The sequence below is a fragment of the Schaalia cardiffensis genome (assembly GCF_016405145.1).
GTDB classification, from domain to species: Bacteria; Actinomycetota; Actinomycetes; order Actinomycetales; family Actinomycetaceae; genus Pauljensenia; species Pauljensenia cardiffensis.
Genome location: NZ_JAEKIA010000004.1, coordinates 125321 through 182991 on the forward strand (window position 1 = coordinate 125321; position 57671 = coordinate 182991).

General features: G+C 63.4%; 51 protein-coding genes and 4 tRNA genes (1 of these 55 cut by a window edge). 45 read left to right on the top strand and 10 right to left on the bottom strand.

What is annotated here, in order from left to right; translation table 11 throughout:
* Positions 1-132 carry the end of a histidine phosphatase family protein gene (locus JFX23_RS03585; protein ID WP_198775763.1) on the top strand. The gene continues 537 nt to the left of window position 1, outside the view, so 132 of the gene's 669 nt are visible here — the last part of the coding sequence; its start codon lies off the left edge, out of view; the stop codon is at positions 130-132.
* A gap of 103 nt (positions 133-235) precedes the next feature.
* Here the strand turns inward: JFX23_RS03585 and JFX23_RS03590 are convergent, their stop codons facing one another.
* From JFX23_RS03590 to JFX23_RS03605, 4 genes are all read right to left on the bottom strand, one after another.
* Positions 236-682: a hypothetical protein gene (locus JFX23_RS03590; protein WP_198775764.1), complete on the bottom strand. Its 447-nt coding sequence runs from the start codon at positions 680-682 to the stop codon at positions 236-238.
* Positions 683-873: 191 nt separating this feature from the next.
* Positions 874-1767, bottom strand: a complete 894-nt coding sequence (locus JFX23_RS03595) for a 1,4-dihydroxy-2-naphthoate polyprenyltransferase (protein ID WP_198775765.1) — start codon at positions 1765-1767, stop codon at positions 874-876.
* Between the two features lie 22 nt (positions 1768-1789).
* On the bottom strand, positions 1790-3115 hold the full coding sequence (locus tag JFX23_RS03600) for an AMP-binding protein (RefSeq protein ID WP_198775766.1): 1326 nt from the start codon (positions 3113-3115) through the stop codon (positions 1790-1792).
* A 396-nt stretch (positions 3116-3511) separates the two neighbouring features.
* Entirely contained in the window at positions 3512-4492 is a 981-nt protein-coding gene (locus JFX23_RS03605) for a 1,4-dihydroxy-2-naphthoyl-CoA synthase (RefSeq protein ID WP_198775767.1), read from the bottom strand.
* 59 nt (positions 4493-4551) lie between these two features.
* On the opposite strand from JFX23_RS03605, the gene JFX23_RS03610 reads away from it, so the two are divergent.
* From JFX23_RS03610 to JFX23_RS03630, 5 genes are all read left to right on the top strand, one after another.
* Complete coding sequence (locus JFX23_RS03610; protein WP_198775768.1) at positions 4552-5091, top strand: hypothetical protein; 540 nt, start codon at positions 4552-4554, stop codon at positions 5089-5091.
* Positions 5063-5797: a hypothetical protein gene (locus JFX23_RS03615; protein ID WP_198775769.1), complete on the top strand. Its 735-nt coding sequence runs from the start codon at positions 5063-5065 to the stop codon at positions 5795-5797. The genes JFX23_RS03610 and JFX23_RS03615 overlap by 29 nt, the downstream gene beginning before the upstream one ends.
* Before the next feature lie 259 nt (positions 5798-6056).
* Positions 6057-7130 carry an o-succinylbenzoate synthase gene (locus JFX23_RS03620; protein WP_198775770.1) on the top strand — a complete coding sequence of 358 codons (1074 nt, stop codon included), beginning with the start codon at positions 6057-6059 and terminating at the stop codon, positions 7128-7130.
* On the top strand, positions 7127-8833 hold the full coding sequence (gene menD / locus JFX23_RS03625; protein ID WP_198775771.1) for a 2-succinyl-5-enolpyruvyl-6-hydroxy-3-cyclohexene-1-carboxylate synthase: 1707 nt from the start codon (positions 7127-7129) through the stop codon (positions 8831-8833). Before JFX23_RS03620 ends, menD begins: the two co-directional genes overlap by 4 nt.
* Before the next feature lie 150 nt (positions 8834-8983).
* Positions 8984-10798 (top strand): trypsin-like peptidase domain-containing protein, encoded by a 1815-nt coding sequence (locus JFX23_RS03630; protein ID WP_233050543.1) that lies wholly within the window; start codon positions 8984-8986, stop codon positions 10796-10798.
* 328 nt (positions 10799-11126) lie between these two features.
* Here the strand turns inward: JFX23_RS03630 and JFX23_RS03635 are convergent, their stop codons facing one another.
* The gene (locus tag JFX23_RS03635) at positions 11127-12524 is read right to left on the bottom strand and encodes an isochorismate synthase (RefSeq protein ID WP_233050544.1); all 1398 of its coding nucleotides are present in this window, start codon (positions 12522-12524) and stop codon (positions 11127-11129) included.
* Between the two features lie 91 nt (positions 12525-12615).
* On the opposite strand from JFX23_RS03635, the gene JFX23_RS03640 reads away from it, so the two are divergent.
* From JFX23_RS03640 to htpX, 19 genes are all read left to right on the top strand, one after another.
* On the top strand, positions 12616-13335 hold the full coding sequence (locus tag JFX23_RS03640; protein ID WP_198775773.1) for a class I SAM-dependent methyltransferase: 720 nt from the start codon (positions 12616-12618) through the stop codon (positions 13333-13335).
* Between the two features lie 275 nt (positions 13336-13610).
* Entirely contained in the window at positions 13611-14867 is a 1257-nt protein-coding gene (locus JFX23_RS03645) for a geranylgeranyl reductase family protein (RefSeq protein WP_198775811.1), read from the top strand.
* 40 nt (positions 14868-14907) lie between these two features.
* A complete protein-coding gene (locus JFX23_RS03650; protein WP_005963425.1) occupies positions 14908-15267 on the top strand; it encodes an NADH-quinone oxidoreductase subunit A in 360 nt (119 codons plus the stop codon).
* Positions 15268-15287: 20 nt separating this feature from the next.
* The gene (locus JFX23_RS03655; RefSeq protein ID WP_005963427.1) at positions 15288-15842 is read left to right on the top strand and encodes an NADH-quinone oxidoreductase subunit B; all 555 of its coding nucleotides are present in this window, start codon (positions 15288-15290) and stop codon (positions 15840-15842) included.
* Positions 15839-16549, top strand: a complete 711-nt coding sequence (locus tag JFX23_RS03660) for an NADH-quinone oxidoreductase subunit C (protein ID WP_198775774.1) — start codon at positions 15839-15841, stop codon at positions 16547-16549. Before JFX23_RS03655 ends, JFX23_RS03660 begins: the two co-directional genes overlap by 4 nt.
* A complete protein-coding gene (locus JFX23_RS03665) occupies positions 16549-17898 on the top strand; it encodes an NADH-quinone oxidoreductase subunit D (protein ID WP_198775775.1) in 1350 nt (449 codons plus the stop codon). Before JFX23_RS03660 ends, JFX23_RS03665 begins: the two co-directional genes overlap by 1 nt.
* Positions 17895-18587 (top strand): NADH-quinone oxidoreductase subunit NuoE, encoded by a 693-nt coding sequence (nuoE, locus tag JFX23_RS03670; protein WP_198775776.1) that lies wholly within the window; start codon positions 17895-17897, stop codon positions 18585-18587. The genes JFX23_RS03665 and nuoE overlap by 4 nt, the downstream gene beginning before the upstream one ends.
* Positions 18584-19885 carry an NADH-quinone oxidoreductase subunit NuoF gene (gene nuoF, locus JFX23_RS03675; RefSeq protein WP_198775777.1) on the top strand — a complete coding sequence of 434 codons (1302 nt, stop codon included), beginning with the start codon at positions 18584-18586 and terminating at the stop codon, positions 19883-19885. The genes nuoE and nuoF overlap by 4 nt, the downstream gene beginning before the upstream one ends.
* Complete coding sequence (locus JFX23_RS03680; RefSeq protein ID WP_198775778.1) at positions 19882-22446, top strand: NADH-quinone oxidoreductase subunit G; 2565 nt, start codon at positions 19882-19884, stop codon at positions 22444-22446. Before nuoF ends, JFX23_RS03680 begins: the two co-directional genes overlap by 4 nt.
* Positions 22443-23753 (top strand): NADH-quinone oxidoreductase subunit NuoH, encoded by a 1311-nt coding sequence (nuoH, locus tag JFX23_RS03685; protein ID WP_198775779.1) that lies wholly within the window; start codon positions 22443-22445, stop codon positions 23751-23753. The genes JFX23_RS03680 and nuoH overlap by 4 nt, the downstream gene beginning before the upstream one ends.
* Complete coding sequence (nuoI, locus tag JFX23_RS03690) at positions 23746-24405, top strand: NADH-quinone oxidoreductase subunit NuoI (protein ID WP_198775780.1); 660 nt, start codon at positions 23746-23748, stop codon at positions 24403-24405. Before nuoH ends, nuoI begins: the two co-directional genes overlap by 8 nt.
* Complete coding sequence (locus tag JFX23_RS03695) at positions 24402-25373, top strand: NADH-quinone oxidoreductase subunit J (RefSeq protein ID WP_198775781.1); 972 nt, start codon at positions 24402-24404, stop codon at positions 25371-25373. Before nuoI ends, JFX23_RS03695 begins: the two co-directional genes overlap by 4 nt.
* Positions 25370-25669 carry an NADH-quinone oxidoreductase subunit NuoK gene (gene nuoK, locus JFX23_RS03700; RefSeq protein WP_198775782.1) on the top strand — a complete coding sequence of 100 codons (300 nt, stop codon included), beginning with the start codon at positions 25370-25372 and terminating at the stop codon, positions 25667-25669. Before JFX23_RS03695 ends, nuoK begins: the two co-directional genes overlap by 4 nt.
* Before the next feature lie 14 nt (positions 25670-25683).
* On the top strand, positions 25684-27654 hold the full coding sequence (nuoL, locus tag JFX23_RS03705; RefSeq protein ID WP_198775783.1) for an NADH-quinone oxidoreductase subunit L: 1971 nt from the start codon (positions 25684-25686) through the stop codon (positions 27652-27654).
* Between the two features lie 14 nt (positions 27655-27668).
* Positions 27669-29225, top strand: a complete 1557-nt coding sequence (locus tag JFX23_RS03710; protein WP_233050545.1) for a complex I subunit 4 family protein — start codon at positions 27669-27671, stop codon at positions 29223-29225.
* Positions 29222-30790, top strand: coding sequence for an NADH-quinone oxidoreductase subunit NuoN (gene nuoN / locus JFX23_RS03715; RefSeq protein ID WP_198775784.1), 1569 nt, complete (start codon positions 29222-29224; stop codon positions 30788-30790). Before JFX23_RS03710 ends, nuoN begins: the two co-directional genes overlap by 4 nt.
* Positions 30787-31800, top strand: a complete 1014-nt coding sequence (locus JFX23_RS03720) for a polyprenyl synthetase family protein (protein WP_198775785.1) — start codon at positions 30787-30789, stop codon at positions 31798-31800. Before nuoN ends, JFX23_RS03720 begins: the two co-directional genes overlap by 4 nt.
* Before the next feature lie 443 nt (positions 31801-32243).
* Positions 32244-33740, top strand: a complete 1497-nt coding sequence (locus JFX23_RS03725) for an FAD-dependent oxidoreductase (protein WP_198775786.1) — start codon at positions 32244-32246, stop codon at positions 33738-33740.
* A 174-nt stretch (positions 33741-33914) separates the two neighbouring features.
* The gene (htpX, locus tag JFX23_RS03730; protein ID WP_198775787.1) at positions 33915-34787 is read left to right on the top strand and encodes a zinc metalloprotease HtpX; all 873 of its coding nucleotides are present in this window, start codon (positions 33915-33917) and stop codon (positions 34785-34787) included.
* A gap of 200 nt (positions 34788-34987) precedes the next feature.
* Here htpX and JFX23_RS03735 read toward each other — a convergent pair whose 3' ends face one another.
* Complete coding sequence (locus JFX23_RS03735) at positions 34988-35491, bottom strand: YajQ family cyclic di-GMP-binding protein (RefSeq protein WP_005963460.1); 504 nt, start codon at positions 35489-35491, stop codon at positions 34988-34990.
* A gap of 133 nt (positions 35492-35624) precedes the next feature.
* Between JFX23_RS03735 and JFX23_RS03740 the strand changes: the two genes are divergently transcribed.
* The 4 genes from JFX23_RS03740 (at position 35625) to rpmG (ending at position 36194) form a co-directional block, all read left to right on the top strand.
* Positions 35625-35706 (top strand) — tRNA-Tyr (locus tag JFX23_RS03740).
* 92 nt (positions 35707-35798) lie between these two features.
* A tRNA-Thr gene (locus JFX23_RS03745) sits at positions 35799-35871 on the top strand.
* A 25-nt stretch (positions 35872-35896) separates the two neighbouring features.
* A tRNA-Met gene (locus JFX23_RS03750) sits at positions 35897-35973 on the top strand.
* A gap of 50 nt (positions 35974-36023) precedes the next feature.
* Complete coding sequence (gene rpmG, locus JFX23_RS03755) at positions 36024-36194, top strand: 50S ribosomal protein L33 (RefSeq protein WP_005963462.1); 171 nt, start codon at positions 36024-36026, stop codon at positions 36192-36194.
* A 234-nt stretch (positions 36195-36428) separates the two neighbouring features.
* Here rpmG and JFX23_RS03760 read toward each other — a convergent pair whose 3' ends face one another.
* On the bottom strand, positions 36429-37097 hold the full coding sequence (locus JFX23_RS03760) for a FadR/GntR family transcriptional regulator (RefSeq protein ID WP_233050546.1): 669 nt from the start codon (positions 37095-37097) through the stop codon (positions 36429-36431).
* Between the two features lie 164 nt (positions 37098-37261).
* Here JFX23_RS03760 and JFX23_RS03765 point away from each other — a divergent pair, with 164 nt between their 5' ends.
* The 11 genes from JFX23_RS03765 to JFX23_RS03815 all read left to right on the top strand — a co-directional run bounded on the left by JFX23_RS03765 (position 37262) and on the right by JFX23_RS03815 (position 50547).
* Complete coding sequence (locus JFX23_RS03765) at positions 37262-38818, top strand: ABC transporter substrate-binding protein (protein ID WP_198775789.1); 1557 nt, start codon at positions 37262-37264, stop codon at positions 38816-38818.
* A 110-nt stretch (positions 38819-38928) separates the two neighbouring features.
* The gene (locus JFX23_RS03770; protein WP_198775790.1) at positions 38929-39882 is read left to right on the top strand and encodes an ABC transporter permease; all 954 of its coding nucleotides are present in this window, start codon (positions 38929-38931) and stop codon (positions 39880-39882) included.
* Between the two features lie 2 nt (positions 39883-39884).
* Complete coding sequence (locus JFX23_RS03775; RefSeq protein ID WP_198775813.1) at positions 39885-41924, top strand: dipeptide/oligopeptide/nickel ABC transporter permease/ATP-binding protein; 2040 nt, start codon at positions 39885-39887, stop codon at positions 41922-41924.
* The gene (locus JFX23_RS03780; RefSeq protein ID WP_198775791.1) at positions 41924-42742 is read left to right on the top strand and encodes an ABC transporter ATP-binding protein; all 819 of its coding nucleotides are present in this window, start codon (positions 41924-41926) and stop codon (positions 42740-42742) included. Before JFX23_RS03775 ends, JFX23_RS03780 begins: the two co-directional genes overlap by 1 nt.
* Positions 42742-43656 (top strand): dihydrodipicolinate synthase family protein, encoded by a 915-nt coding sequence (locus JFX23_RS03785; protein WP_198775792.1) that lies wholly within the window; start codon positions 42742-42744, stop codon positions 43654-43656. Before JFX23_RS03780 ends, JFX23_RS03785 begins: the two co-directional genes overlap by 1 nt.
* Positions 43657-43723: 67 nt before the next feature.
* Positions 43724-44683, top strand: a complete 960-nt coding sequence (locus JFX23_RS03790; protein WP_198775793.1) for an ROK family protein — start codon at positions 43724-43726, stop codon at positions 44681-44683.
* 74 nt (positions 44684-44757) lie between these two features.
* Positions 44758-45435 (top strand): N-acetylmannosamine-6-phosphate 2-epimerase, encoded by a 678-nt coding sequence (locus JFX23_RS03795; protein ID WP_198775794.1) that lies wholly within the window; start codon positions 44758-44760, stop codon positions 45433-45435.
* A 40-nt stretch (positions 45436-45475) separates the two neighbouring features.
* Positions 45476-47167, top strand: a complete 1692-nt coding sequence (locus JFX23_RS03800; RefSeq protein WP_198775795.1) for an alpha/beta hydrolase fold domain-containing protein — start codon at positions 45476-45478, stop codon at positions 47165-47167.
* A 97-nt stretch (positions 47168-47264) separates the two neighbouring features.
* Positions 47265-48038 (top strand): glucosamine-6-phosphate deaminase, encoded by a 774-nt coding sequence (gene nagB / locus JFX23_RS03805; protein ID WP_198775796.1) that lies wholly within the window; start codon positions 47265-47267, stop codon positions 48036-48038.
* A 298-nt stretch (positions 48039-48336) separates the two neighbouring features.
* Positions 48337-49392: a UDP-glucose 4-epimerase GalE gene (gene galE / locus JFX23_RS03810; RefSeq protein ID WP_198775797.1), complete on the top strand. Its 1056-nt coding sequence runs from the start codon at positions 48337-48339 to the stop codon at positions 49390-49392.
* Positions 49393-49416: 24 nt separating this feature from the next.
* Positions 49417-50547 carry a UDP-N-acetylmuramate dehydrogenase gene (locus JFX23_RS03815; protein ID WP_198775798.1) on the top strand — a complete coding sequence of 377 codons (1131 nt, stop codon included), beginning with the start codon at positions 49417-49419 and terminating at the stop codon, positions 50545-50547.
* 36 nt (positions 50548-50583) lie between these two features.
* Here JFX23_RS03815 and JFX23_RS03820 read toward each other — a convergent pair whose 3' ends face one another.
* The 3 genes from JFX23_RS03820 to JFX23_RS03830 form a co-directional block, all read right to left on the bottom strand.
* Positions 50584-51708 (bottom strand): adenosine deaminase, encoded by a 1125-nt coding sequence (locus JFX23_RS03820; protein ID WP_233050547.1) that lies wholly within the window; start codon positions 51706-51708, stop codon positions 50584-50586.
* On the bottom strand, positions 51708-52538 hold the full coding sequence (locus tag JFX23_RS03825) for an alpha/beta hydrolase (RefSeq protein ID WP_416153020.1): 831 nt from the start codon (positions 52536-52538) through the stop codon (positions 51708-51710). Before JFX23_RS03825 ends, JFX23_RS03820 begins: the two co-directional genes overlap by 1 nt.
* A gap of 331 nt (positions 52539-52869) precedes the next feature.
* Entirely contained in the window at positions 52870-54084 is a 1215-nt protein-coding gene (locus JFX23_RS03830) for a pyridoxal phosphate-dependent aminotransferase (RefSeq protein ID WP_198775799.1), read from the bottom strand.
* Positions 54085-54683: 599 nt separating this feature from the next.
* On the opposite strand from JFX23_RS03830, the gene JFX23_RS03835 reads away from it, so the two are divergent.
* The 5 genes from JFX23_RS03835 (at position 54684) to rplA (ending at position 57275) form a co-directional block, all read left to right on the top strand.
* Positions 54684-54760: transfer RNA gene (locus JFX23_RS03835), tRNA-Trp, on the top strand.
* 25 nt (positions 54761-54785) lie between these two features.
* Positions 54786-55079 carry a preprotein translocase subunit SecE gene (gene secE, locus JFX23_RS03840; protein ID WP_198775800.1) on the top strand — a complete coding sequence of 98 codons (294 nt, stop codon included), beginning with the start codon at positions 54786-54788 and terminating at the stop codon, positions 55077-55079.
* 93 nt (positions 55080-55172) lie between these two features.
* Positions 55173-55916, top strand: coding sequence for a transcription termination/antitermination protein NusG (nusG, locus tag JFX23_RS03845; protein WP_198775801.1), 744 nt, complete (start codon positions 55173-55175; stop codon positions 55914-55916).
* A gap of 150 nt (positions 55917-56066) precedes the next feature.
* Complete coding sequence (rplK, locus tag JFX23_RS03850) at positions 56067-56498, top strand: 50S ribosomal protein L11 (RefSeq protein ID WP_005963500.1); 432 nt, start codon at positions 56067-56069, stop codon at positions 56496-56498.
* 72 nt (positions 56499-56570) lie between these two features.
* Positions 56571-57275, top strand: a complete 705-nt coding sequence (rplA, locus tag JFX23_RS03855; RefSeq protein ID WP_005963502.1) for a 50S ribosomal protein L1 — start codon at positions 56571-56573, stop codon at positions 57273-57275.
* Positions 57276-57671: the final 396 nt, after the last annotated feature.

Genomic DNA, 57671 nt, shown 5'->3' on the forward strand with positions numbered 1-57671 from the left:
GCGTCGATCACGAGCTTCGAGTTCGAAGACGCGACGCTCATCGGGATCTCCTATGCGGAGCCGAGCGCCGATTTGCTTGAACACGCGCAGGACATGACGCCCGGCGATTCTGCAGCCGCGCTCAAACGCTAAGGCCTTGTGGGACCCAGGGCTGAAGAGCCCAGCGCCCCGGGAAAAGCAATTAGACGGAAAGCCGATCAGAGGGAAAACGACTAGGTGGGAAAGGGAAAGCCGATCATTCGGGGTGAGACTCCCCTTCTGGCGAATCAGCGGAGGAATCACCTTGATCCGAAGCGGAGTCGTCTTTGAGGCGGCGGCGCCGCTCTTCTTCCGCTTTCTTGCGCTCGCGCTGGATATCGCGTTCCAAACGGAAAAGGAACTCCGGATCATCATCAGGCGCAGACGGCCTGGCGGCGGGGCCTTGAGGGCTGTGAGGGCGCTGGGAGTTCGGGAATGCAAGGCCCGGGAGCGGAGCCTGTCCGGCCTCGGCGCGGGCCACGGCTTTCACGATGATCCACGCGATCGAGCCGAGCGAGAAGGAGGGAATCGTAATGATGATGAGGATCAGCCACATAGCCTTCGGGATCCGAGCGGGGATCTGATCCTCGAGAGTCTTCACACAATCGGCTAACGCGTACACGGTGATCGCGATCCACAAGACGATGGCGGCAATCCTCAGCATCCATTGATCCTATCGTCGAGCCGGGAAGTGTGCGATGCGGAGGACAAAGCTTCAGAAGCTGAGAGGAAGGCCTCGAGGACACGCCGAAGAGGGGCGCGTGAGAAACTCTTCAAGAGTACAGAAGACAACCCCCTCAAGGAGGCAGAAGAGAAACCTCCGAAGAACCAAGAGGAGCTTTCCTGCAATGACGATCAGGCGAGGACCAAGAAGACGCTGATCTCCACGGCCCATGCGAGGGTGAACAGGCCCGTTCTTTTAATCGCGGGGATCAAGGAACTTCCACGCCTTCCACTCGCGAGCACCCAGACGGCATGCGCTGCCCCCACACTTGTGACGACGAGGGCGAGCAGGACGACAAAGACGGGAAAACCCAGGAAGGAGACGACAACACCGAGAATGCCGATCGCGAAGGCGAAGCAGGCCACGTAGACGCCGCGAGAAGGCATATCGCCCAGACGAACCGCCAGGGTTTTCTTACCCGACTCCCTATCAGAGGGAATATCTCGAATGTTGTTCGCCATGAGAAGGGCCACCGAAAGTAGCCCCAGTGCGCTCGCCAGAGCCCACAGCCACCCCGGAGCCTGCGGGAGCTGCGTCCACGTCGTCCCCACGCAGGCCATGAGGCCGAAGAACACGAAGACGAAGAGCTCGGACAAACCGATTCCCATATACCCGTAGGGGGTGCGGCCACCCGTGTAGAACCAGGCGGCGACCACTGCGGCGATGCCCGGGACGACGAGGAGCCACGCGCCCGATAGGGCGAGAAGGATCAGACCTGCGACTCCTGCGACCCCGAAGCAGGACAGAGCCGCAATGAGGACATTCTTCGGCTCCGTCAAACGCCCGCCCGTCAGTCTGGCAGGCCCCTGTCGATTCTCGTCGGTCCCTCGAATCCCATCGGAGTAGTCGTTCGAGTAGTTCACTCCGATCTGCAGTGCGAGCGCGACGAGGAAAGCGAGGCCCGCTCTCAGGGGGGCGAATGCACCCAGGTGAATGGCGGCTGCCGTACCGACGAGGACGGGGGCGGCCGCAGCGGGAAGGGTCCGCGGCCGGGCGCCCTCGATCCACTCGCTCAACGAAGCCACGTGAAGCTCTCCTTCCGGCGTTTTAACGCCACCATTCGCGCTCAGGCGAGCTCGTCGTCGAAGCGAGTTCGAGCCCCTTCATCCGGTCGATCTTCATCCCTTCGAGATAGGGGAGGGCGTCGACTGCGACAACCCTGCGCGGAGCTGCGGTGCGGCCAATGATCCCACCTACATGATCGCGAACCTTGCGTCCAAGGGCGGCCATCTGCTTGGCATCAGTGGGCATGGAGCGGGGAACGACGAGGGCGGTGACGGCCTCGCCCCACTTCTCATCGGGAGTTGAGGTCACCCACACATCGACAACATCTTCGCAGGTCAGAGCAGCATCGAGGACCTGTTGGGGAGCGACGTTGAGGCCGCCGGTGACGATGATGTCATCAGCGCGCCCATCAACGCGGACCTGCCCGCCCGCGGTGATGAGCCCCAGATCACCGGTCAGGAGCCAGGTGTGCCCGCCCTCTTCGAAGAAAGGATCGGCGGTGCCATCCAGGTAGCGGGTCATCACTGTTGGGCCACCAATGGCGATACGCGGTTGGCCGTCCTTGTCGAGAATACGGACCTCGACGCCCTCGAGTGGGATGCCGTCGTAGACGCAGCCCCCGCAGGTTTCCGTCATCCCGTAGGTCTCCCGGACCTTCAAGCCCAGTTCCCTGGCGCGTTCGATCAGGCCCGGACGGGAGGCAGAACCTCCGACGAGAATCGCCGAAAGGCGGCGCATGGCGTGAAGAACCTCATCATCCGCATCGAGGCACTCGGCCAATTGGGTGGGCACCAGCGACAAATAGCCCGGCACATCCGGGTTTTGGGTCGCTCCGGCGATGGCGGGCAGGAGCGCTCGCGGATCGAAAGACGTCTCAACATCAACGATGAAAGGATTCGTCCCGGCGAGAGCGGAACGCAACATGACAAGAGCCCCTGCAATGTGGTGAGCGGGAAGCGCGAGAATCCAATTCCCCGGGCCAGAAAGCGCGGCATCGGTCGCTTGGATGGAAGCGACGATCGCTTCGACGGATAAGCCGACGAGACGGGGATCCCCAGATGTTGAGCCCGAGGTGCGGATCACCAGGTCAATGCCCTCGAAGAAGTCCGGGTCCTCGAGTTTGTCGGCGAGCTGCGGATACTGATCGGCGGGAAAGGCCTCTGTGGGGGATTGGGAGGCACCCCGAAGAGTCGATGGGGCGACCTCTGCGGGGTCGCGAAGGACCACGACTGTGTGCGGGGCCGGGTGCTCCGGGTCCGCCTGGCGCTCCTCGTACAACTCAATGAGCTTATGTAAAGAGGCGTTCGCGAGGGCGATGGCGCCGATGTTCGTTCCTCCGGGGACGACGAGGACGCGTGGCTCGGGCATCATGACTCCTTGTACGACTCGTGAGACTGCTGGAAAAAGATTTGTCTGTCAACAATATGCCGCTCTCGCTTCGAAAACTTGAGGAAGGCGGAAAAGCACGAATCTGTGGCCGATTCCCCAAGGAGAGAACACAGGAGAAACCGCGTCTTTCGTGTCTTTCACACCCGCAGCGCGACGGGACGCGCCCCGAGCAGCTCTGGTCTGCGCGTGCAGAAGCGGGCCTGAAGGGGCCCGCGTTCGTGCAGAGGGAGGGCGCTTCCCCGGAGGGCGGGCGGGGACTTCCCCGGAGAGCTGGCGGGGACCTCCCCGGAGGGTGGTAGTAAGGACGAGGGCGCGCAGCGCTTGCCCGACGGTCGGGGTTCCCCCGCGAGTCGCGCTCGCTGAGAAGTAGCTCGCTTAGAAGTAGTAGGGGTGAGCGCTCCAATCCGGTTCTCGATGCTCGAGGAAGGCATCACGCCCCTCCTGAGCCTCCGAAGTCATATACGCCATACGAGTCGCCTCGCCTGCGAACACCTGCTGACCCGCCATGCCATCATCAGCGAGATTGAAGGCGAACTTCAAAAGGCGGATCGCCTGCGGCGATTTCCTCGCGATCGTCTTGGCCCACTCGAGGGCCGTGTCCTCCAACTGCGCATGCGGGACGGAGGCGTTGACCACTCCCCAACGCTCAGCCGTATCGGCGTCGTAGCGCCCCGCAAGGAAGAAGATCTCACGAGCCCTTTTATCCCCGACCTGGCGGGCGAGCAGAGCCGAGCCGTAGCCCGCGTCGAAACTGCCGACATTCGCGTCGGTCTGCATGAAGGCCGCATGCTCTTTCGAAGCGATCGACAAATCACACACGACATTCAAAGAATGACCTCCGCCTGCTGCCCACCCGGGGACTACGGCGATCACGACCTTCGGCATGGTGCGGATGAGGCGCTGCACTTCGAGAATATGCAGGCGTCCGGCCCGTGCTGGATCAACCTGCTCGCGCCGGGTTTGAAGGTCTGCGTCGGCGTTGGCGCCCTCGACCTCGTAACGGTAGCCGTCATTGCCGCGCACCCGCTGGTCGCCGCCCGAGCAGAAGGAATAGCCTCCGTCCTTCGCGCTGGGACCATTGCCCGTGAGGATCACCGCCGCAACATCACTCGTCATTCGCGCATGATCGAGGCATCGGTACAGCTCATCGACGGTTCCAGGCCGGAAAGCATTGCGGATGTCGGGGCGGTCGAAGGCGATGCGCACAACGGGCAGATCCTCCCCATGGGGGCGCCCGTCGATCTCGCGGCCGCGAGAAATCCCCCGGTGATAGGTGAGGTCGTGAAGGTCGAAGCCGACGACTTCACGCCAGCGATCCGGGTCGAAGGTGTCGGAAACGAAGGGGAGTGCACTCATGGGTTCAGGGTAGGCGATCCGCCTGAGCTCTTCTTGCCCGCGCCCGCTACTCTTCGTCCATGACCTCCCTCCTCGTGCCGATTCTTGCAGCCTCGCCGCGCGCCACCGCTTTCGCCCTCGATTGCGCTCACGCCCGAGCCCGAGGACGTGCCTGGATCGCTGATTTCGACACCGATCCGAAGAGCGCTGTGGAAGAGGTCGGGCTGCTCGTCCTCGCCCTCGCCCACGGGGCTCAGGGGGCTTCGGTGCGCGGGCGCGTGCTCGGGAACGTTTCTGATCTTTTCACTGATGCTCCAGCGCAAGACAGGGGACTCGGCATCGAGACAACACGGCGCGAAGGAACTGGGAGGGAGAAAAGTGGCGTTGAAGCACGTGCCCCTGAGAGCGCTGGCCTTGAGGGAAGGGGCGTTGAGGGAACGAGGCGCGATGTGCAGAGCACGCCCCGGATCCTGTGTGTCGACCACGCCCACAGCCTCGTTCGCGGTCCAACGCTGGCACGCGAGCTCTTGGGAAGCGGGCTACTCCCTCGGAATCCGCGAAGCCCAGGAGTTCAACGAAACACTTCAGGGCTTGAGGGAAACACTCCTGAGGGGACATGAGGTTCCCCGGGGAGCAGGGGATGAGGAAAGACAAGAGTGGACAAGAAGCGGGGATCTGCCTCGGATTCTCATCGCCGACTCGAGTATCGAAGAGGAGGAGCTGTTCCCCCTTGTCGAGGAGGGCATGCAGGTGATCCTCGACTATTGCGAGGATGAGGGCGATGAGGGAGTCCTCGACTCGGGATTCCTCGTCGATCGGATCTCCCGAGCGGGCCGCCACACACAAGCGCTTACCGGAACGCCGGGCCCGCTTTTCAGCGGTGTCGCCCCCACCCTGAAAAGAGCGATGGACCGCCTCCTCGACCCTCCTCCCGCTGCCAGAAGCCTGCAAGCCCGCGCATCCCTCCTCGTCGAGCAGGGCGAAGAGGAAGAAACAATCGCCCTCCACCCCGCAGGAGGGGCGGCAATCACCCGTGAGCCCTGCGGCACGGGAGCCCTATGGCGCATTGGAAGCGTCCTGGATTCAGCGACGAGACGCGGCCTGCTCAGCCTGGTCGGCGCCTACGCGAGAGTACAGCCGAGCAGGGCCGATCTGCCCGATGGGATTGAAGCGGCCCAAAGGGGCGGGATGCTGCTGCTCATCAACCATGCGGATCGTGCGCGCGAGATCTCCGGGGTGTTCGGAACTGATCGGGTGAGTGGGAGCCTGTGCACCGGGCATGTCGTCCTCGGACGTTCGGGCGCCATGGCCGTGGCGGCACTCTGAAACACAGGCAGGGGGCCTTGTCCGTTCGTGCCCGCTGAAGTCGAGGCAGACACCGGACCCCGCCCAGATGCAGACCTCACAAAAGAGGCGCCCAAAGCGGACGCTGGAGCATCGGCACAGGCCGAGCGTTTTCACGAGCAAGGAGAACCAGCCACCGCCTCGATGACTACACACCCACTCGGGAACCGTCCGAAGCGCCCCAGAGCCGGTTTCACAGTTCTCACGAGTCGCGTGTCGCTGCCTCGGGCACAATGGACGCATGAAGAATCACGGCGCGGCCCTCACTCGCATCCCCCTCGAAGAGCTGTCCGCACCCGTTCGCCGCGTCCTCGGCGCCGTTGATGACCTCCTCGTCCACTCCCTGAAGATGAATGTCCGATTCCGACAAGTGAACAGGCGAGACGGCCTTCTCCTGCACGGCCCCTTCGGCTGGGCCGAAGCATCCCCCTTCTGGGACTACGATCCCAAAGAATCTGCGAACTGGCTGGCCGCAGCGCTCGCCCATGCGAATGAAGAACGCCCCACGCCCCTACGAGAGCGCGTTCCCGTCAACGCGACGATCCCCGTGATCGCCCCCGAAGAGGCGTACAAGAAGATCCTCCACTCCGGGGGCTGTGCGACGGCAAAAGTGAAAGTCGCAGACCCGGGCACACCCCTTCATGAGGACATTGAGCGAGTCCGGGCCGTCGCCCTCGCCCTCAAGGAAACAGTCGGTGAAGCGGCTCGGGTGCGCGTCGACGCGAACGGCGCCTGGGACGTGGACACGGCGATCAGCGCGATCAACGCCCTCGAGGAAGCGGCCCGCGATGCCGGGGGACTCGAATATGTCGAGCAGCCCTGCTGGAGCGTGCCAGAACTCGCTCGGGTCCGATCCGCCGTGAAAACCCCCATTGCCGCCGATGAATCGATCCGGCGCGCCCCAGACCCCCTGGCCGTCGTCCGCGCCGGTGCCGCCGATGTCGCGATCATGAAAATCGCTCCCCTCGGCGGCATCCGCCGAGCCTTAAGAATCGGAGAGGAGAGCGGACTGACGCTCGTCATCTCCTCCGCCCTCGAATCCTCAATTGGCCTGGCAGCCGGAGTGTACGCCGCCGCCTGCCTGCCCGGCGAGCCCCCCGCCTGCGGTTTGGCGACCGGAGGATTCTTCACAGCAGACACCGTCGCCGAGCCCCTTCACGTCGAGGAGGGACACCTGCCCCTGCGTGAACTCGAACCCGATCTGAGCCTGCTCGAAGGGCCCGGAGTCGCCCCCGAACTTAGCGAACAATGGCTGCACCGACTCGACGCCATGTGCGCCCACCTCGAGGAGAAACGAAGCGAGGAGAAACGATGAGCCACCCCGCTGAAAAGCTCGCCCGCGCGATCCTCGCAGCCCTCATCTGCGCGGGAGTGAAAGACGTCGTGTACTGTCCCGGCTCGCGCTCAGCCCCCTTCGCCTATGCGCTTGACGCCGCCTGCCGAGCCGGTCATCTGCGCGCGCATGTGCGACTCGATGAGCGTTCCGCAGCCTTCCTCGCCCTCGGATTGTCAAAAGCCGGACGCAGTGAAGAGGACGGGGTGGAACCAGAACCCGAGCTTTCCACCGTAAGGCCCCGCCTGCGCCCCGCACCCGTCGCAATCATCACGACCTCAGGAGGGGCCGTCGCCGAGCTTCACGCCGGAGTCGCCGAGGCGAAGCATTCGAGGCTCCCACTGCTCGTCATCAGCGCCGATCGTCCCGCCGAAATGCGAGGAGTCGGAGCCTCACAGACCACCAGTCAGCCCGGAATCTTCTCCTCCCATGCCCTGGAAGTCCTCGACCTGCCCGCAGAAACAGCCCCCGATCAGAGCCTGAACGCCAGGGTCCGCCGTCTGCTCGCCCACGCCGAGGGCATCCCCACAGGAACCCCCGGCCCGGTCCAACTCAATGTCGCCTTCCGCGAGCCCCTCACCCCCGAGGGTGGTTCCATCACTCCAGCGCCCTTCCTCCTCGAGAGAGAATCCACGAAAGTTCTTCGCGCCCCCACACCCCGGGTCGAATGGAAGGAAGCGGTCAGGGAGGGGATGCGCACCCTCATCCTCGCCGGAGATGGAGCCGACCCGGATGCTTCCATCTGGGCATCCCGGGCCGTACTTCCGATCCTCGCCGAGCCCTCGAGCGGCCTCGCCTGGGATGAGAACGCCATCCCCTACCAGCAATCCCTCCTGTCCGGGCCCCTCGCCCGAAGCATCGAACAGGTGATCGTCACGGGACGGCCCACCCTTTCGCGCCCCGTGTCCGCGCTCCTCGCCCGCACAGACCTGCGGGTCGTAGTCATCGACCCCAGTCCAGAATGGACCGATGTCTCAGGCAATGCGGCCCTTGTCGCGCCGGGGCTAAGCGCACCGTGCGAACCGGTCACCTGCGACCAAGGCGCATGGCGTGAACAATGGCGCGAGGCCGCCCTCGAAGCGGGGGAGAAGATCAACCGCCTCATCGAGGACGAACCCCTCTCGGTCCTCGGCATTGCCCACACCGTGATGGCTAAGGACACACGAACCCTGCTGCTCGGCGCCTCCAACTCCGTGCGCGCCGTTGACCTCGTGGGCCGGGCGGGCGCCAAACGCCTCGTGGTCGCCAACCGTGGGCTCGCGGGCATTGACGGGACCCTCGCCACCGGGATCGGTCTCGCCCTCGGACGAGGGGAGGCGGTGACGATCCTCCTGGGTGACTTGGCGTTCTGTCACGACGCCGGGGCGCTCGCAATCCCCGCAGAGGAAAAGACACCCGACCTGCTCATCATCGTCGCCGACGATTCGGGCGGGGGGATCTTCGCCGGACTCGAGCACGGCCTTAAGGAGAACGCGCCGACTTTTGAACGCTGGTTCGCAACCGCCCAGCCCACCTCCATCCGAGAGCTCGCCGCCGCCTATGGTGCCGACTACCGAGAAGCACACACGAGAGCCGAGCTGAGTGAACTCATTGGCGAGGACGGGAAGGGGATCCGGATCCTACGAGTCCCCTGCTCCAGGCCGAGTGCGCTCGCGGCTGTGAAAGCGGTGTGTCGACAGGGGTGAAGGCTCGCGCCCGATGCGGGCCGAGGTGAGGCCGATAGCTGAGGAGTGAGACAGTGGCGTACAGGAAACATGCAGGCGAGTATCAGTGTTGAGGCAAGGAAGGCACCCATACTGTCTCCCATCAGCCGATAGGCAGTGAAAGAAGGACTTATGACAACGACCCCGCAATCTGATCCCTTAAATGCTCACAAGGGCTCTTCTTCGAATCCGCAGAAGAACGAGGATGCGGAGACGATGCACCTGCCTCTAACCCCGGAGCGCGAGGGTGCAGGGCGTGACGCGCAGCAGACCTCGGTTTTCTCAACTCCCTCCCCCTGGGTGCGCGGGAATGCTCACACGCAGGAGGGAGCGGCCTCCACTGTGCCCATGCCGAGGGCGGGCGCCCCCAGGGGTGCTCAGGCCCCTTCGCAGGGCGCCCCCAGCGGCGCTCAGGCCCCCTCCTTGGGTGCACCCCGTGCTGCTCAGGCCTCATCGGGGTCGCGACATGGGATGCCTGGGCAGGCAGGACACTCTGCCCGGACGGGGCAAGCCCCCTTCCCCGGGCCGAGCGCTCAGACAAAGCCCCTGAGCCCCACTCCTTCCACTCCCGCCTCGACCTCGGCCGCAGATTTTGCGAGCGCACAGCCCTGGCCGATGAGCCCTCAAGGGGCAGGAACGCCCATTGATTCGCAGATGAGTGCTGGTTCGCAGAGGAGTGGTGGTCCGCAGACGAGCGAAGAGACTTCTCCCTCCTCACCCAGGGGCACAGGCGGCAGCAAAGAAACGAAGAAAGGCCCCTCCTGGTTGGCCCTCTTCCTCGCGATGCTCCTGACCTCCGCTTTGACCCTGGGCGGATCCTGGGCGCTGTTCAATGGCAAGCCCCACGCCACGCCCCACACCTCGACAAACACCCAATCCGAGGGGCCCTCGACGGTTCAGCCAGTCTCAACCACCGGTGACAGCCCCGACTGGGCGGCTGTTGCGCGCGCCGTTTCCCCGGCGACTGTGACGATCAGTGTCTCCTCGAACTCCAGCTCCGGAGTCGGCTCCGGCGTCATCTACGACGCGCAGGGCGATATCGTGACGAACTACCACGTGATCTCCGCAGCCCTCGACGGTCAAGGAAGGATCACCGTGACCCTCGCCGATGGGCGCATGTACGAGGGAGAAATCCTCGGACACGATCAGACGACTGATCTTGCGGTTGTGCGCCTGAAGAACCCTCCTTCGGATCTGACCGTCGCAACCTTCGGCTCCTCCAAGGACCTTTCAGTCGGTGACGAGGTCATGGCAGTCGGCGCGCCCCTCGGCCTGTCGAACACGGTGACCACGGGCATCATCTCCGCTTTGAACCGACCGGTCGAGGTGTCCACCGAGAAATCAGAGTCCGAACAGCTTGATCCCAATGATCCCCTCAATCCGAATGACCCCTTCAATCAGCTCCCCGGAGTGCCCAACCCTCAAGCGGCCTCCTCAGAGTCGGTGATCACGAACGCCATTCAGGTTGACGCCTCCATCAACCCCGGTAACTCCGGGGGTCCGCTCTTCGATTCATGTGGCCGAGTCATCGGCATCAACTCCTCGATCGCATCGAACTCGAGCTCCTCAGACAAGGCCGGGTCGATCGGCCTCGGATTCGCGATCCCCGTCGACCTCGTCACCTCGGTCGCTGAGCAGATCATCCAGACGGGCACTGTTGAGCATGCGGTACTCGGCGTCTCCGTGACGACGGGGCAGACCCAAGTCGATGGTTCGACTGTTGCCGGAGCCGAGGTTGCGGAGGTCTCTCGAGGCGGCGCGGCTGAAGCGGCGGGTCTGCGCAAGGGGGATGTGATCCTTGCGGTGAATGGCGAGTCCGTTTCCTCTTCGAAGCAGCTCACCGGTTATATCCGCCGCTACAAGAGCGGTGACTCCGTTGAGATCACCTACGTGCGTGAGGGTGTGAAGTACGACGTGACGACGACCTTGAAAGCGAAGCAGCAGTGAGTGCGTGAAGGCGGTGCCCGTCCTCAGAATCGAGGGCGGGCACCGCGCATTGAGGGGACACTGCGCGTATTCACGGCGGGCATTGTCTTGGGCAGACGGCATTGTCTTGCAGCAAGGGGCATCGGCTCTTCTCGGGCTCCGAGGGTACGGTCCTTCTTGGGAGCGGGGCCCTGCTTGTTCAGAAGCACACTCAAGCACTCGCGTTCGCCGCGCTGAACTCGGCGGCGAAGGTGCCCGGCCTATATTCAGAATCACTCTCAAGCACTCGTGTGGACGGAGCTTGTCGGGCCCGAGACACCCGGGCTGTGCGTACTTTCGGCTGGTGTTCCTATGCCGTGGCGTCCACGCCCAAAGCGTCGAGCAGGGGAGCCATCTTCCTTCGAGTCTCCGCCAGTTCTTCTTCCGGATCGGAGTCGGGCATGATGCCGCCCCCGGCGAAGATCCTCAGTGCCCTTCCCTCCTCCTCGAGCGCTCCGCAGCGCAGCGCAATACAGAACTCGCCTTCGCCGTTCGCATCAACCCAGCCGACGGGGCCGGAATAGCGGCCCCTTTCGGTGCGCTCGTGCTCTTCGAGGAGTTCAAGAGCAAGATCCCTCGGGGTTCCGCACACTGCAGCCGTCGGGTGCAGGGCCGCCACGGCCTCCAGAAGGGAGAGCTCACCTAAACGGGCTTGAACATCGCTCGCCAGATGCGCAACATTAGGAAGATCCAAGATGAAAGGGGTCTCAGGCACTTGCAGGTCGTCGACGATCGGGCGCAGCGCTGAGGCCACGGACTCGACTGCGAGCGTATGCTCGCGCAGATTCTTCTCCGACTCCAAAAGCTCGGCACCCCGCCCAGCGGGAGAGGTGCCCGCAAGGACCCGAGAATGCAAGACGCCATCGGCTGCGGAACCCAGCATCTCCGGGGATGCGCCGATGAGTGAATCCACGCAGAACCTCCAGGTCTGCGGGTAGAGAGAGTCGAGGCGTTCGAGCAGGTAGTGGGCAGTGATCGCAGAATCTGCGCGCACCAGCATGTCGCGGGTCATGACCGCTTTCGAAGCGTCACCGGCCCTCAGCCTCGCCGCGAGCGCCTCAACAGAAGCCCTCCACTCCCTTTGAGTCATGCGCCCCACATCGGTGCGCAGCCCACGCGGGGGCCTGGGGGATGAGGGAGTCGTGGAATCGAGGACTTCGAGGGGATCGAGCACCGGCGAGGACGAGGAGATGGAAACCGCCCAGCGCCCCTCAGGAGTGTCGATCAGGAGGAAACTCGGGACGATGAGCGTTGACTCTGTTCGAGCTGAAAAACCAAAGGAACCGAAGGCGATGGGAAAGGAAGGAAGAGCCCGCTCGAGGTGTGAAGCCGCTTCAGCCGAAGGAGAGTCGCCCGAAAGCGAGTCGCCCGAAAGCGAGTCGCCCGAGAGTGGGGCGCGTGAAGCCCGCTCGCCCGAATCTCGGTCTTTCGAGTGTGGGCCATGAACATCCACACTCACGCTCGAGGCCGCGCGAAGACGATCCCACCAGGCCCCGGCCTCGCCAATCGCATGAACACCCGAGCCCTTCCATGCGGCTGCGCGCCCCCAGCCGACCATCTGACACCTGAAACCCAACCACGCCAGGGCTACAGCATCCTCGCGGGGGTCCTCGGGGAGGAAACGAAGCAGAGGAGTATGAGCCCATTGCGTGCCCGCGAGCGAGACGGCTCTGGCATGGAGGGACTCGGTCGTGGAGGCGTTCGGCATGGCGACCATCCTACGCGCGTGAACACCCGCCCACCCTCCTCAGCTTCTTCGCCACCCTGAGGCCAAGGGCCAGGCGTGGGATGATTGACCCATGATGCCAGCCGATTCCCATGTCCTGCGTGCAGATCTGACCAAGGCGCCCAGTGAGATCGCCTCCATGTTCGACCACGTGGCCGAACGCTACGACCTCATGGACCTCATCATGACCGGCGGGATGGACCGCGTGTGGATGAAGGCCTTCCGCAACGCAGTTGCGCCCCTGCCAGGCGAGAAGGTCCTCGACGTGGCCGCAGGAACCGGAGCCTCTTGCGCGGTGCTCGCGAAAGCGGGGGCGGAGGTGACTGCCTGCGACCTGTCTGAAGGGATGATCGAGGTCGGACGTAAACGCCACCCCGATATTGAGTTCATCCAGGGCAATGCGATGGAACTGCCTTTCGAGGAAGCCTCCTTCGATGTTGTGACGATTTCCTGGGGTTTGCGCAATATTCCCGACCCGGAGCTGACTTTGAGGGAAATGGCTCGCGTCGTGCGTCCCAAAGGGCGTCTCGTCGTCTGCGAATTCTCCACTCCGCCGAATCCGCTTTTCCGCTCCCTTTACGAGTGCTACCAGTCGAGTGTCCTCAAATATTTTGCGAAGGCATTCTCTTCCGACGAGGCCGCCTACGACTATCTCGTCGAGTCGATCCGCGATTGGCCCGACCAGCGCACAATCGGCGAGATGATCGCCCGAAACGGCTGGGCCTCGGTCGAATACCGCAACCTGACGGGCGGTATCGCGGCCCTGCATCGGGCGGTCAAGCCCCTGCCCTGAGGCCTGCGCGCCTCGGCGAGGAAAGGGGAGAGGAAGACGCAGCAATTAGGTGCGCCTTCCTTTTCTAAAATGCTCTCTGCGTTTCGCCTCGCAAGCGCAGAAAAACCATGCGAATAGCGCAATTACAAGCCGCGGAACAACACCCTCACGGAAGGGGCTAGGCTAGCGAGACGGAATGCGGTGCAGTGCACACCGCTCCGCTTTGCACATCTGCGCAGCAAAGGGCTGTGCAACACTTGGGAGGACTACCAGTGGTCGATGACCTACCTGGCACAATGACGGCCGACGTGGTCGTCGTCGGCGCAGGCCCCGCTGGAGCCTCCACCGCCTACCACCTCGCCTCCCTGGGCATCGACGTCCTCGTCCTCGAAAAAGCCCAATTCCCCCGTGACAAGATCTGCGGAGACGGACTCACCCCCGCAGCCGTCCACGAACTCATCCTCATGGGAATGGACACCTCCGAGTGGACCCGCAACCGCGGCCTGACCGTCATCGGCGGCGGACACACCATGACCCTGGGCTGGCCCGACCAGAAATCCCTCCCCGGCTACGGGATGACTCGCGCCCGCACACAACTCGACCACGAACTCATCACCCGAGCCCGCCAGGCCGGGGCCCGCCTCATCGAAGGCGCAACCGTCACCAGCGCGATCCAAGACGCCACCGGGCGCGTCCTCGGCGTGAATGCCCGCATCGGCCGAGGCGATAAGGCGCGCGAATTCAGCGTCCACGCCAAACTCGTCGCCGATTGCGGAGGAGTCGCTGCACGCCTGGCGACCTTGCTGGGCCTGGAGAAGAAACACAATCGCCCCATGGGGGTCGCTGCACGCGCCTACTTCCACAGCCCACGCGGCGAAGAAGAGTTCATGGAAACCCACCTCGAACTGTGGAACGGTGAACCCGGAAAATCCGAACTCCTTCCCGGATACGGCTGGATCTTCCCCATGGGCGGGGGAATCGTCAACGTCGGCCTCGGCTCCGTATCCTCCACGGCGAACGCGACCCAGCTGCCCTACAAGAAGATCTTCGAACAGTGGACCGCGAACCTGCCCGAACACTGGGGCTTCACCGCTGAAAACCAGATCGGCCCATTGCGTTCCGCAGCCCTGCCGATGAGCTTCAACCGCTCACCCCACTACATTTCCGGCCTCGTCCTCGTCGGCGACGCAGGCGGCATGGTCTCGCCCTTCAACGGCGAGGGAATCGCCCCGGCCCTCAAAGCCGGTCGTTTCGCCGCCCACTGCGCCGCCCAAGCCCTGTCGCGCCACAGCCGGGCGGGCTTCGACCGGGCAATGAGCGAATACCCTGAGCTGCTGCGCGAAGAATACGGTGGCTACTACCAACTCGGACGGATCTTCGTCGCCCTCATTGAAAAACCGCAGATCATGCAGCTGTGCACGAACAAGGGCCTGCCGATCCCGCGTCTCATGACCTTCGTCAACAAGCTCTTGTCCGACGGCTACGAACGCAAGGGCGGCGACTTCGACGATCGCCTCATCACAATGCTCACACGTCTGGTGCCCTCCCTATGAACCACAAGGGCCCCAACCTCGATCGATCCATGGAGGAAAGATGACGAATCCCTATTTCCCGCTGCTCATCATGGCTGCGGCGGCACTCGTCCTGGCCTTCGGCGGCCTGGTCGCCTCCGCCATCCTTGGACCGACGAAGAAATCACAGACGAAGGCCGATAACTACGAATGCGGAATCGAACCGACCTCCGCACACCTGCACGAGGGCCGATTCCCGGTCCGCTACTACCTTGTCGCGATGACCTTCATCATCTTCGACATTGAAGTCGTCTTCATGTACCCCTGGGCCGTGAGCTTCAACCAGCTCGGCCTCTTCGGGCTGATCGCCATGCTGACCTTCATCGCGCTCATCACCGTTCCCTACGCCTACGAATGGCGTCGCGGCGGACTCGATTACTGAGGGACAGGAAGGAACAACCAATGGGTCTTGAAGAAAGCCTGCCCGCCGGCGTTGCGCTGACGAGTATCGAGAAGGTCCTCGGCCTTGCACGCAAATACAGCCAGTGGCCCGTCACCATGGGCTTGGCCTGCTGCGCCATCGAAATGATGGCCGCAGGTACCCCCCGATTCGACATGTCACGCTTCGGCCTGGAAGTCTTCCGCGCCTCGCCGCGCCACTCCGACATGATGATCGTCTCGGGGCGCGTCTCCCACAAGATGGCGCCCGTGATTCGCCGCGTCTACGACTCCATGCCCGAACCCAAGTGGGTCATCTCCATGGGCGCCTGCGCCTCCTCAGGCGGCATGTTCAACAACTACGCCGTCGTCCAAGGATGCGACCACATCGTGCCCGTCGACGTCTACCTCCCCGGCTGTCCGCCGCGCCCCGAAGCCCTCATCCACGCGGTTCTCGTGCTGCGCGAACAGATCGGCAAAGAACCCCTGGGCGTCAACCGCCGCGAAATCGCGCGCAAGGCCGAGCAGGCAGCGCTCGCCGCCACCCCGACCCACCAGATGAAGGGACTCCTCGCATGAGCGACGAACTCGTCACGCCCAGCGACGCCACTGGGGTCGCCTCCCTCAGGGCCTTCGCTCCGCCCGAGCTCATCACCCGTCGCCACGGCATGTTCCCCGACACGAGCGGATTCTCCGGCCTCGTCACCGAAAGCTTCCTGCCCGGCGAATCCCCCCGTCCCTACGGCTCCTGGTTCGACACCGTCGTCGACGTCCTCGAAGAACTCCTGAGCGCCGACGGCCTCGACATCAAGGAGGTCATCGAAAAAGTCGTCGTCGACCGCGGCGAACTCACGATCTTCATCGCACGCGAGCACATCGTGCGGGTCGCGAAATACCTTCGGGACGACAACGACCTGCGTTTCGAAATGTGCCTGGGCACCAACGGCGTCCACTACCCCTCAGACGAGGGACGCGAATTGCACGCGATCTACCCCTTCTGGTCGATCACCCACAACCGCATGATCCGCCTCGAAGTCACCTGCCCCGACGCCGACCCGCACATCCCCTCCATCGTGTCCATCTACCCCGGAAACGACTGGCAAGAACGCGAAACCTGGGACCTCATCGGCATTGTCTTCGATGGACACCCCTCGCTGACGCGCACCGCCCTGCCCGATGACTGGGTCGGACACCCCCAGCGCAAGGACTACCCGCTCGGCGGCATCCCCGTCGAATACAAGGGCGCCACCATTGCGCCCGCCGATACGCGGAGGTCGTACAAGTGATGAGCACCCCGAACTTCCACGCGGCCGCCTCAGGTGCCGCCCTCAACACCGATGAGATCCCCGAGGTCATGACCCAGGGAGGAGACTGGGCGGACATCCTCAACGAGATCGAGAAGATCTCCTCGGAGCGCATCGTCGTCAACATGGGTCCAGTCCACCCCTCTACTCACGGCGTCCTGCGCCTCATCCTCGAACTCGACGGAGAAACCGTCCGCGAAACCCGCGTCGACACCGGCTACCTGCACACCGGCATTGAGAAGACGATGGAATACCGGACCTTCACCCAGGGCACGACCCTGTGCACCCGCATGGACTACGTCGCCCCCCTCTTCCAGGAGGCCGCCTACTGCCTCGCCGTCGAAAAACTCCTCGGCATCACCGATGACATCCCGGAGAGGGCCAGCCTCATCCGCGTCATGATGATGGAACTCTCACGCATCGCCTCCCACCTCGTCGCCATCGGCTCGACCGGCAATGAGATGGGCGCGACAACGATCATGACGATCGCCTTCCGCGGCCGCGAGGAGATCCTCAGGATCTTCGAACGCATCACGGGCCTTCGCATGAACCACGCCTACATCCGCCCCGGCGGCGTCGTCCAAGACATCGGCGAAGGCACGATCGACTACATCCGCGAGCTCCTTCCCAAGTGCCGACACGACATCGGTGAACTCGAAGACCTCACTCGCGCCAACCCGATCTTCAAAAAGCGCCTGTGCGATGTGGCGGTCATGCCGCTGAGCGCCCTCATGGCCCTGGGCACCACGGGCCCGGGTGTTCGTGCCGCAGGTCTTCCCATGGACCTTCGCAAGTCCCAGCCCTACTGCGGCTACGAGACTTTCGACTTCGATGTTCCCGTCGCCGACCAGTCCGATGTCTACAACCGCACCATGGTCCGCTTCGACGAGTGCTACCAGTCGCTGCGCATCATCTACCAGGCCCTCGAGCGCCTCGAAAAGTGCGAGGGCGCCCCGGTGATGGTCGCAGACCCGATGATCGCCTGGCCCGCGCAGCTCTCCGTCGCAAGCGACGGCCAGGGCAACTCCCTTGAGCACATCCGCGAGGTCATGGGCTCCTCCATGGAATCCCTGATCCACCACTTCAAGCTCGTCACCGAAGGATTCACCGTTCCGGCCGGACAGGTCTACCAGACGGTCGAGCACGCGAAGGGCATCCTCGGTGTCCACCTCGTCTCCGATGGCGGGACCCGCCCCTTCCGCGCACACTTCCGCGATCCTTCCTTCGCGAATCTTCAAGCACTGGCCATGATGACCGAGGGCGGCCAGCTGGCCGACGTCGTCGTTTCCTTGGCCGCAATCGACCCGGTCTTGGGAGGCGTCGACCGATGAGTTACACCGAGGAAGTCGAGGCTCGACTGCGAGCCGATTCTGCCGAGATCATCGGCCGCTACCCGAGCGGGCACTCCCGTTCGGCGCTGCTCCCGATGCTCCACCTCGTCCAGTCTCAGGACGGCTACGTCAGCCCCGATGGCATTGCCCTCATCGCCGACATCCTGGGGATCACGCGCGCCGAAGTCAGCGCCGTCGCCACCTTCTACACCCAGTACAAGCGCCACCCCACCGGCGACTACCTCGTCGGAGTGTGTACCAACTCGCTGTGCGCCGTCATGGGTGGAGACGCGATCTGGGAGGCCGTCTCCGCACACGTTGGCGTCGGCTCCGATGAGACGAACGAATCGGGGCGCATCACCCTGGAACGCATTGAATGCAACGCGGCCTGCGATTACGCGCCGGTCGTCATGGTGAATTGGGAGTTCTTCGACAACCAGACCCCCGAATCCGCTATCGCCCTCGTCGATGATCTCGAAGCCGGGCGCCCCGCCCACCCCACGCGCGGCGCTCAGCAGGTCCCGACCTTCAAGGAAAACGAGCGCACCCTCGCCGGATTCCTCGACGGACACGAAAACGAAGGCCCCTCCGCGGGTGAGCCCTCCCTCCTCGGCCTCCGCATCGCCGCCGAAAAGGGATGGAGAGAACCCCACGCCCTCGACGACACCAAGGGAGGCGAACAAGAATGACGACATTCGCAACACCCGGCCCTCTCACTCCGATCCTGACGAAGGGATGGGACGAGGAGCGCTCGTGGACGCTCGACTCCTACCTGACGCGCGGAGGCTACGAAGGCCTCAAACGTGCGAACACCATGGAGGCCGCTGAGATCGTCAACGCGGTCAAAGCCTCCGGTCTTCGCGGCCGCGGCGGCGCGGGCTTCCCGACGGGCCTCAAATGGTCCTTCCTCCCGCCCGATGATGGTCGTGCCCGCTACCTCGTCGTCAACGCCGACGAGTCCGAGCCGGGAACCTGCAAAGACATCCCCACGATCATGGCGAACCCGCATGTGCTCATCGAGGGCGTTGCGATCACCTCAAGGGCGATCAACTGCCGTCACGCCTTCATCTACCTGCGCGGCGAAGTCGTCCACGTGTACCGCAGGCTCCTCAACGCCATCAAGGAGGCGAAAGAGGCGGGAATCCTCGGGGACCTGGAGATCACCGCGCACGCGGGCGCTGGCGCCTACATTTGCGGCGAAGAATCCGCACTCCTCGACTCCCTCGAGGGCCGACGCGGCCACCCGCGCATCAAACCCCCCTTCCCCGCGGTCGCAGGCCTGTACGCCCGCCCGACGGTCGTGAACAATGTCGAGTCGATCGCGCAGGTCGTCGGGATCTTCCGCAACTCCCCCGAGTGGTACTCCTCAATGGGCACGGAGAAGTCGAAGGGCCACGGCATCTTCTCCCTGTCCGGACACGTGAAGAACCCCGGTCAATTCGAAGCCCCCTTCGGCATCACAATGCGTGAACTCATCGACATGGCGGGCGGCATCCGCGAGGGCCACACCCTCAAGTTCTGGACTCCGGGAGGCTCCTCGACTCCGATCTTCACCGAAGCGGAGCTGGACATTCCTCTCGACTACGAGTCGGTGGGCGCCGCGGGTTCCATGCTCGGCACCCGCGCCCTCCAAGTCTTCGACGAGACAGTCTCCGTTGTCCGCGTCGTCACCCGCTGGGCCGAGTTCTACCAGCACGAGTCCTGCGGCAAGTGCACTCCCTGCCGTGAGGGCACCTATTGGATCAAGCAGATCATGTACCGCCTTGAAAAGGGCCAGGGCCTTCCCGGCGATGTGGATCTGCTCGACGAGATCGCCCACAACATCGCGGGACGCTCCTTCTGCCCGCTCGGAGACGCCGCAGCAACGCCGATCACCTCGGGTATCAAGAAGTTCCGTGAAGAATTCGAAGCCGGGCTGAACACTGCGGCCCGTGAGCTCTTCCCCTATGAGGCATCCGCCGTCTACGCGCGAGGAGGTGTCCGATGAGCGACGCTCCCACCATGGTCACCGTCACCATCGACGACGTCGAAGTGAGCGTCCCCCAGGGCACTCTCGTTATCAGGGCCGCCGAACAGGCCGGGATCCGCATCCCGCGTTTTTGCGACCACCCGCTCCTCAAGCCCGTCGCGGCCTGCCGCCAGTGCCTCGTCGAGGTCGGGATGCCGGACCGCAACACGGGTGAGCTGCGTTTCATGCCCAAGCCCCAGCCCTCCTGCGCACAGGCCGTCACCCCGGGAATGGTGGTGAAGACCCAGTTCACCTCCGAGGTCGCCAAGAAGGCGCAGCACGGGGTCATGGAGTTCCTCCTCATCAACCACCCCCTCGACTGTCCGATCTGCGACAAAGGCGGGGAATGCCCCCTGCAGAATCAGGCGATGACGGATGGGCGCGCCACATCCCGTTTCACGGATGCGAAGCGCAGCTACCGCAAACCCCTTCGCCTGACCAGTCAGATCCTCCTCGACCGTGAGCGCTGCATCCTGTGCCAGCGCTGCGTGCGCTTCGGTAAGGAGATCTCCGGTGACGTCTTCCTCGACCTTCAGGGCCGAGGCGGGGGCTCTGCCCCCACGGACGAGCACTACTTCATGGCCGAGCAGATCGGCGGCTTTGACACCTCCACCCTTGATTTTCACGATCCCAAAGGCAAAGAGCACAGCGCCCCTGAGTTTTCCGGCCCCTACGGTCAAGCCGGCCTCCTCGGTGCCCTCAACTGCGGCGAACTCACGGAGGCCGATCGCGACCAGTCCGGGCGTGCTTTCGCGTCCTACTTCTCGGGCAATATCGTGCAGATCTGCCCGGTCGGTGCTCTGACTGCAGCCTCCTACCGTTTCCGTGCACGCCCCTTCGACCTCGTGTCCACCGCTTCGGTCACCGAGCATGACGCCTCCGGTTCTGCGATCCGCGTCGACATTCGCCGCGGCGAGGTCGTGCGCCGCATGGCCGGGAACGAGCCCGAGGTCAACGAGGAGTGGATCACCGATAAGGACCGCTTCGCTTTCGAATGGGAGAAGGAATCACGCCTGAAGACGCCGCTCGTTCGCGTTGATGGCACCCTCGTCCCGACCTCCTGGTCCGATGCCCTCGACGTGGTCCGCAAGGGCCTTGAGGAGGCCAAGGGCCAGGTCGGGTTCCTTCCCGGTGGGCGCCTCACCTTCGAGGACGCTTGGGCGTGGTCGAAGTTCGCGCGCACCGTCGTCGGCTCCGATTCCATCGACTTCCGTTCGCGTGTCCTTTCCGAAGAGGAGCGTTCCTTCCTCGCCTCAAAGGTCGCCGGCTCGGGTCTGGGTGTGAGCTATGCGGATCTGGAGAAGGCCGGGCAGGTCCTCCTCGTCGCTTTCGAGCCCGAAGATGAATGTGGCGCGATTTTCTTGCGCCTGCGCAAGGCAGTCCTCAAGGGCGACCTGAAAGTCACGAGCGTCGCGCCTTTCACCTCCAAGGGGTCGGCGAAACTGTCGGCGAGACTGCTGCGCGCAGCTCCGGGCACTGAAGCTGAGGTTCTTGCCTCTATCGCCGAGGGCGGGCAGAACGCCGACTTAGTGGAGGCTTTGAAGGGTGGAGTCATCCTCGTGGGCGAGCGTGCGGCTCGCGCCCCCGGCCTGCTCTCCGCCGCCCTCGAACTGGCCGAGCGCACGGGCGCGCGCCTCCAATGGGTTCCGCGCCGAGCCGGAGACCGCGGCGCGATTGAAGCGGGCCTCCTTCCGGGCCTGCTGCCCTTCGGACGTCCCCTCGATGATGCGGCTTCTCGCGAGCAGATGGGCTGGACACTGCCTCAAGCCCGCGGCCTGGATGCGTCCGCCCAGCTTGAAGGCGCCATCAACTCCAGTGTTTCCGCCCTCGTGGTCGGTGGCGTTGACGTGCGAGACTTCGAAGACCCGGCCGGTGCTCTGCGCGCCTTCGAAGCCGTTCCCTTCCTCGTGTCACTCGAAGTGCGCACCTCCGATGTCACTGAACTCGCGGACGTGGTCCTCCCCGTCGCTTCCCCGACGGAGAAGAACGGGACCTTCATCAACTGGGAGGGGCGTTTGCGCCCCTTCGGCCAGGCGATTTCCGCCCGTTCCCTCACGGATCGCGAGGTCTTCACCAGGCTCGCCGACGAGTTCGGCGTGGATCTTGGCATCACGACTTTGACGGACCTGTATGAAGAGGCGAACACCCTCATGGTCTCTTCGGGGGTCCGTGAAAAGTTCACGCCTCTTAGCGCCCCGGCCCCGACCCCGGTCAATGCGGGCCAGGCGATCCTCGCGACCCACAAGCTAATGCTTGACGCGGGCCGCCTCCAAGATGGCGCCCCCTGGCTCGCAGGCTCAGCCCGCCGCCCGATTGCCCTCGCCTCCGAGAACACTCTCGCTGCCGCAGGCGTTGCCCCCGGCTGCGCACTCACGCTCACAAATGAGCGCGGCTCCATTGAACTGCCCGCTTTCGCAGCGGATCTGCCCGACTCGGTCGTGTGGGTTCCGGAATGCTCGCAGGGTTCCCTCGTCCATCAGTCACTCGGCACCGCCGGTGCCCTCGTGACTCTCAGCGCCACTGGGGAGGTGGCCCGGTGAATCTTCTGCTCAACGCGGTTCCCAACTACACCGCATCCGACTTCTCTGAGGAGACTTGGTGGTTGACGCTGCTCAAAGCGGTGTTCATCATCGTCTACCTGATTGTCAACGTTTTGCTCGCCCTGTGGGTCGAGCGACGCGGCCTGGGTCGTATGCAGACCCGTCCCGGCCCGAATGTTGCAGGCCCCCTCGGCCTGTTCCAGGCCTTCGCGGATGCAGGCAAGCTCTTGTTCAAGGAAGACATGTGGACGCGTCGCTCCGACAAGTTCCTCTACTTTCTCGCCCCCGCGATTGCGGCGTTCTCCGCTTTCAGCGTCTTCGGCGTGATCCCGATGGGCCCGAATGTCAATCTTTTCGGCCATTCGAGCCCCCTGCAGCTCGCCGACATGCCCGTCGCGACGCTCTACATCCTGGCGATCACTTCCTTGGGCTTGTACGGCGTGGTCCTCGGCGGCTGGTCGACTCGCTCGACACTTCCCCTCTACGGCGCGGTCCGTTCCTCCGCTCAGGTGATCTCCTATGAACTCGCCATGGGCATGGCCCTCGTTTCTGTGTTCCTCATGTCGGGGACGATGTCGACGTCGCAGATCGTCGCCTCCCAGGGCAATGTCTGGTGGGCCTTCGCATTGATTCCCGCTTTCCTTGTCTACTGCATTTCCGCCACTGGCGAGGTCAACCGCCTCCCCTTCGACCTTCCCGAGGCCGAGGGCGAACTCGTCGCCGGTCACATGACCGAGTACTCCTCGATGAAGTTCGGCTGGTACTACCTGTCCGAATACGTGAACATGCTCAACGTCTCCGCGGTTGCGACCACCATGTTCCTCGGCGGCTGGCATGCGCCCCTGCCCTTCTCCTTCTTCCCCTTCTTCAACGAGGGCTGGTGGGGAATGCTGTGGTTCTTCCTCAAGATGTGGTTCTTCATGTTCCTACTCATCTGGACCCGTGCGACCCTCCTGCGTTTCCGCTACGACCAGTTCATGACTCTCGGCTGGAAGTGGCTCATGCCGATCGCCCTCGTCTGGCTCGTCGCCGTTGCGATCGTCCGCGGCATCACCGCCTGGGTGGAGGTTTCTCTGCCGGTCCTGGGCGCAGTGATCGTCGCAGTGTTCGGGCTCATCATGCTCATCATGTGGATCACCGACAAGGGCGAGCCCGAGCAGCGGCCCAAGCCATCCGATGAGGAGTACACCGGCTTCGCCGACGGTTTCCCCATCCCGCCTCTGCCCGGTCAGACGCCCATCGCCTCCTCGCGCCAGGGCCGCAATCCGATCGTCGTCACCCCTTCGAAGGAGGGCTCCGATGAGTAAGAACACCGATAAGGGCGAGGAGATGCGCTTCGAGCACGACCCGAAGGGCCCCATCGCGGAGTTCTTCGCCCCGATCGCCGGCTACGGCGTCACGATCTCTTCTTTCTTCCGTAAAACCGTCACCGAGCAGTATCCGCGTGAACAGGCCCGCGTCCAACCGCGCTTCCACGGCCGCCACCAGCTCAACCGCTACGCGGATGGCCTTGAAAAATGCATTGGCTGTGAACTCTGCGCTTGGGCGTGCCCGGCTGATGCGATCTTCGTCGAAGCCGGGGCGAACACGCCCGAAGCCCAGTACTCCCCGGGGGAGCGTTTCGGCAGGGTGTATCAGATCAACTACCTGCGCTGCATTTTCTGCGGACTGTGCATGGAGGCATGTCCGACCCGCGCACTCACCATGAGTAACGAGTTCGAGCTCGCCGTTTATGATCGCGCGGCGGACATCTACGAGAAACAGGATCTGCTCGTGCCCCTCAAAGAGGGGATGCTCGCCGCGCCGCACCCGATGGTTGAGGGACTGTGCGACGGCGACTACTACCGCGGTGAAGTCACCGGCCCAACGCAGACGCAGATCGACTGGGTCAAGGAGCACCGCCCCGACGACCCGACTATCGCTTCCGCCGAGGCCGCAGCGAAGGAGGCACGTCGATGAATCTTCTCGGTACATGGCCCACCATGGGCTCAACGGGTGAGGCGGTGCTCTTCTCTATCACCGCGATCATCATGGTCGCCTGCGCTCTTGGCGTCCTCTTCTTCAAGAAGGCCGCCTACGCGGCGATCAGCATGGTCGGCGTCATGCTCGGCCTAGCGGTCCTCTACATCACCGAGCAGGCACCCTTCCTTGGCATCGTCCAAGTCGTCGTCTACACGGGCGCGATCATGATGCTTTTCCTCTTCGTCATCATGATGATCGGCATCGGCGCGACCGACGATTACGCGACCCAATCAAAATCCCTGATCGTTTCCGCGATCCTCGCAGGACTCGGCCTCGCAGTAATCATCGTCTCCGCCATCGCCCACACCACCCTCGCGGGCGAGGCCGTGGGTCTTGAACCGAAAAACCCGTATTCGGATGAGCCGATCACCGCTTTGGCGACAACGCTCTTCGCCGAGCACTGGCTCACCATGGAGGTCGCCGGAGCACTGCTCATCACCGCCGCCATTGGCGCGATGCTGCTGACACACTCCGACGCCCTGAGCCCGAAGATCTCCCAGCGTGAGACTGCGAAAGCGAAGATGCGCGCCTTCGCCGAGACGAAACGCCACATCGGCCAGCTGCCCGCTCCGGGCGTGTACGCGCATTCGAACGCGGCGGATGTTCCCGCGATCTCGGGTGAGACCCTCGCCCCGGTTGAGGAGTCCGTGCCGCGCGTGATCCGCGTGCGCGGTTTGGGCCGCCGCATCGAGCAAGTCGACCCTGAGGTCGCGCAGTCGCTCATGCTCGCCCGCAGGGCAGAGGTCATCGATTCGCCTTTCGCCCCCGAGGCTTCGGCAGCGATCCCCCTCTCCGGCTCCTGGGGCATGCCCGGACCTGCCGCTCCGAGCGGCCTTGACCAGCCGCTCGCCCCCTCCACTGAGGAGAATGCGGCCCCCGCTTCAACCCAGGAGGAGGAGAAGTGAGTCTTTCCTGGTACCTCATTCTCGCGGGGGTGCTCTTCGCGATCGGCGCGGTCACCGTCCTCGTGCGTCGTTCCGCGATCATCTCCCTCATGGGAGTCGAGCTCATGCTCAACTCCGCGAACCTCGTCTTCGTGACCTTCGCTCGGATCTTCGGCGATGTGAACGGCGAAATCATGGCCTTCTTCGTCATGATCGTCGCCGCAGCTGAAGTCGTCGTCGGCCTCGCGATCATCGTGTCCATCTTCAAGTCGCGCTCCACGACGAGCGTCGACGATGTCAACCTGCTGAAGAACTGAGGGAGGAGAACCACATGACTGCATCCCTCGCACCCCTCCACCTTGTGGAGCCCGTCGCCGCGAGCGGCTTCGCCTCCTACGCCTGGCTCATGATCGCCGTCCCGCTCGCCTCGGCCGCGATCCTCCTGCTCCTGGGACGCCGCTGCGACTCTTGGGGCCACCTGCTCGCCACCATCGCCTCCTGGGCTTCCTTCCTCGTGGGCGCGCTCATCGTCGCCCAGATGCTCGGCGCCGATGAAGTGTCGCGCCGCATGACGCGGACCCTGTTCACCTGGATCCCCGCCGGGGAGTTCTCAGTGGACTTCGGCCTCCTCGTTGACCCCCTCTCCATGACCTTCGTGGTCCTCGTGACTTTCGTCGGCTCGCTCATCCACGTGTATTCGATCGCCTACATGGCCCATGACGTGGATCGGAGCCGATTCTTCGCCTACCTCAACCTCTTCATTGCGGCGATGCTCACCCTCGTCCTCGCCGACTCCTACGCCGTCCTCTTCGTCGGCTGGGAGGGCGTGGGCCTGGCCTCCTACCTGCTCATCGGCTTCTGGAACCGTGTGCCCGCGAATGCGCGCGCCGCGAAGAAGGCCTTCCTCATGAACCGGGTCGGAGACATGGGAATGCTCCTCGCGATGATGGTGATGGTCGCGAACTTCTCCTCGGTCCGATTCTCGGATGTCAACGCCGGTGTTGCCGGCCTCCCGCAGGCCCAAGCAACCCTGATCGGCATGTTCCTCCTGGTCGCAGCCTGCGGTAAATCCGCGCAGTTCCCCCTGCAGGCCTGGCTCGGTGACGCCATGGCCGGCCCGACCCCCGTGTCCGCTCTCATCCACGCGGCCACCATGGTCACCGCCGGCGTCTACCTCGTCGTCCGTTCGGGCGCCGTCTACACCGCCGCCCCCATCGCGGCGAGCGCCGTCGCGATCGTCGGCGCGATCACCCTCCTATTCGGAGCGATCGTCGGCAGCGCGAAGGACGATATGAAGAAGGTCCTCGCGGCCTCGACCATGAGCCAGATCGGCTACATGATGCTCGGCGCGGGACTCGGCCCGATCGGCTGGGCCTTCGCGATCTTCCACCTCTTCACGCACGGCTTCTTCAAAGCCCTCATGTTCCTCGGTGCCGGTTCGGTCATGCACGCCATGAACGACCAGGTGAACATGCGCCGCTTCGGCGCGCTGCGTACCGCCATGAAGGTCACCTGGGCGAGCTTCATGATGGGCTGGCTCGCGATCCTCGGAGTCCCGCCCCTGTCCGGCTTCTGGTCGAAGGACAAGATCATCGAGGCCGCTTTCAGTGCCCACTCCTTCGGCACACTCAACGCGCCCTGGGCCGGGTGGCTCTTCGGCCTGATCGCCCTTTTCGGCGCAGGACTCACCGCCTTCTACATGTCGCGACTCTTCTTCATGACCTTCCACGGCACAGCCCGGTGGACCACTGAAGCAGAAGGATCGGGCGTGCACCCGCACGAATCGAGCGCCCTCATGACGACCCCGATGATCATCCTCGCTTTCGGCGCGGTCCTCATCGGCGCCCTCATGTCGATCGGAGACTTCTTCACGAAGTGGCTCGCCCCCGTCACCGGCGAGGTCGAGCACGTCGAACCGGTCTTGCCGGTCCTCGTCATTCAGCTCGCGACCCTCCTCCTCGTCATCGCCGGAACCCTTGTCGCGTGGAGAATGTACGGCGCATCCGAGGTCCCGACGGCAGTCCCGGCGGGCAACGCCCTGACCGAGGCCGCACGCAAGGACCTCTACCAGGACGAGGTCAATGAGACCCTCTTCGTCGCACCGGCCAGCGCTCTGGCGAAGACCGCGAGCGCGGGGGATCGTCTCATCATCGACGGTGTCCTCACAGGCATCGCCGCTGCCTCGGCGGGCCTGGGTCGCCTCATTTCAGTGACGCAGAACGGCTACGTGCGCACCTACGCGTCCTACATCCTCGGGGGCGTCATCCTCGCCCTCGCCATCGTCCTCGGCTTCAGGCTGTGAGGGAGATTTCGAACATGGAAAACATCATGGCAAGCTCCTTCCCGTGGCTGACCCTCCTTGTGGCCCTGCCCGCACTGGGCGTGCTGCTCCTCGCGGTCATCCCGGGGCTGCGCAAGACCGCCGGCAAGGGATTCGCCCTGGCCGTATCACTGCTTGAACTGGCGAGCGCGATCGGCGCGGCCCTCTCCTTCGATTGGACACAATCGGGCTCCTACCAGCTCCTCGAGTCCCACCCCTGGATCGCGCAGATGGGCGTCACATGGTCCTTGGGTGTCAACGCCCTCGGCCTCATGATGATCCTCCTCGCCGTCGCCCTCGTACCCCTCGTCCTCCTGGCCGGGTGGAACGAGGACGAGAACGAAGCGGAAGCTGGAGCCTACGCGGCCCTCGTCCTCTTCCTGGAGATGTTCATGGTCGTGATCTTCGCGGCCTTCGACCTCGTCGTCTTCTACATCGCCTTCGAAGCGATGCTCATCCCCCTGTTCTTCATGATCGGGCGCTACGGAGTGGGCGAGGCCCAAGCGCGCAGGGCAGCGGCGATGAAGTTCCTCCTCTACTCCCTTGCAGGCGGACTCGTCATGCTGGGCGGAATCATCGCCCTGTGGGCTTTTGCCCCCCAGCACTCCGAAGCGTTCTTCCGCCTCGATCAGCTCGCCGCCGCCTCGTCGATGCTGCCGGCCGCTGTGCAGATGGGCGCCTTCATCAGCTTCATGATCGCCTTCGCGATCAAGGCCCCGATGGTTCCGCTCCACACCTGGCTGCCCGATACGGCTGCCGTGTCACGTCCGGGAACCTCCGTCCTCCTCGTCGGCGTCCTCGACAAGATCGGCACTTTCGGGATGATCGCCCTGTGCCTGCGTCTCTTCCCCGAGGCGGCGGATCAGGCGAAGTGGGTGCTGTGCGCGCTCGCCGTCGTGTCGATCATCTGGGGCGGCCTGGCCGCGAACGGCCAAGACGACATCATGCGTCTTGTGTCCTACACCTCGGTGTCGCACTTCGGTTTCATGGTTCTCGGCATCTTCATTGGATCCGAGATCGCGCTCGTTGGCGCCATGTTCTACATGGTGGCCCACGGTGTGTCGATCGCCGCGATGTTCCTCCTCTCAGGGTGGTTGGCCCGCTGCGGAGGCACCCAGGACATGCGCGAATACGGGGGAATGCAGCGCGTCACCCCCTATCTTGCGGGCTTGTGGCTCACTGCCGGTCTCGCCTCGATCGCACTGCCGGGCTTGTCGGGCTTCGTTCCCGAGTACCTCGTCCTCATGGGGACTTGGAAGGTGAGTGTCGTTCTCGCCTGCTTCGCGGTCCTCGGCGTGATCATTGCCGCCGTGTACGTCCTCATGCCCTACCAGAGGGTCTTCACGGGTGAGCCTGTGAAGGGCAAAGACGCGCTGCCCGATCTTGAGCTGCGTGAAAAATCGGTGATGGCGCCCCTCATTGTCGCGATGCTCGTCCTGGGCTTGTACTCGGCCCCGCTCGTCGGAGCGCTCACCCCGATTGCCTCCGATTCGGCTCTCGGCGATGCCCCCAGCGCCGTGGCCCAGACCCTCCTCGAAGGGAGCTCGAAGTGAATCTCCTCGCTTCCGCCCAATTCGCTGCGCCGCAGATCCCCTGGGCGTCACTCACCCCGATCATCATCGTCCTCGGCGGTGCAGTCCTCGGCGTCCTCGTTGAAGCCTTCGCACCTGCGAAGAACCGCCGCTCCCTCGTCATTGGCGTCACCCTCCTGACGCCCCTCGCCGCTGGAGCGGTCCTCGCGACCCGCTGGCTGCCGGTCCTCGCCTCTCCTTCCTCATTCGGGGAGTACATTGAGGACCCGCTGAGCATCGCCGCACAGTTCATCCTCGTCCTCATCGCTTTCCTCGCGATCCTCGTGATGGCTGACCGCTCTGAGATCGGCGATGGTGCTTTCGCGAGCCAGCCCTCGGATCGTCCCGGCTCATCAGATGAAGAGCTCTCCGACCGGAAGAACTATCAACGTTCGGAAATGTTCCCGCTGACCCTCTTCTCCCTGGGTGGCATGATGCTCTTCCCAGCGGCGGACTCTTATGTTCTGCTCTTCGTGGCCCTTGAGGTCATGTCTCTTCCGCTCTACATTCTGGCGGCGACCGCACGCAGGCGCCGTCAGCTCTCCCAGGAGGCGGGCCTCAAGTACTTCATCCTGGGTGCTTTCGCTTCAGCTTTCCTCCTCATGGGCTCAGCCTTCCTGTACGGCTTCTCCGGTTCGCTGACGATCTCGACGCTCGCGAACAGGGTCGCCCTCGATTCGAGCATGGACTGGCTGGTCCTCATCGGCGTGTTCCTCGTGATGCTCGGCCTCCTGTTCAAGGTTGGCGCCGCGCCCTTCCACGCCTGGACCCCGGATGTGTATACGGGCGCCCCGACCCCCGTCACCGGTTTCATGGCCGCAGCGGTCAAGGTTGCGGCTTTCGCGGCGATGCTCCGCTTCTACGAGGTCGTCGCAGCGATCCTCCAGTGGGATCTCGTGCCCGTCCTCATGGGTGTCGCATTCCTGACGATGCTCATCGGTACCTTCACGGGTATCGTCCAAAGCGATGTCAAGCGCATGCTCGCCTTCTCCTCGATCGCTCACGCGGGCTTCATCCTCCTTGGCGTCTTCTCCTTGGTGAAGCTATCGACGGGACATGTGCTCTTCTACGTGATCGCCTACGGCATCGCGACCGTCGGAGCTTTCGGCGTCGTCTCGCTTGTGCGTTCGACGAATGAGGAAGGTGTTGTCGGCCCTGAGGCGACCGCTTTGCAACGCTGGGCGGGCCTGGGTAAGAAGAACCCACTCATGGCGGGGGCCATGCTGGTCTTCCTCCTGTCCTTCGCGGGCATTCCGCTCAGCGCTGGCTTTGTCGGCAAGTTCCTTGTGTTTTCCGATGCTTTCGCGGGAGGGTTCGGCTGGCTCGTCGGATTCGCTCTCGCCTGCTCGGCGGTCACGGCCTTCTACTACTTCCGCCTCGTCCGTTTGATGTTCTTCACTGAGGCGAGCCCTGGCGCTCGTGTCGTGAAGTCTGAGGGCTTGGCCTACGTGACGGTCCTTGCCGCCGCAGCTGCGACGATCCTGCTCGGCGTATTCCCGGGACCGGTTTTGTCGATCCTCTCCCAGGTCGTCATACTGCTACCGTGACCGTTTCAGCGCCGAATCTTTCTGCTCCCGACCTCGAGGCCCGTATCCAGCCGGGGCTCGAGGTCGTCGAGCGTCGCCTCCGCGAAGCCGTTTCAGGCTCGCGCGACCTCGTGGATGAGCTCACCAGCCACCTCGCACTCGCCGGCGGTAAGCGTCTTCGCCCCGTCCTCACCCTCGTGTGCGCCCAACTCGGGGATCCTGCGAGGGCCCTCGATGAAGCGGTCATCACAGGTGCGACTGCGGTTGAGCTCACCCACCTCGCCTCCCTGTATCACGACGATGTCATGGATTCTGCGTCCGTCCGTCGAGGTGTGCCCTCTGCCCAGCATCTGTGGGGCAATAATCGGGCGATCCTTGCGGGGGATGTGCTTTTCGCCCGCGCTTCGGTGCTCATCGCCGCGCTCGGCCCGGAAATGGTGTCCCATCATGCGCGCACTTTTGAGCGCCTGTGCATCGGCCAGTTGAATGAGACTTTCGGACCGGAAGAAGGGCAGGACCGCGTCGACTTCTACATCAACGTCCTCGCCGATAAGACGGGGTCCCTCGTTGCCACGGCGGCACATTTCGGCGCCTGGCTTTCGGGCGCTGGCGAGGAAGTCGCGGCGATCGTGTCCGAGTTCGGCGAGCGCATCGGCGTTGCCTTCCAGATCGCCGATGACGTCATTGACCTCGCCTCAAATGGTGACACCTCCGGGAAGACCCCGGGCACTGATTTGCGTGAAGGGGTCGACACCCTCCCCGTCCTGCTGCTCAAGCGCCGCCTCGCCCTAGGCACAATCGACGAGGACGGGCGCCGCATCCTCGAAGCCCTGGACTCGGACTTGTCCTCGGATGAGGCTCTGGCTGAACTTGTTGCGGCTCTGCGTCGCCACGAGGTTTTGGAAGAGACTCGCCAAATGGCTAAGGATTGGTCGATGCGCGCGATCGAGACGCTCGAGCCCCTGCCTGAGGGGGAAGCGAAGACAGCGCTCATTGCTTTCGCGCATCTCATGGTGGATCGTCTGGCTTAAAGTGCAGCGCCCCCTGGCCAGAGCGTGGGGATGAAGCGCACGAGGTCGGCGACGAACACGGGGGCAGCGTCCCCTCGGCAGTGCGCTGGGCCAAAGGGGAGTCATTAAGGCCCGCCTCATGGGTGTCGGGTTGTGTACTTGCGGGTGATGTGCGTGCAAGGGCCGTCCGCGTGAGCGCGGGCGGCCCCTTTCTCACCTCGGGGCGACGAAGCGGAGGAAGGGCCCGCGCTTGAGACAAGTGCTTCCTCCTTTCCCCACCCGTGTCCCATTCGCCTCAATGGGCTTGTGCGCCGCTTCCTCATGGGACCTGTGAGCGACTCAAAGGAGTGAGGCGGGCAACGAAAAGCGACCAGGGCCTGCAGGATCGTTAGGATCGAAGCAACCGCGGGTGCGTCCCGCATTGTGCAAGCCCCCGAGTGGTGGGGATCGAGAGGAGAAACAGCGTGACAGCTGTCAACGTCGCCGTCATCGGAGCGGGCCCCGCAGGCATCTACGCTTCCGACATTTTGTCGAAGTCGGGCCTCGAGGTGAATATCGACCTTTTCGAACGCCTGCCCGCACCCTACGGCCTCGTCCGCTACGGCGTCGCCCCCGATCATCCGCGCATCAAGCAGATCATTGTGGCGCTCTACAAGATCTTGCAACGCGGAGACATTCGCCTCCTGGGCAATGTCGAGGTGGGCCGCGACATTACGATCGAGGATCTTCGTGACCACTACGACGCCGTCATTATCGCGACCGGGGCCGACCGCGATGCCCCGCTCGACATTCCGGGTGTTGAGCTGCCCGAGTCCTACGGGGCCGCCGACTTCGTATCCTGGTACGACGGCAACCCTGATTACCCCAGGACCTGGCCGCTTCGCGCGAAGTCCGTCGCGGTCGTGGGCGTGGGCAATGTGGCCCTCGACGTTGCGCGCGTCCTCGCCAAGCACGCCGAGGACATGATGACCACAGAGGTGCCCCAGAACGTCGCCGAGGGCCTGGCGGAGAACCCGATCACCGATGTCCACGTCTTCGGTCGCCGCGGCCCCGCCCAGGTGAAGTTCACGCCCCTGGAATTGCGCGAGCTCGGGAAGGTCCCAGACGTTGACGTCATTGTCGACGAAGAGGACTTCGACTTCGACGAGGGCTCGGAGAAGACCCTGCGCGAGTCGAATCAGCAGCGCCAAGTCGTCAAGACCCTCACGAACTACGCCTCCGTCGATCCGCAAGAGCATACGGCCTCGCGCAGAATTCACATTCACCTCTTCCAATCTCCCGTGGAGATCCTCGCCGACGAGAAGGGACACGTGAAGGCCCTGCGCACCGAGCGCACTGAACTCACCGGAGACGGTTCGGTGCACGGCACCGGGCTCATCACCACCTGGCCTGTCGAGGCCGTGTACCGCGCCGTCGGCTACGCCTCCTCGCCGATCCCGGGCCTGCCCTTCGACGAGGAGCGTCACGTCGTACCGAATATTGAGGGGCGCGTCGTGCCGAGCCCGGATTCGCCGCTTGAGGATGCCCTCTCGGGAATCTACGCGACCGGGTGGATCAAACGCGGCCCCGTCGGATTGATCGGCTCGACGAAGTCTGATGCGCAGCAGACCATCGCCCATCTCGTTGAAGATGCGAATGAAGGGCGCCTGCACGCGAAGACCTCCGAAGTCGGCCACGAGGCCATGGTCGCCCTCCTCGAAGAGCGCGGCGTCGAATACACGACCTGGCAGGGGTGGGAGCTCCTCGACGCCTACGAGCGTCAACTCGGTGAAGACTACGGCGAATTGCCTGAGGGACGCGGGATGCGCGAAAGGGTGAAGGTCGTGTCTCGCCGGGCGATGACCGATATTTCGCGCGGCTGCGAGGCTGGGGCGGACCTCATTGGTGAGATGGGGGAGATGGGCGTGCCCAGCGCTCCTGAACGCTTTGAGGATTACTCCGGCCCGGGTCGGCGCTTCTAAAGCCATTTCAGGGGCGAGGTGACGAGCGCGGGGGCGGAGGGCGCAGGCCAGCCGCCCCCGCGCTCCTTTGAGTGCGACGCCAGCCTTTCGAACACCATCGTTGAACAGGGAACCTCAGGCGTTCGTTCTGACTCTTCCCAGGTGATATCCAGGGGTGGCACCTATGCTTCGGATATGACTGAGCGGAGCTATCACAACGGTTTGAAAACCGCGGCCCTCCTCGGAGGCATGTGGGCCCTCCTCCTCGCGATTGGCGCTCTTATCGCCGGTGGAAGCGGCCACTCCTATTGGATCTGGATCTTCGCTCTGATCGGACTGTTCCAAACCGGCTACGCCTATTGGAACTCGGCGACAATGGCCCTGCGAGCAATGAACGCCTACCCCGCATCGCAGGCGCAGTATCCTCAGCTTTACGCGATGGTCCACGAGCTCGCAGAAAAAGCGAATCAGCCGGTGCCGAGCATCTGGATCGCGCCGACGAAGACGCCGAACGCTTTCGCAACAGGTCGAGATCCCCAGCATGCGGCCGTATGCTGCACCGAGGGCATCCTCCAGATCCTCGGTGAACGCGAGTTACGCGCCGTCCTCGGCCATGAGCTCATGCACGTCTACAACCGGGACATTCTCACCTCTTCGGTCGCCGCAGCCTTGGGCGGGCTCATCACCTCGATCGCTCAGTTCCTCATGTTCTTCGGCGGGGGACGACGCGATAACGACAGGGGTGGGATCGGTGTCTTAGCGACTCTCGCAATGGCTCTTCTGGCGCCTCTGGCTGCGAGTATCCTCCAGTTCTCGCTGTCGCGCACCAGGGAGTTCGACGCGGACGAGGACGGGGCTCGCCTCAGCGGTGACCCTCTTGCCCTCGCCTCTGCTTTGCGCAAACTGGAAAGTGGGACGGATCAGGTGCCTCTCACCCCGACTCCGCAGGTGCAGAATGTGTCGGCCCTGATGATCGCGAACCCCTTCCGGGGCTTGCGCAATCTCTTCTCGACTCACCCGCCGATGAATGAGCGCATTGCCCGTCTCGAAAAGATGGCCGGTTACTGAGCGCCAAGAAGGTATAAGAGGCGAGGCCGGGGGAGTTTCCCCTCCGGTCCCGCCTCTAAAGCTTGGTGAGAGCCCCTGTGTCGTGCTCGGCTGCACCCGCGTTCATGGCCGAGCGGCCTTAGGGGCCTACCGTGTGTTTGGCCGCCATTCATGGCCGAGTGCGGGCGCAGCGCGGCCTCGTCGCCTGCAGGGGGAAGGACTCAGCGGTAGTTGACGAACTGGAGGGCGACATCGAGTTCGTCACCCTTAGGGCCTTTGAGCAGGGCGATGACCGCTTGGAGGTCGTTGCGCGACTTAGAGGAGACGCGCAGTTCATCGCCTTGGATCTGCGCCTTGACACCCTTGGGGCCCTCCTCGCGGATCAGCTTTGAGATCTTTTTCGCAATGTCTTGGGCGATGCCCTCACGAAGAGGAGTGACGAGCTTGTAGATCTTGCCTGAGGGCTTGGGCTCGCGGTCCTTGTAGTCGAGGCATTTGAGTGAAAGACCCCGGCGGATGAGCTTGGACTGGAGGACATCGAGGATCGCGAGGACGCGATCGGCCGAATTGGCCTCCATCTCGATGGCGTCACCCGCCAGGCGGATCGTGGCGTCGACTCCGCGGAAGTCGTAGCGGTTCGCGATCTCCTTCGCGGTCTGATTGACGGCGTTGTCAACCTCTTGTCGGTCCAGCTTGGAGACGATGTCGAAAGATGAATCAGCCATGGTGTCCTCTTTTCGATGGAGTCTGCGGGGCGATCCTGCCCAAGATTCTAGGGTGATCGGTCGCACTTGAGCGCGATTGGCGTTCGATGCGCTTGTCTTGTTATTCTTTCACGGCACCGCGAAAGCGGAGCATGGCGGGATACCAAAGCGGCCAAATGGATCTGACTGTAAATCAGACGCTTCGTGCTTCGGGGGTTCGAATCCCTCTCCCGCCACGGTCCTGACTTCGGTCAGGAATGCGTGTGAGGTCCTTCTCAGGAAGGCTGATTGCGAAAGCAGTCACCGCTGAGTTAGGCTCTTCCGCGTTGCCCCGATAGCTCAGTCGGCAGAGCGTCTCCATGGTAAGGAGAAGGTCAAGGGTTCGATTCCCTTTCGGGGCTCTGGTTGCGGCGAAGGTCGCACCGCGGCGGGGTAGCTCAGCTGGTCAGAGCGCACGACTCATAATCGTGAGGTCGCGGGTTCGAGCCCCGCCCCCGCTACCAAGATGACAGGTCGCGCGCCGACACCACTATTCAGCAAAAGAGGACACACCGTGGCAAGCAAGTCTCAGGATGTTCGCCCCAAGATCACTCTGGCCTGCTCGGAGTGCAAGGAGCGCAACTACATCACAAAGAAGAATCGTCGCAATACGCCGGATCGTCTTGAACTGGCGAAGTTCTGCCCGCGTTGTCGCAAGTCGACGGCGCACCGCGAGACCCGCTGAGTCGCGTTTTTTAAAAAGTCCCCGAGGAGGAATCTTCGGGGACTTTTTGGGTTGAGTGTCGATCAGTGAGCTCAGCCTCCGATCAGTGAGGAGCCCCTCCCTCGGGGTTGCATGCGCGCTGCGCTGAACTTCGGGAGTGCGTGCCCCCTGCGCTGAAGGGGAGCCGTGCATAGAAGAGGAAGGGGGGAGGCAGTGCGGCGGAGGGCCCAGCCTTGGCGGGACCCTCCGGGTGAATCACTCCGAATCGGAGATGAGCTTGCTCAGCGGAGCGTAGTGGAACTCGACTGCGGCGCCGTAGCCCTCGAGATCGCCTTCTTCGCAGGCCCGGAGGATATCGCCGTGCGCGCGGGCCGTGAGCAGCATGGCCTCATGGTCGGCCGGATGCAGGCTCGGGGTCACCGTCTGGTGGATCAGCCACATCGCGGAAATGAGCTGTTCGAGCATCGTGTTGTGCAGCTGCTTGATGAGCGTGGAGTGGAAGGCGATGTCATCGTCGTAGTAGGTCTCCCCGGCCTCGGCGTGTTCGCGCATCGAGGTGACGAGTTTTTCGAGTTCTGGGTTCTTCGTGCCCTTCATCGCGGCGACGAGTTCAGCGCCGATCCCGAGGTCGAGGGCCTTGCGGATCGCGATCACCTCGGACAAGGAGCTCGCCCCGCCTTTGACGTCGAGGGCGGAGCGCAGCACGAGGGTCTCGACCAGGGGACGCATGGACATGTCGCCGACGTAGGAGCCCGATCCTCGTTGGGAACGGACAATGTCGAGGGCTTCGAGCCTTCGCATTGCTTCGCGTACGGAGGAACGTGAAACGCCGAGTTCGGCGCACAGCGCGGCCTCGGTCGGCAGGGGGGAGCCGGGGGTGAGTCCATGCGCGAGGATGTACGCCTTGATCGAATCCATCGTCATCGTTGAACGATTGGACGAGGTCGAGGCCTCTTTATCATTTTGTAACGTTTTTGAGCCGGTTAGATTCACCAAACCCACTTGCAATGAGTTGTCAGACAACATAAGGTCATTCTATCGGATTCGAGCGCCCCGCTCGTGTCTTTACTCAACGGTGAGGAGTAACAATGCGTTTGCGCAAGCACATGGCTGCAGGCGTGGCACTCATGGCCACAGCCACCCTGGTGCTTTCCGGTTGTGGTGGCTCTGCGGAGAAGACGACGCAGTCCGAAGCCCCAGCGGCCGGCCCAAAGGGTGAACTCAACGTCGGCGCCGCCTACGAAACGACCGACTACGGCCCGATCACGACCTCGGCGCTCGCCATGGGCACCAACTGGGAGGTCCTCGAAGGCCTCTACCAGTTCCACATGGCCGACTACTCGGTGTACCCGGCCCTCGCCGCCGGTGACCCGGTCAAGGTCTCCGACACCGTCTACGAGGTCACCCTCCGTGACGGCGCCAAGTTCTCCGATGGCACCGATGTCACCGCCGAGGACGTCGTGAGCTCCTACGCTCGCACCACCGACGACAAGTCCATCTACAAGCAGTTCTTCGGCTTCGTCGAGTCGGTCACCGCTAAGGACGACAAGACCGTCACCATCGAACTGAAGTACCCCTTCGCAAGCCTCAAGGAACGCTTCACCAACGTCAAGATCGTCCCGACCTCGATGGACGCCGACAGCCTCAAGGCCAAGCCGACCGGTTCGGGCCCGTACATGTACGAGAACATCACCCCGACCGAGGTCACCGCCGTTCCCAACCCGAACTACAACGGCGAAGCCCCCGCAACGGTTGAGCGTATCCGCTGGCATGTCCTCAAGGACGACTCCGCACGTCTGGCCGCTGCCCTCGACGGCACCACCGATGTGATGGAAGCCGTGCCGGCCTCCGCCTCCGACCAGATCAAGGCCACCGGCTGGACCGTCGAGTCGGTTCAGGGCTACGGCAACCCCTTCCTCATGTTCAACACCACCAAGGCCCCCTTCAACGATGCCAAGGTGCGCCAGGCGATCCACATGGCCATCGACAAGCAGAAGCTCGTCGACTCCGCCATGGAAGGCCAGGCAACGGTTGCAACCTCCTTCCTGCCGAACACCAACCCCTCGTACAAGAAGACCACGACCCAGCTCGACTACAACGTTGACGCCGCCAAGGCCGCCATCTCCGCCGCAGGCCTGAGCGAAATCAACCTCACGACGACCGACCACCCGTGGATCCAGAACCTCATCCCCCAGATCAAGGCTGATCTTGAAGCCCTCGGTCTGACGGTCACCGTCAACTCCATGGCCTCCTCCGACCTCTACTCGAACGTCGCCGACGTCGACTCGCCCACCTTCGATGTCATCCTCGCCCCCGGTGACCCCTCGGTCTTCGGCACCGACCCCGGCATCATCATGGGCTGGTGGAACGCCGACAACGTGTGGACCAACAAGCGTTCGCAGTGGAAGAACGCTGACCCGGAGAACTTCAACAAGTTCCAGGAGATCATGAACGAAGCCGTTCAGCTTGACGGCGATGCCGCCAAGGCCAAGTGGGGAGAAGCCCAGGACTTCCTCGCCGAGCAGGCCGTCACCTACCCGCTGTTCCACCGCAAGCTGATCACCGCGTACAACGGCGACAAGGTCACCAACTTCAAGCCGATCGCCTCGACCGGCCTCGACCTCGTTGGCGTCGGACTGAAGTAAGCAGTCCCGCCTGCCATTTGGCAGCCCCTATCTGAAGAGGAGGGGCGGGTGCTCTCCCGCTACCCGCCCCTCCTTTTGCATGCCAAATGGCCGAAACAGGAGTATGAGCAGTGAATAATCTGTTGAGATTAATCGGGCGCCGCTTGGTCGCGTTGCCCATCATGATCATCGGCGTATCCTTCCTCGTTTTCTTCATCATGTCGCTCTCACCAATCGACCCCGCCTACTCGGCCCTCGGTGAGACAGCGAGCCCCGAAGCACTCGAGGCCTACCGTGTCGAGCACGGACTCGACAAGCCCTTCTTCGTCCAATACGGCCTCTACCTCCTGGGAATGCTGCACGGCGACCTCGGCACCTACGGCGTCGGCACCTCCAACAAAGTCTCAGACCTCGTCGCCCAGGCCCTGCCCGTCACCCTTCAGCTGACCTTCCTCGGACTCTTCTTCGCGATCATCCTCGCCTTCCCCCTCGGAGTTCTCGCCGCCATCTACCGCGACCGCTGGCCCGACCAAGTGATCCGCGTCATCTCGGTCGTCTCGATCGGCACCCCCTCCTTCTGGCTCGCCGCCCTCCTCGTCCTCGGCTTCGTCGGTAAGCTCCCCGTCTCCGGAGCGCTTCCCGCCTTCAGCGAAGACCCGGGAGGCTGGTTCCTCAGGATGCTCCTTCCCGCGATCGCCCTCGCAGTGCCCGTCGTCGGACAGATGACGCGCGTCGTGCGAACCTCCATGGTCGAAGAACTCGACCGCGACTATGTGCGCACGGCCCTGGGCGCAGGCATCCCCAAGTGGATCGTCGTCGCACGCAATGTTTTGCGCAACGCCCTCATCACCCCGATCACCGTTCTCGGTCTGCGCATCGGCTACCTCATGGGCGGCGCAGTCGTCATCGAGATCATCTTCGCGATCGACGGCATGGGCAAAGCAGTACTCCTCAAAGGAATCCAGGAGAACTGGGTGACCCTCGTTCAGGGAGGCGCCCTCGTCGTCGCGATCGCCTTCATCGTCGTCAACATCATCGTTGACATGCTCTACCTCCTCATTAATCCGCGTATTAGGTCGGTGTGATGATGACTCAGAAAGAAAAACTCGCGAAGGTGAGCGCGCCGGGCGCGCGCTTCAGCCGGATCGGCGCCATGTCGCTCGGCTCGAAGCTCGCCATGGGTGTCCTGGCCTTCATGGTTCTCATCTCCGTACTGGCGCCCCTCATCGCGCCCTACTCTCCCGAAGAGATCTTCACCAAGTGGACCGCCCCCTCGGGCGAGCACCTCTTCGGCACCGACCACGTCGGGCGCGACATCTTGAGCCGCGTCCTGTACGGCGGACGCTTCTCGCTCATGATCGGCCTCTTCTCAACCCTGATCGCCCTCTTCTTCGGCGCCATCATCGGTTCGGTCGCGGCAGTCGTGCGCAAGTCCATCTCCGAAGTCATCATGCGAATCCTCGACATCGTCATGGCCGTCCCCGGCATCGCGATGGCCGCGGTCTCCGTCCTCGTCTTCGGACGCGCCCTCCAAAAGGCCGGTAACGTCTCCGCCCTCGTTTTCGTGATCGTTTGCTCCATCGCCTTCGTCTACATTCCCCAGCTCTCGCGAATCGTTCGCGCGAACGTCATGGCGGCCTACGGCGAGGACTACGTGCGAGCAGTCATTGTCGCCGGCGCCCGCGCCCCCTGGATCCTCGTCAAGCACGTTATGCGCAACACCGCCGCACCGGTCCTCGTGTTCGCCACCGTGCTCGTCGCAGACGCGATCATCCTCGAAGCATCCCTGACCTTCATCGGTTCGGGCCTGCAGGCGACCACTGTCCCGACCTGGGGCAATATCCTCTCCGAAGCATCCTCGAACCTGTCAGTCATGCTCGGCTACTGGTGGACCGCCTTCTTCCCGGGCGTCTTCATCATGGTCACGGTCCTGTGCCTCAACATCTTGTCCGAGGGCATCACCGACGCCATGGTCGCAGCGCCCAAGGGCCCCGCAGTCGCTCAAGTCTCCTCCGGAGCTCAGCGCGAGGCCGACCGTCTCCTCCTCGACCCGCGCCGCGCCTACGCAGAGCAGGCCGAGTCTCTGCAGGCGAGCCTCGACGCCCTCGAAAAGGTCGAATCCGAACGCGATGATCGCTTCGAATCGACCTCGACCGAGGCGCCGCTGCTCGAAGTCAAGGACCTGTGCATCAAGTTCGACAATCACGGGGACGTCAATGTCGTCGACCACGTGTCCTTCTCGGTTCGCCCCGGGGAGACCATGGGCCTCGTCGGCGAATCCGGCTGCGGCAAGTCGATCACCTCACTGTCGATCATGGGGCTCATCAGCCCGAAGTCGACCCTGTCGGGCGAGATCCTCTACCAGGGCAAGAACCTCTTCGACATGTCGCCCGATGAGCGTCAAAAGCTCCTCGGCCACGAAATGGCGATGATCTACCAGGACGCCCTGTCCTCCCTCAACCCCGCTATGCTCATCAAGACTCAGATGAAGCAGCTCACCAGCCGCGGCGGAACCCGCTCGGCCGAAGAACTCCTCGAACTCGTGGGCCTCGATCCCAAACGCACCCTGGAGTCCTACCCGCACGAGCTCTCCGGCGGTCAGCGCCAGCGCGTCCTCATCGCTATGGCCCTGACCCGCGACCCGAAGCTCGTCATCGCCGATGAGCCGACCACCGCCCTGGACGTCACCGTCCAGAAGCAGGTCATCAAGCTCCTCAACGAGCTGCGCGAGAAACTCGGCTTCGCCATGATCTTCGTGTCCCACGACATTGCGCTCGTCGCGGAAGTCGCGCACTCGATCACCGTCATGTACGCCGGCCAGGTCGTCGAACAGGGCCCCACCTCGGAGCTCCTCGAACACCCGACCCACGAGTACACCCGGGGCCTGCTCGGTGCTGTTCTCTCCATCGAAGCCGGCTCCGGTCGACTCCACCAGGTCCCGGGCGTCGTGCCTTCGCCCCGCGATTTCCCCAAGGGCGATCGTTTCGCGCCGCGCTCCTCGCACCCGGACTACGGCCTGGATATTCGACCCGTCCTCACCGAGGTCAGCCCCGGTCACGTCTACGCGGCCCTCCCGCCGCGCCCCGAAGGCGATGAAGCTTCACGCAGTGCAGGGGAGGAGAACTGATGAACGCCACCGAAACCCCGATCATTGAACTCAAAGACGTTGAAGTCTCCTTCACGTCACGAACGGGTTCCCTGTTCAAGCCCAATAAGGTGCACGCCGTGCGCGGCGTCAACCTGTCGGTCCTTCGCGGCCAGACCCTCGGCCTCGTCGGCGAGTCCGGCTGTGGCAAGTCGACGACTGCGAATGTCATGTGCGGCCTCGTCGCCCCCACTGCCGGGAAGGTGTACTTCAACGGCGAAGAGGTCACGAAGCGCACCGCGCAGGCTCGACGCAGGATCGGCCGCGTCGTCTCCGTCGTCTTCCAGGACCCGGCGACCGCGCTCAACCCGCGCATGATCGTTCGCGATCAACTCGCCGACCCGATGCGGGTCCACAAGATCGGAACAGAAGAGGAGCGCCAAAAGCGCGTCATGGAGCTCATCTCCATGGTGGGCCTGCCCTCTTCAGCACTCGAGACTCTGCCCGGACAGCTCTCCGGCGGTCAGCGTCAGCGCGTCGCCATCGCCAGAGCCCTCTCGCTCAACCCGGATGCGATCATCGCCGACGAGCCGACCTCGGCCCTCGACGTGTCCGTTCGAGCTCAGGTCCTCAACCTCCTAACCGATCTCAAACGTGAACTCAACCTCGCGATGGTCTTCATCTCTCACGACATTCAAACGGTCCGCTACATCTCTGACCGTATCGCCGTGATGAATAAGGGCCTCGTCGTCGAGGAAGGGCCCGCGCGCCAGCTCCTGGAGAACCCGAAGGATCCCTACACCCGCACCTTGCTCGGTGCAGCGCCCTCGCTTCTGCACCCGACACTCGAAGGAAAGTGATGACTGCCCCTATCCGCGGCGTCGTTCCGCCGCTTGCAATCCCCCACAAGGATGGAAAGCTCGACACCGTTTCCCTCAAACGGCACATCAACCGGATGATCGATGCGGGTATCCACGCCCTCTTCGTCCTCGGTTCCTCCGGCGAGGTGGTCTTCTCGACCTCCCAGCGTCGCGGAGAGATCCTCGAAGCGACCCAGTCGATCGTCGAGGGACGCATCCCCGTCATCGCGGGTGTGATCGACACGGAAACCGATCGGGTCATCGAACACATCCGTCAAGCCGAGTCCTTCGGCGTTGACGCGGTCGTCGCGACGGCCCCCTTCTACGCCCTCCAGGGCGAGGCGGAGATCTACCGTCACTTCCGCACTCTTCGCGAGGCAACGGATCTGCCCCTGTGGGCCTATGACATTCCGGTGTGCGTCCACACGAAGCTGAGCAACCGTCTCCTGATGGACCTTGGCACGGAGAACGTCCTCTCGGGTGTCAAGGATTCCTCAGGTGATGATGTGGCCTTCCGCTGGTTGGCCCGCGCGAACGAGGAAGCAGGCCACCCGCTCCAGCTCCTCACCGGCCACGAGGTCGTTGTCGACGGTGCCTACATGAGTGGCGCCGACGGGGCGGTTCCCGGACTGGGCAACGTCGACCCGCACGCGTATATGCGCATGTGGGATGCGTTCCAGGCTGGGGACTGGGAGAGGGTCCGCCAGGAGCAGGATCGTCTCGCTGATCTCATGCGGATCGTCCAGGTCTCCGGTGTTCAGGGCTTCGGCGCCGGAATCGGTGCTTTCAAGACTGCTTTGAAACTCCTGGGCGTTTTCGACACGAACGACATGCCGACCCCCGTCAAGCCCCTCGAGGGCGAGAACGTGGCCTGGGTCGAAAGCGTTCTGCGTCAAACGGGAATGCTCGATTGAGTCATGTGGGCCGGGGGCCGCGTCAGCGGCTTCCGGCCCACTAAGCGAATACTCCAAGGAACTCATAGTGTCTGAAGAACTGAAGGCTTCGTCCTTCCCTCTCTTGGCCCTTGACATTGGTGGCACCAAAGTCGGCTGGGCCATCATCTCCCTTGTCGGCGAGGAGCTCTTAGTCACAGAGTCGGGGAGCATCCCCACCCTGGCGCTCGAAGGCGGAGTCGAGGTCGCCTCCCGAATCTGCGAACTCGTTGCCTCCACCTCGTCCTCGTTCCCCGAGATTAAGGGTGTCGCGGTCGCGAGCGCCGGCGTCGTCGACCCTCGAATGGGGAAGATCGTTTCCGCAACGAACACAATGCCCGGATGGGGCGGAACCGATTTGGGTGATCTGCTGCGCGAAGCCAGTGGACGCCCCGTGTGGATTCTCAACGATGTGCACGCCCACGGTCTGGGCGAAGCCCGCCTGGGTGCGGGAGTGGGACACGATACGGTCCTATCCGTTGCAGTTGGCACCGGGATCGGCGGGGCCCTCATCCACGACGGGGAAGTCGTTTTCGGCAGTCACAATCTCGCCGGCCACCTCGGACACATCCACCATCATTTCGCGCCCGAGATGCTGTGCTCTTGCGGGCGCATGGGACACATCGAAGCTTTTTGCTCGGGCTCGGGAATCACCGCCTGGTACGAGGCGCGGCGCAGCACGCAAGACCCAAAGGCTCTTAACGGACGTCGACTCCAAGAACTCGCCGACTCCGGCCACCCACTCGCAGCGGCGTGCTTCACCGAATCCGCCTATGCACTGGGGGAGGCCCTCGGTTCCCTCGCGAACTGCGTGGACCCCGCGATCATCGTCCTTTCTGGTTCGATGACACGCTCCGGCGAGGCCTGGTGGGCTTCTCTTCGTGAAGGCTACAGGGCCTCGGCCATGAACGCCGTCGCCGATCTTGAGATCGTGGCGGGTTCTCTTGGCTCAAACGCACCCCTTCTGGGAGCCGTCATCCACTATCTCAATCAGATCGCCTCTTCCTGAGACGACAACCCGCCGCACCGAAACACCCGCTGCATCGCATCATCTGGAGCAGCGACACACTGTGGGAGGACACCATGCACGAACTCATTGAATCCCTGCGCGGAAAACTCATCGTCTCCGTCCAGGCTTACCCGGGTGAGCCGATGCGCCACCCCGAAACCATGGCCCAGATCGCCCGCGCCGCCCAGATCGGTGGAGCCGCCGCCATCCGCTGTCAGGGCCTTGCGGATATCTCCGCGATCAAGGGACGCGTCGAGGTCCCCGTTATCGGCCTGTGGAAGGAAGGCCACGAGGGCGTGTACATCACTCCGAGCTTGCGCCACGCTCGCGCCTGCATCATGGCCGGTTGCGATATCGTCGCGATCGACGCGACTTCGCGTCCTCGTCTTGATGGACGCACTTTCGCCGAGACCTGCCAGATCCTCCACGAGGAGGGTGCTCTCGTCATGGCTGACTGCGGCTCTTTCGAGGATGCGAAAGCTGCCTACGAGGCCGGGGCGGACATCATTTCGACCACTCTCGCCGGATACACAGGCGATCGTGAGAAGAGTGTGGGCCCCGATCTGGAGCTCCTCAAGGAGATCGTTGCCGCCTACCCGGATGCCGCCGTGATCTGCGAGGGCCGTATCCACACGCCCCAGGACGCGGTTGAGGCCATGAACGCGGGTGCTTTCGCTGTTATCGTCGGCACGGGGATCACGCATCCGACGTCGATCACCACCTGGTTCAAGGACGCGGTCGAGAACCGCTGAAGCCCGCAAAGAGGCACCGAGTGACAAGGATTTTCAGACGATGACCTGTCGTTACCTCGTGTCAGGAGCCCCTGAGCGCGGCAGCATCATTGCATTCGCCGACCCCGATGGGCCAGCGCAGGCCCTTGAAGGATTGCGTGAGCGTTTCGAGGATCAATGGCGGGTCATCGTCTGCGAGTCCCTCACAGCTACGAACTCGTCTGCCGAGCTTGCCGAGAGACGGGGTTTTTCTCCGGAGCTTGTGGGGAGTAAAGAGTCGCTGGAAGAGCACCCCGGGAGTCAGGGCGCGTCCGATTCCTTTGGTGAGGACGCTCCGAAACCGATATCCGAGGACGAGGCGGCTGCCTGCCGTTTCGTCATGGAGCGTCTCCTCAACGCCCCGGTGGGGGCGGCCATCCTTTATGGGATTGGACAGGGGGCCAGGCTTGCCTGGGCGGTGGCCCGTGAGCTTCCCCAGTGCGTCCTCGCCCTCGTCCTCGATGAGGCGCCCGAAAGTGGAGCGCCCGCGCATGAGACGCCCGGGGATGAGGCGCCTAGGCATAAGGCGCTCGCGAACGCCGGGGAAACGAGAATCCCCGGAGCTTTCAACACAGGACACACTCAGGGCAGCACTGCCACACCGGGGGCGGCGGGCAGGGAAATCTTCCTTCTCGCGGGCAGGGACATCCCCTGTCTCATTGGCGAAACCGCCCACGACCTCGAAGCCGTGGACGCTTTCCTCGAAGACGCCTGCCCCGCCTTCCCCCTCGCACGCCCCTACTACGAATCCGAGCAGGAGCTCAAAGCCTTCGCCGACCCGGAGATGGGGCGGCGCGAATACCGTGAATCGCGTGAGCTCACGGCCCGGAACTACACCGCCCCGCAACTGCCCGAGGGATTCTCGCTCGCAGTCGAGGATTTCAACGGAATCGAATGCCGGGTCATGGGATACGAAGAGCGGGAAAGCTCCCTCGTCTTCTTCGTTGTCCACGGGGGCGGCTACATGCTCGGGGAGGCCCGTTACGAAGATCCTCGCAATATCGATCTCATCACGGACTTCTCTTCGGCCCTATTGGCTGACAAGAGCTGCGGAGTCATCACGATCAGCCCCGAGTACCGCCTCGCACCCGAACACCCCTTCCCCGCGGGCCGAGATGATGTACTCACAGCCCTGAGAGAGACAATGCGACGCCACCGGGGCGCGCCGCTCTTCCTCATGGGAGATTCAGCCGGGGCCGGCCTCGTCTACCAGGCCCTCCAAGCTCTTGAAGATGAGGAACTTGCGGGGGTCAGCGGAGTGCTCGCCCTCGAACCCTGCCTGAATCCGCTGCTGGCGAGTGCCTCTTCTTATGATTACCGGGATGCTCCGGTGTGGCCGCGGCCCACCGCCACGATCTCCTGGGACCACTACCAGGCCGGGGGAGCGCAGCCGTGGCAGGTCTGCCCGCCGATGGGGCGCGATCGTCGCCCCTTCCCGCCGATCTACGTGGCGGTCAACACTGCGGACCTCTTGCGAGACGAAGCCGTGTCCTGGGCCTGGGACCTCGTGCGCAGCGGAGTCGCAGTCGACCTTCACAGTTTCGCGGGGACGGTCCACGGGTGGAGCACCGTGCCCCCGATGAAGATATGGGAACGGATGAAGGAAACAATCCGTTCCTTCATCGCAACATGCCTTGAATCGGCTAACGCCCATGCGGAGCACAGGGCTGGGGAATCATCTGTGCCATTCTTATCAGAGCACTCTCCAAGATGATGTGGACCATAGGGCCGGGGAATCATCTTGTCCAGCCGAACAACACCGATGAGGACAGGGCCTAGAGTTGGCCTGTCGCCAAAAGAAAGGAATGACGATGCGCATCGCCATCGTGAACAATGAAGAAGAAATCGCACGCCTCGCCGCTGACCGCGTGTGCGAGGTCTACCGTGACAAGCCGAACTTCGTTCTCGGCCTTGCGACCGGCTCCTCTCCGATCCCGCTCTACGACGAACTCGTGCGCCGCTACGAGGCAGGAGAGATTTCCTTCGCCCAGGTGCAGTCCTTCAACCTCGACGAATACGTCGGCCTGCCGAAGGACCATTTCGAGGGCTACGCGAACTTCATCCGCCGTCACCTCGTTGGCCGCGTCGACATGGCTGAGGGTGCTGCACACGGCCCCGACGGCTGGTGCGAGGACCTCGATGAGGGGGCGCGCCTGTACGACCAGGCCATCAAGGATGCGGGTGGCATTGACATCCAGGTTCTTGGCATTGGCTCCGACGGTCACATCGGCTTCAATGAGCCCGGCGGTTCCCTGTCCTCTCGCACTCACGTGGGCGTCTTGACGGAGCAGACCCGCCGTGACAACGCGCGCTTCTTCGACGGCGACATCGATCAGGTCCCGACCCACTGCGTCACCCAGGGCATTGGCACGATCATGGATTCGCGCGCTCACGTCTTCATCGCGACCGGCAAGGGCAAGGCCCAGGCTGTCAAAGAGATGATCGAGGGAGGCGTGTCGCAGCGTTGGCCCGCGACCGCCCTGCAGTACCACAATGATGTTCTCGTCATCATCGACGAGGACGCGGCTTCGCTCCTTGAACTCAAGGACTTCTACAGGGAGGTCTGGGCGAAGGAGAACGCCTGAGATCTGTGAGGAGGGGGGCGCTGGCACTGCCAGCGCCCCCTTTCTTTGCGCCCTCGACCTCTTCACGTGCCTCCTCTGTCGCGAGTGGAGGCTGTGGCGAGAATTGGGACCACAGGGCCGGGGCAGTGGGTAGGAGACCAAGGGGGATCAGACTCTGTGCCGATCAGCGCAGAGGCACCCCAGCATCGCCGAAATCCCCTCAGAGTAGGATGAAAAGAGACGACACCGGGTTTCGTGGCACCGAGCACGAGCTTCGAGGCCCGAGGAGTTCTCGATTGGCGCGACTGAAAGGCACAACATGGCTTCCCAAAAGAGCACGGTCCTCGTCACCGGCGGCATCGGTTACATCGGCTCACACACTCTCATTGAATTGGACGCCGCCGGCTTCGACCTCGTCGTCGTTGACAACCTGGTGAATGCGAATGAAACCAGCCTTGCCCGCGTAGAGAAGATCATTGGCAAGCCCCTCCCGTTCTACAAGGTGGATACTCGTGATGAGGATGCCCTCGACGAGGTCTTCTCCCGCCATCACATCGACCAGGTGATCCACTTCGCGGGTCTGAAAGCCGTCGGCGAGTCGGTGGAAAAACCCCTCGAATACTACGAGAACAACATTTCCGGCACCCTCGCCCTCCTCAAGGTCATGCGCGCGCATGAATGCACATCGATCGTGTTCTCCTCTTCAGCAACCGTTTACGGCGATCCGGCGTTCATTCCGATCACAGAGGAATGCCCCAAAGGAATCCCCACGAACCCTTATGGCTGGACGAAGTGGATGATCGAGCAGATGCTCATCGACATCGCGAAGGCAGATCCGAAGTGGAACGTCGTCCTCCTGCGCTACTTCAACCCGATCGGTGCCCACGAGTCCGGTCTCATCGGCGAAGACCCGAATGGGATCCCGAACAACCTCGTCCCCTACATCGCCCAGGTTGCCGTCGGCAGGCTCGAAGCTCTCCAAGTGTTCGGCAATGATTACGACACTCCCGACGGCACGGGCGTGCGCGACTACATCCACGTCGTCGATCTTGCGAAGGGGCATGTCAAGGCCCTCGAATGGATGCAGGGGCGCAGCGGCTCAGAAGTCTTCAATCTCGGCACCGGCCAGGGCTACTCGGTTCTCGAGGTCCTCCACGCCTTCGAAGGGGCCTGCGGGCGCGAACTGCCCTACGTGATTCGCCCTCGCAGAGCCGGAGACATCGCGACCTGCTATTCGGATCCGAAGAAGGCCGCCGAGATTCTCGGCTGGAAGGCCGAGTTCGGCATTGAGCGCATGTGCGCGGACTCATGGCGCTGGCAGTCGATGAACCCCAATGGCTACGCCTCCTCAGACGCCGCATCCGCCACCCGTTGACATCACCCGATTCAAGGATCCCTCATGACGATTCCGACCCTCGCCGAGCTGACGACCTTCCGCGTCGGAGGCCCGATCCGCGACTACCTCGCCACAGATGATCGCGCCGCCCTCATCGACGCGATCAAGAAGGCGGACGAGGCCGGGACACCCCTCCTCGTGATCGGCGGAGGATCGAATCTCCTGGCCTGTGATGAGGGCTTTGAGGGGCTGGTCGTGAAGGATCTGCGCTCCGAGATCCACATTGAGCAGACTCCGGCATCCACCAGAGCGCAGGCGGAGCCGCACGATCCTGAAGGGCCTTGCCGAGCCACTCGCCGCGTGACGGCAAGTGCTGGAACGACTTGGGACGAGTTCGTTGACTGGAGTCTCGATGAGGGCCTTTCCGGTCTCGAAGCCCTCTCAGGGATTCCTGGAACCGTGGGTGCCGCGCCCGTCCAAAACATCGGCGCCTACGGTCATGAGCTCGGTGAAACCCTGCTCGAGGTGCGGGTGTGGGATCGACACACGAAACAAGAGACAACCCTTGGCGCTGAGGAGCTCGCCTTCGGATATCGCGAGTCCATCATCAAACGCTCCATCCACACTGGCGATGAGAATGGGAAACTCTGGGGGCCTTCGGGCCGTTGGATCGTCCTCGAAGCGACCTTCCTCCTCGAAGTTTCCCCCCTGTCCTCCCCGGTCCTGTACCGTGAGCTCGCCAATCGCCTCGGCATTGAGCAGGGCGAGCGCGCTAAGGCGCGGATCGTCAGGGACACGGTTTTGGCGCTTCGCCGCACGAAGGGCATGGTCCTTGACCCCGAGGATCACGACTCGTGGAGCGCGGGCTCATTCTTCACGAACCCGATCCTCTCTGCGCAGGCGGCCGAACTCCTCCCCGCCGAGGCACCCCGCTTCCCAACCGCAGATGGACGTGTCAAAACTTCTGCCGCGTGGCTCATTGACCATGCGGGCTTCCCGAAGGGGTATTCGATTCCCGGGACTCGCGAGGACGGGGCCGCGCTGTCTGGCAAGCACGTGCTCGCCCTGACGAATCGGGGGCAGGCGAGTGCAGCAGAAGTTGTGGAGCTGGCGCTCAAGGTCCGAGAAGAGGTGGAGGAGCGTTTCGGTGTGCACCTCGTCCCTGAGCCGCTCGCCCTGGGGATCACGTGGTGAAGAGTTGAGACGGGAGTTCCACCACCTGCCCCAGGATCAGGCTGTGGAGCCAGCGCCGGGTGTTTCGCTGGACACCCACTCCTCGATTCTGGCGTACCACCTGCGTTTCGAGGACTGCGAGGCAAGCGAAGCCGCGATTGATTGGCGCGCCAGGTCGGCGAGCTGACGATCCGATAGAGCGAACACCTCGCGGGCATTCGCATACTGTTCGAGCAGACGCGAGTGGAAGAGAAGGGGATCATCAGCTCCCAGGGCAATCGTTGCGCCGCGCCCCATGAACAGCGGCAGCGGCACCGAGCCGAAATCCTGATACACCCCCAGGTGAACATTCGATGTGGGACAGACTTCGAAAGCGATTCCCGCTTCGATGAGCCGGTCCAGGAGTTCTAGGTCTTCGCTTGTTCGGACACCATGTCCGAGTCGGTGCGGATTCAAAGAGGTGACGACCTCGCGAACAGACTCGGGGCCGAGCAGTTCACCACCGTGGGGCAGGGCCGCGAGCCCCGCTCGTCGGGCGATGCCGAAGGCCGCGGAAAAAGCCGAGGTCTGGCCCATTCGCTCGTCATTCGACAGTCCGAAGCCGACAACTTCACCGGGACCGTCTCCTGCGTATCGGGCGGCCAGACGGGCGAGAGTCCTCGCATCCAGGGGGTGCCTCATCCTCGAGGCCGCCACGATGACGACGACTTCGACGCCGGTTCTGGCCGATGCGAGTTTCGCCTCGTCCAAAACAATCTCGAGGGCGGGGGTGATGCCTCCGACCCAGGGGGCGTAGGAGGTCGGGTCGACTTGGATCTCCAAGCGGACTGAGCCTTCCGCGGCCTCGTCCTCGGCGGCTTCGCGCACGATGCGGCGCATGCTCTCTTCCGAGCGGACAAGGTGACGGGCCGCGTCGTAGGAGCGCTGGAAACGGAACCAGCCGCGCCCATCGGCGGGGACTTTCAAAGGATCCACATCGAGCAGGTGAGCGGGCAGGCGGATCTCCTGTTCGAGCGCCATATCCACGAGGGTCTGCGGGCGCATCGCGCCGGTGAAGTGCAAATGCAGATGAGCCTTGGGAAGCAGGCGCAGCTCGCGCCTGCTCGGCGGTGTTACAGGCGCAGTGGTGAGGACCGGCTGAGCGGGAAACTCGGGTCCGCGGATACGAGGAAGTGGAGGCATTAGTGCATGTCCAGCCACGCGACAATGTCACGGATGAGACCGGGTCCTTCGGGCTCGTTGAGGACTTCATGGTAGGCGCCGTCAATGATGCGTAGGTGGACATCCGCATCGGGGTTCGCAGCGAGGACCCCTTGGACGAAGGCGCGCGAGCCATTGAGGGAGGCGAGCGTATCCGCATTGCCGTGCAGGACGAGCATGGGGGTTTTCACCCGCTCTGCGCGTCGCAGGGTCTTGTCGCCCTGGAGGATCATGGTTGTAGCGGTGAGGAGCGGGGCGCCGCCCGTGTAGCACAGGGGGTCGGCGTCGAAGGCCTCTTGGACGCGTGGATCTCGCGAGAGAGCAGAAGGGGAGCCGGGTTGACGAGGCGGCGTGATGATCAGTCCGGGTGCGAGGCGCGCTAGGGGCAGCAGGGCTCGGGCCGAGGACGCGGGAACGTCGGGGAGGGGCCGCAGGGCGGGGCCGGTGAGGACCGTGCCGCGCAGCTTCTTCGGTTCCAGGATTGTTGAGGCAGCGGTGATCAGGCCTCCCATGGAGTGTCCGAAGAGGAAGAGGCTGTCCGTGCGCGAATGGGCGAGGGCGATCCTGCGCGCGTCAAGGTGGTCTGTGATGAGGGCTCCCACGTCGACGCGCGAGCGTGGGCCTGGTGCGGTGCCGTGGCCGTAGTGGTCGTAGAAGGCGATGTCATATCCGGCGGCGAGGAGGGCTTCCTGAAGTGGCAGATATCGTCCGGAGTGTTCAGCGTATCCGTGGCATAGGAGCACGCTTCCTTTAGGGGTTTCGAGGTCTGCGCGGCGGTAACGGATCTCCATTGCTCCATTATGGCTGTTCATGCGTCCCTCGTCCTTCCCGCATTACCGAGGGCGCTGAGCGGAGCTTGGGCAGGGGAAGGGCTCACAGTGGGGTCGGTGATGAGTGGAAGGTTTAGCGATGTGTGGAGGGGCTATAACCCCTCCACTTGTCGTGAACCCCTCCATTCAGGGGGAGGGGATCACAATGGGCGGGGTCCTTCAGAGGAGATGAACCGAGGGCGAGACGAGAAGTGCTTCCCGCCCCGCCCTCGTGCGCCGCAGCGCCCCCTGTCTGGGCAAGCGTATTTTCCGGCCCAGGCAATCGCGTTACCAGGACACAACCGCGGCAGCTTCAGTCTTCAGCCCACGCAGATCACTGCGCTTCTGCGAGGAGGCTCTGAACCCGGCTGACGCCTTCGACGAGGTCGTCATCTGAAAGCGCGTAGGAAAGACGCAGGAACCCAGAGGGACCGAAAGCCTCACCAGGGACGAGCGCAACCTCGACCTCGTCAAGAATGAGATTGGCGAGCTCGGCGGAGGAAGTCGGGACCGTGCCTCGAATGCGCTTGCCGAGAATGCCCTCGACGCTGGGGTAGGCGTAGAAAGCACCCTTGGGGGTGGGGACCGTCAAGCCCGCGATTTCAGAGAGCATGGAGATCATGGTGCGGCGGCGACGATCGAAGGCCTTGCGCATCTCATGCACGGCATCGAGGGGACCTGAGATGGCTTCGAGGGCGGCCCGCTGCGCGATATTCGAAACATTCGAGGTCAGGTGCGATTGGAAGGAGGTCGCGGCTTTGACCACGTCTCCCGGGCCCATCATCCAGCCAACTCGCCAACCGGTCATCGCGTAGGTCTTAGCGACTCCATTGAGGACGAGACACTGATCGGCGAGTTCGGGAACGAGCTTGACGATATGAGCGGGCTCGGCATCCTCGTACAGGAGATGCTCGTAGATCTCATCGGTGATCACCCAAATGCCGTGCTCGAGGGCCCACTCGCCGATCGCTTTGGTTTCAGCGGGGGTGTAGACGCTGCCCGTCGGATTCGAAGGCGAGCAGTGCAGAAGGACCTTCGTGCGCTCGGTGCGCGCAGCTTCGAGCTGTTCGACGCTGACCTTGTAGTCCTGCTCGGCGCCGGCGAAAACAGGGACGGTGACGCCGCCGGCGAGTTTGATGACCTCGGGGTAGGTCGTCCAGTAGGGGGTCGGCAGGAGGGCCTCGTCGCCCGGGTCGAGGATGGAGGCGAATGCCTGGAAAACGGCCTGCTTGCCGCCGTTGGTCACGAGAATCTGAGTGGGATCGACCTCGTATCCGGAGTCTCGCAGAGTCTTCTCGGCGATTGCCGAACGCAGCTCGGGCAGACCAGCGGCGGGCGTGTAGCGGTGCATCGCGGGTTCACGGGCAGCGCGCACGGCCGCTTCGACGATCGGTTCCGGGGTCGGGAAATCGGGCTCGCCCGCACCGAATCCAATGACGGGGCGTCCCTGGGCTTTGAGGGCTTTGGCCTTCGCGTCAACGGCAAGCGTGGCCGAAGGAGTGATGGCGGCGAAGCGTGCGGAGATCCGCGAACGAGGGCGTGTGCTCATGCCCCCATCGTCGCATGAGCAAGAAGGTGGTGGAAAGGTGAACCGAGATATGGGCGGGGCGCCTGTCGATGCCGAGGACTGGGAAGCGGGAGTATGGTCCGAGCGCGTGTGGGCGTAAGACTCCTTGGCGGGAGGCTCCTTGGTATTATAGCCGGTCATATTGCCTTTGGACGTAGTCGTATATGCATCGCCTGGGCGCTCGCGGATGGCGGGGATTTCGCGACATCTAGAAATGAGAAGCCTTGCCTCGCCCATCTTCGGCGCGTTTTCTGGCATGAAACAGCCTCGTATGGAGGCGACCTGCATGTATGCCTCCAAGGAAGCGTCAGGCCATTCGACTCCACGCAATTTTCCGTGCGTTCGTATGTGAATGGGGGGACAGGTGGATCTGTCAGCGGGGGCGCCCGAAGGCGTGCGCGGGGCTGCTTCGTGTGCAAGGCGGAGTCGCCTGAAGGTAGGACCGGGCTCGCCCGTATCGCTGTGCGAGCACGCCTCAAACCGTATGTGCGCCTCCTTGAATCCTCCATCAAGTACTGCTGGATTGGACACCTTCAGAGCTTGCCGATACTCTTGGGCCTGCGGATCGGCAGATCTGCAGTAGGGCAGTGGCGCAATTTGGTAGCGCACCGGTCTCCAAAACCGGCGGTTGTGGGTTCGAGTCCCGCCTGCCCTGCCAGAACGAAAGGTGACAGGAGGCTCTCATGGCACACACGATGGCCGGGGACGTTTCTGGGCCCGCGGATCGCACGAAGTCCGGACCTACCAGGGCTCGCGATGCGGCTCCTAAAGAATCGCAGAAGAAGCCGAATATCTTTCGTCGTATTTGGGTCTTCATCACCCAAGTGATCGCCGAGATGAAAAAAGTCACCTACCCGACTGCGGAAGAGACTCAGACCTACTTTGTGGTCGTCATCGTTTTTGTGGCGGCAATCATGGCTTTCACCGGGCTTCTTGATCTGGGATTCGGTAAACTGAACGCATTGATCTTCGGCTGACGCCGAACGGACCCGCCCGCAGGAATCTGCAGGCGGGTTTCTTCTACGAGCCGTCAGCCCCGAGAGTCGGATATCCGGCGCCAGGAGGAATGCGTGAACGAGGACAAGAACTCCATCGAGTTCGAGGACGAGACCGAGCAGTCGCTCAATGCCGCTGAAGAAGCTGCCGTCGAAACCCCCATGAAGGAAGCAGCCGACACTGCCCCTGAAGCTGAAGAGGCTCAGGAGGCTGTTGATCCTCTCGAGGCTTTCCGCCGTGAGATCATGATGATCCCGGGTGACTGGTATGTGATCCACACCTACTCGGGCCACGAGCGCAAGGTGAAGGCGAATCTCGAGCAGCGCATCGCCAGTCAGAACATGGAGGAAAAGATCTTCCGTGTCGAGGTCCCCGACGAGTACATCAACGAGTTCAAAGGCTCGGTGAAGAAGAGAGTGCGCCACGTCCGCATCCCCGGGTACGTCGTTGTCTGTATGGACTTCGACGATGACTCTTACCGTGTCGTGAAAGACACCCCCGCCGTCACCGGCTTCGTGGGCGATCAGCACAACCCGGTTCCTCTCTCCACTGACGAGGTCGTCGACCTCCTCAAGTTCAACATCCTCGAAGAGGCCGGGCCTCAGGCTGCTCCGGCTGCCGCCGTCAAGGAAGAGATCCGTGTGGCCTTCGAGTCCGGTGAGGTCGTGTCCATCGTCGAGGGGCCCTTCGAAGGAATGGAAGCGACAATCTCGCAGATCCTTCCCGAGGCTCAAAAGCTCAAGGTCCTCGTCACGATCTTCGAGCGCGAAACCGAGCTCGAACTCGCTTTCGAACAGGTCACCAAACGCGAGGAGTGACCTCCGGCACCCGGACTTGGGAACGGGCTCGGGTGCGAGATATCATCAACATTCGTGCGTACTGGGTTCACTGCGCCTTCAAGCCGGTGAACGATCGTACGTCCGCGACGGCGACCGTCGTCGCGGAACAGAGAAAGAAAGACCCGAAACATGGCACCGAAGAAGAAGGTCACCGGCCTGATCAAGCTTCAGATCGCAGCCGGCGCCGCCACCCCCGCTCCGCCGGTAGGCCCCGCACTGGGCCAGCACGGCGTGAACATTGTCGAGTTCACGAAGGCCTACAACGCAGCGACCGAGTCGCAGCGCGGCTCGATCGTCCCGGTCGAGATCACGGTCTACGAGGACCGCTCTTTCACCTTCGTCCTCAAGACCCCTCCGGCCTCTGAGATGATCAAGAAGGCTGCGGGCGTCCAGAAGGGCTCCGGCACCCCGAACACGGCGAAGGTCGGTTCGATCAGCATGGACCAGGCCCGCGAAATCGCGCAGGCCAAGATGGTCGACCTCAACGCGAACGACATTGAGGCCGCCACCAAGATCGTCGCCGGCACCGCCCGCTCCATGGGCATCACCGTCACCGACTGATCCCCCCAGACCAAATCCCAGTGGTAGGGCAGGCGCTGCCCGGAACCCACGACTGCAAGGAGAAGAAGCAGCATGACGAAGCGCTCCAAGAGCTACCGCGCCGCGGCGGAGAAGATCCACGCGGGCGTCCTCTACACCCCTCTCGAGGCCATGAAGCTGGCCAAGGAGACCACCGTCACCAAGTTCGATTCGACCGTTGAGGTCGTCTTGCGACTCGGCGTCGATCCTCGTAAGGCCGATCAGATGGTGCGCGGCACCGTCTCCCTGCCGCACGGCACCGGCAAGACCGCCCGGGTCTTGGTCTTCGCCGTTGGCGAGCGCGCGCAGGAAGCAATTGACGCCGGAGCCGACGAGGTCGGCGGCGACGAACTCATTGAAAAGGTCGCCAAGGGCTACACCGACTTCGATGTCGCCGTTGCCACCCCGGACCTCATGGGCAAGGTCGGCCGTCTCGGCCGCGTCCTCGGCCCCCGAGGCCTCATGCCGAACCCGAAGACCGGCACGGTCACCATGGACGTCGCGAAGGCGATCAAGGAGATCAAGGGCGGTCGTATCGAGTTCCGCGTCGATAAGCACGCCAACCTCGCGTTCATCGTCGGCAAGGTGTCCTTCACGGCCGAGCAGCTGGCAGAGAACTACGCGGCGGTCCTCGAAGAGGTCCTCCGCTTGAAGCCGGCCGCAGCCAAGGGCCGCTACATCTCCAAGGCGACCGTCTCCACCACGATGGGTCCGGGTATCCCCGTTGACCCGACGAAGACGAAGAACGTCGCTGAGTGATCTCCTGATTTTTTCGGGATTCATTTTTGAAGTTCGCGGGGCGAAAGCTGAGTGCTTTCGCCCCGCGAATCTTGTGTTTGCCGCTTAGTTGCCCGTGTACATGGAGGGCTCTTTCGAAGTAGCCTCAGGCCCTTGCCCGTGACTCACCTGTGCGAAAGCCTGAAATGGCTGGTATCCCTCCCTATCTGCTAAGGAAGAATGAGCTGTTCTGGCGCATTGGGGCAAGTGGTACCGAGCCTTCCCTATCCGGCTCTATCCGGCGAGGAGGAACGTCGTCACATGCGAATGACAGCCGCAGCCTGCATGCGGCGAGGTCTTGATCAACGCGAAGCTTAGCATCGCTGGCGGATGGTGCAGAAGAGTCGCGACATATCCCTGAGACTGAACCGGAAGGGT

What these genes read in the sequence shown, in the direction of transcription:
- JFX23_RS03590 (WP_198775764.1), bottom strand. Translation starts at nt 682, where the DNA reads ATGCTGAGGATTGCCGCCATCGTCTTGTGGATCGCGATCACCGTGTAC.
- JFX23_RS03600 (WP_198775766.1), bottom strand. Translation starts at nt 3,115, where the DNA reads ATGCCCGAGCCACGCGTCCTCGTCGTCCCCGGAGGAACGAACATCGGC.
- JFX23_RS03605 (WP_198775767.1), bottom strand. Translation starts at nt 4,492, where the DNA reads ATGAGTGCACTCCCCTTCGTTTCCGACACCTTCGACCCGGATCGCTGG.
- JFX23_RS03610 (WP_198775768.1), top strand. Translation starts at nt 4,552, where the DNA reads ATGACCTCCCTCCTCGTGCCGATTCTTGCAGCCTCGCCGCGCGCCACC.
- JFX23_RS03620 (WP_198775770.1), top strand. Translation starts at nt 6,057, where the DNA reads ATGAAGAATCACGGCGCGGCCCTCACTCGCATCCCCCTCGAAGAGCTG.
- menD (WP_198775771.1), top strand. Translation starts at nt 7,127, where the DNA reads ATGAGCCACCCCGCTGAAAAGCTCGCCCGCGCGATCCTCGCAGCCCTC.
- JFX23_RS03630 (WP_233050543.1), top strand. Translation starts at nt 8,984, where the DNA reads ATGACAACGACCCCGCAATCTGATCCCTTAAATGCTCACAAGGGCTCT.
- JFX23_RS03635 (WP_233050544.1), bottom strand. Translation starts at nt 12,524, where the DNA reads ATGCCGAACGCCTCCACGACCGAGTCCCTCCATGCCAGAGCCGTCTCG.
- JFX23_RS03640 (WP_198775773.1), top strand. Translation starts at nt 12,616, where the DNA reads ATGATGCCAGCCGATTCCCATGTCCTGCGTGCAGATCTGACCAAGGCG.
- JFX23_RS03645 (WP_198775811.1), top strand. Translation starts at nt 13,611, where the DNA reads ATGACGGCCGACGTGGTCGTCGTCGGCGCAGGCCCCGCTGGAGCCTCC.
- JFX23_RS03650 (WP_005963425.1), top strand. Translation starts at nt 14,908, where the DNA reads ATGACGAATCCCTATTTCCCGCTGCTCATCATGGCTGCGGCGGCACTC.
- JFX23_RS03655 (WP_005963427.1), top strand. Translation starts at nt 15,288, where the DNA reads ATGGGTCTTGAAGAAAGCCTGCCCGCCGGCGTTGCGCTGACGAGTATC.
- JFX23_RS03660 (WP_198775774.1), top strand. Translation starts at nt 15,839, where the DNA reads ATGAGCGACGAACTCGTCACGCCCAGCGACGCCACTGGGGTCGCCTCC.
- JFX23_RS03665 (WP_198775775.1), top strand. Translation starts at nt 16,549, where the DNA reads ATGAGCACCCCGAACTTCCACGCGGCCGCCTCAGGTGCCGCCCTCAAC.
- nuoE (WP_198775776.1), top strand. Translation starts at nt 17,895, where the DNA reads ATGAGTTACACCGAGGAAGTCGAGGCTCGACTGCGAGCCGATTCTGCC.
- nuoF (WP_198775777.1), top strand. Translation starts at nt 18,584, where the DNA reads ATGACGACATTCGCAACACCCGGCCCTCTCACTCCGATCCTGACGAAG.
- JFX23_RS03680 (WP_198775778.1), top strand. Translation starts at nt 19,882, where the DNA reads ATGAGCGACGCTCCCACCATGGTCACCGTCACCATCGACGACGTCGAA.
- nuoI (WP_198775780.1), top strand. Translation starts at nt 23,746, where the DNA reads ATGAGTAAGAACACCGATAAGGGCGAGGAGATGCGCTTCGAGCACGAC.
- JFX23_RS03695 (WP_198775781.1), top strand. Translation starts at nt 24,402, where the DNA reads ATGAATCTTCTCGGTACATGGCCCACCATGGGCTCAACGGGTGAGGCG.
- nuoL (WP_198775783.1), top strand. Translation starts at nt 25,684, where the DNA reads ATGACTGCATCCCTCGCACCCCTCCACCTTGTGGAGCCCGTCGCCGCG.
- JFX23_RS03710 (WP_233050545.1), top strand. Translation starts at nt 27,669, where the DNA reads ATGGAAAACATCATGGCAAGCTCCTTCCCGTGGCTGACCCTCCTTGTG.
- htpX (WP_198775787.1), top strand. Translation starts at nt 33,915, where the DNA reads ATGACTGAGCGGAGCTATCACAACGGTTTGAAAACCGCGGCCCTCCTC.
- JFX23_RS03735 (WP_005963460.1), bottom strand. Translation starts at nt 35,491, where the DNA reads ATGGCTGATTCATCTTTCGACATCGTCTCCAAGCTGGACCGACAAGAG.
- JFX23_RS03760 (WP_233050546.1), bottom strand. Translation starts at nt 37,097, where the DNA reads ATGACGATGGATTCGATCAAGGCGTACATCCTCGCGCATGGACTCACC.
- JFX23_RS03765 (WP_198775789.1), top strand. Translation starts at nt 37,262, where the DNA reads ATGCGTTTGCGCAAGCACATGGCTGCAGGCGTGGCACTCATGGCCACA.
- JFX23_RS03775 (WP_198775813.1), top strand. Translation starts at nt 39,885, where the DNA reads ATGACTCAGAAAGAAAAACTCGCGAAGGTGAGCGCGCCGGGCGCGCGC.
- JFX23_RS03780 (WP_198775791.1), top strand. Translation starts at nt 41,924, where the DNA reads ATGAACGCCACCGAAACCCCGATCATTGAACTCAAAGACGTTGAAGTC.
- JFX23_RS03785 (WP_198775792.1), top strand. Translation starts at nt 42,742, where the DNA reads ATGACTGCCCCTATCCGCGGCGTCGTTCCGCCGCTTGCAATCCCCCAC.
- JFX23_RS03795 (WP_198775794.1), top strand. Translation starts at nt 44,758, where the DNA reads ATGCACGAACTCATTGAATCCCTGCGCGGAAAACTCATCGTCTCCGTC.
- JFX23_RS03800 (WP_198775795.1), top strand. Translation starts at nt 45,476, where the DNA reads ATGACCTGTCGTTACCTCGTGTCAGGAGCCCCTGAGCGCGGCAGCATC.
- nagB (WP_198775796.1), top strand. Translation starts at nt 47,265, where the DNA reads ATGCGCATCGCCATCGTGAACAATGAAGAAGAAATCGCACGCCTCGCC.
- galE (WP_198775797.1), top strand. Translation starts at nt 48,337, where the DNA reads ATGGCTTCCCAAAAGAGCACGGTCCTCGTCACCGGCGGCATCGGTTAC.
- JFX23_RS03815 (WP_198775798.1), top strand. Translation starts at nt 49,417, where the DNA reads ATGACGATTCCGACCCTCGCCGAGCTGACGACCTTCCGCGTCGGAGGC.
- JFX23_RS03820 (WP_233050547.1), bottom strand. Translation starts at nt 51,708, where the DNA reads ATGCCTCCACTTCCTCGTATCCGCGGACCCGAGTTTCCCGCTCAGCCG.
- JFX23_RS03825 (WP_416153020.1), bottom strand. Translation starts at nt 52,538, where the DNA reads ATGAACAGCCATAATGGAGCAATGGAGATCCGTTACCGCCGCGCAGAC.
- JFX23_RS03830 (WP_198775799.1), bottom strand. Translation starts at nt 54,084, where the DNA reads ATGAGCACACGCCCTCGTTCGCGGATCTCCGCACGCTTCGCCGCCATC.
- secE (WP_198775800.1), top strand. Translation starts at nt 54,786, where the DNA reads ATGGCACACACGATGGCCGGGGACGTTTCTGGGCCCGCGGATCGCACG.
- rplK (WP_005963500.1), top strand. Translation starts at nt 56,067, where the DNA reads ATGGCACCGAAGAAGAAGGTCACCGGCCTGATCAAGCTTCAGATCGCA.
- rplA (WP_005963502.1), top strand. Translation starts at nt 56,571, where the DNA reads ATGACGAAGCGCTCCAAGAGCTACCGCGCCGCGGCGGAGAAGATCCAC.